Here is a 57,421-nt window from a genome sequence, read left to right as displayed (position 1 = left end):
CGAGCCGCGTGGCCCGAAGCAAATCTACAAGGCCTTCATCTGGTCGATGAAGGGGCTGCACGCGAGCTGGACGTTCGAGGCCTCGTTCCGCCTCGAGGTCTATCTGTCGATCGTATTGTTTCCGCTCGGTCTCTGGATCGGCCGCGGCGCGGTCGAGAAAGCGATGCTTGTGGGCTGCCTGATACTCGTCCTCGCCGCGGAGATTTTGAACTCCGCGATCGAGGCAGTAGTCGATAAAACGACGCCCGAATTCCACGAGCTCGCCGGTCGCGCCAAGGACATGGGTTCGGCCGCGGTGTTCCTGCTCATGCTGAACGTGGCTTTGTGCTGGGGCTTGATCCTCTGGCAGCACGCCACGACCTAAATGTGGTGCTCGCCGTTTTCCGAACGAGGCTGAACGAGATTGGACGCTGAACTCTGGATTGCCCTGTTCACCTTGTCGACGCTGGAAATCGTGCTCGGTGTCGACAACCTCGTCTTCATCTCGATCGCGGTCAGCCGCCTTCCGGCCGAGCAGCGCGCGCTCGCGCGCAAAGTCGGACTCGCCTTCGCCTGCCTCACGCGCATCGCCCTGCTCGTCACGCTCGCCCATTTCGCGCGCATGGACGACAAGCACATGCCGCTGTTCAGCCTGTTCGGCAAGGTCATCTCGGTGCGCGACCTCATCCTCGGTGGCGGCGGTGTCTTCCTCATCGTCAAGGGCATCATGGAGATCGTCGATGCGATCCGCGGCAAGCACACCGAGACCGTTGCCAACACGGCGGCGGCGAGCTTCGCCTGGGTCATCGCCCAGATCGCGATCATCGACATCGTGTTCTCGATCGATTCGGTGATCACCGCGGTCGGCATGGTGCGCAACATCCCGGTCATGGTCGGCGCAATCGTGCTGGCCGTGGCGGTGATGTTGTTCGCGTCCAATCCGGTCGGCGAATTCATCGACAACAACCCGGCGATCCGCATGCTCGCGCTGGCGTTCATCGTGCTGATCGGCATCGTGCTCGTCGGCGAATGTCTCGACGTGCACATCCCGCGTGCCTATATCTACGGGTCGATGGCGTTCTCGGCCATCGTGGAAGTGCTCAACCTGCTCGCGGCCAAGAAGCAGAATCCGCCGGCCTGATCCGCCGCCATGCGGCGGCGCCGCTTGCGCTGCCGGCGGGCGTATTCGGTATGATGCTCCGGTTGCCATCCATCGGAGGGGTAAGACCATGCACCTGCAACGCATCGCATTGCTGTTGATCGCCGCGTTCGTCCTGTCCGGCTGCGGCTACAACGCCTTCCAGTCCAAGGACGAAGCCGTCAAGGCTGCCTGGTCCGAGGTGATCAACCAGTACCAGCGTCGCGCCGACCTCGTGCCGAACCTGGTCAATACGGTCAAGGGCTACGCCGAGCACGAGCAGTCCACGCTCGAGGCGGTGACCAACGCGCGCGCCAGCGTCGGCAAGATCACGCTCAACGCCGATGATCTCACCGACGAGAACAAGATGAAGGCGTTCCAGCAGGCACAGGGCGAGCTCTCCAGCGCGCTGTCACGGCTGATGGCCGTGTCGGAGAACTATCCGAACCTCAAGGCCGACGGCCTGTTCCAGAATCTGCAGGCGCAGCTCGAAGGCACCGAGAACCGGATTGCCGTCGCGCGCAACCGCTACATCACGGCGATCCAGGACTACAACACCTTCGCCCGCAGCTTCCCGCAGAACCTCACCGCGATGATGTTCGGCTACAAGGCCAAGGCCAACTTCACCGTCGACAACGAGAAGGCGATTTCGACCGCGCCGACCGTCGACTTCAACAAGCCTGCGGCGCAGCCGGCGCAACCGCCCGCACAACCGGCGCACTGAACACAGCGGTGTGAAAAGCACCAGGGGACACGGATTGACATGGATGCGAGCGGATTTCTCTTCCGCTGGCGTCCGGGTTGATCTGTGCCTGGTTTTTGTGTGCCTGTTATGCCTGCTCGCCCCCGCGGTGCGCGCAGCCGATGGTGATCCGCAGCCGATTCCGCCGCTCAAGGCGCATGTCACCGATCTCACCGGCACGCTCGACACGCAACAGCAGCAGCAACTGGAAAGCGAACTGACTGCGCTCGAGCAGAGCAAGGGCTCGCAGCTCGGCGTGCTCATCGTGCCGACGACGCAGCCCGAGGACATCGCGCAATACGGCATCCGCGTCGGCGACGCCTGGAAGCTTGGGCGCAAGGGCACCGACGACGGCGTGATCCTGATCGTCGCCAAGAACGACCGGCGCGTGCGCATCGAAGTCGGCCGTGGCCTCGAAGGGGCGATTCCCGATGCCGCCGGCGCACGCATCATCCGCGAATACATCACGCCAAAGTTTCGCAGTGGCGATTTCTTTGGCGGTATCCACGACGCGACCGATGCGTTGACCAAATTGATCCAGGGCGAGCCATTGCCGTCGCCGTTGACCGATGAGCACAAGTCCTCGTCCGGCAACGGCGATCCGTTCAATACGGCCATCTTCGCCGTGTTCGCGATCCTGTTTGCGCGCTCGCTGTTCGGCGGCCTGTCGGCGCCGCCGCGCGGCGGCCTCACCGCCCTCGTCGGCGGCGGTACCGCGTGGCTGCTGTCCGGCGGCGTGCTGCCGCTGACGATCGGTCTCGGTATCGTCGGTCTCGTCCTTGGCCTGCTCGGCGTCGGCGTTGGTGGCTTCGCCAATCGCGGCGGCTGGGGTGGCTTGTCGGGCGGTGGCCTCGGCGGCGGCAGTTTCGGAGGCGGCGGGGGAGGCGGTGGTTTCAGCGGCGGCGGCGGTTCGTTCGGAGGAGGCGGCGCCTCGGGGAGCTGGTGATCATGCGTGGCGCAGACGCAACTGCCCCGAGTAGTTGCCTGCGACGATTGGCGCCCACGTTTGCAGGGAAACTCTGCCGGGCGATTGCACGGTCGGTCGCCGTTGCCTTCTTCTTCGCGCTGACGCTGACAGGCGCGATCGCGCAGGACGGTCTGCAGGCGATTCCGCCGCTTGCCGCGCGCATCACCGACACGACGGACACGCTCAACGCGCAACAGACGCAGGATCTCGAATCCGAACTTGTCGCGCTCGAACAGCGCAAGGGTGCGCAGATCGCCGTGCTGATCGTGCCGACCACGCAGCCCGAGGACATCGCGCCGTATGCGACGCGCGTGTTCGAACAGTGGAAGCTCGGCCGCAAGGGCATCGACGACGGTGTGTTGCTGATCGTGGCCAAGGACGATCACCGCGTGCGTATCGAAGTCGGCCGCGGACTCGAAGGCGCCATCCCGGACGCAGCCGCGGCGCGCATCATTCGCGAATACATCACGCCCAAGTTCCGCGACAGCGATTACTACCTCGGCCTGCACGATGCTATTGCGGTGCTGACCACTCTCATCGACGGCGAATCCCTGCCGGCACCGCTCGACGGGCCGGCATCTTCGGACGATCTGCGCGCGCCGCCACTGTGGCTCACGATTCTTTTCTATATCTTCCCAATCGCGCTGATTGGCGCGGGAGTGGGGGCAGCAGTCGCGGTGGTGTTGAGCGTCATATTCGGCATCTTTCCAATCCGGATCGTGCCGATCGGCGCGCGGCACGCGAGCGGGTTGCTCGTCGGACCGGTGGTCGTCGCCGCGCTGTACCTGTGGGCAAAGCGCGCAGGCGTTGAATTGCCGAATGAGGTGCCGGCGTTCACTCCGACAGGCGTCGCCGGCATTGCGATGATCACCGCCTGGATCGGTTGGAAGATCGCTCCGAACGGCGCGTCGCAGAAGTGGATCGGCGGCATGACCTGGGGTGAGCTATTCTCGAATCTCCTCGGTTTCATTTTCAGTTTGCTGCTGGATATATTGCTCGGGGGCGGAGGGGGCAGTAGTTCGAGCGGCGGGGGCGGCTTCAGCGGCGGCGGCGGGAGTTCGGGTGGCGGTGGGGCATCGGGCAGCTGGTAGGAGAACGATATGCGTTGGACCAGACATCTCGTGGCACATACGCGTGTCAGCGCGCAGTTTCCGCGTGCGGCGCTCGACGCGATCCATCAGGCGATTGCCGCTGGCGAGCGGCTACATGTCGGACAAGTCTGCTTCGCGATCGAACATGCGATGCCGTTGCGCGACCTCGCGCGCAAGCGCACGCCGCGCGATCGCGCACAGGAAGTGTTCGCGCAGCTGCGCGTATGGGATACGGAACACAACAGCGGTGTTTTGATCTACGTGCTGCTCGCCGAGCGCGCCATCGAAATCGTCGCGGACCGTGGCATCGCCGCGCGCGTTGCACAATCCGAATGGCAGGCGGTCTGCGATCGCATGCGCGAACGGTTCGCAGCGCGCGATTACCAACGTGGCGCGGTCGAGGGCGTCGAGGCGGTCAGCGCCATTCTCGCCCGACATTTTCCGGCTGATGGCAAGCCGCGTTCGAACGAACTGTCGGATGCCCCGGTGTTGCTGTGATCCCGTTGCGCTGGGTCCTGTTCGCTCTTTGTCTCGCCGTCGCGTTGCCGCAGGTTGCCGTGACGGCTGAGTTACGACCGATTCCGCAACTCAGCGAGCGCGTCACCGATCAAACGGCGACTTTGGATGCGCAGCAAAAGCAAACGCTCGATTCCGAACTGGCTGCGCTGCAACAGCGCAAGAACTCGCAGATTGCAATACTTCTCGTTTTAAGCACGCAGCCCGAGGATATTGCGCAGTACGCGATCCGCGTGTTCGACCAATGGAAGCTCGGCCGCAAAGGCGTCGACGACGGCGTACTGCTGATCGTGGCGAAAGACGACCATCGCATGCGCATCGAAGTCGGGCGCGGCCTCGAAGGTGCAATACCGGACGCGGCCACCGCACGAATCCTGCGCGACTATGTCAAACCGAAATTCCGCGAAGGCGATTTCTACGGCGGCATTCACGACGCGACTGGAGCGCTTATCAAGTTGATCGACGGCGAAGTGTTGCCGTCGGCAGATGAGCCGGCGAAATCGAATATCCGATACAACAAAGACATCGTCGGCAATCCGCTATTCATCGTGTTTGTCGTCCTTTTGCTGTCGATCGTTCTGCGTTTGCTATTGTTCTTTCTGCCGCCGCTGCCCGGCGGACTCATTGCCGGCGGCGCAGGCGCCGCCGGTGCGTGGTACTGGATGCAGGCAATGGACTGGACGACGCTGCCGTCGTTTTTCACGGCATGCGTCAGCTTTCTGCTTGGGTTGATCCTCCGCCCGCAGTTTGGCGGAAGCTATGCACGGGCGGGCGGCGACGCCAGCTCGTTCGACAATGGCAGCGGTTCCAACAGCAGTTCCAGCAGCGACAGTGGCTCCAGTTCCAGCAGCGACAGTTTCAGTGGTGGCGGTGGCGAGTCCGCGGGTGGCGGCTCCTCGGACAGTTGGTAGCAATCGGCGGTATTCCCGGTGACGAATCGGTGGTACAACCGCGCGTAAGCGACTCTTGAACCGATATGGCGGCAGGTGAGCATGACGATCCTGATACTCGGTCTCATCCTCTTTCTCGGCGTGCATTCGGTGCGCGTCGTCGCCGATGGCTGGCGCACCCGCACGATCGCGCGCATCGGCGCGGCACGTTGGAAGGGAATGTACACGGCGGTATCGCTGATCGGGTTCGGGCTCATCGTCTGGGGCTTCGTGTTCGCGCGGCGCGAGGCGCATTTGCTCTACGTGCCGGCACTGACCGCCAAGCATGCGAACGGACTGTTCACCCTGGTCGCGTTCGTGCTGTTCGCTGCGGCCAAGGTGCCGGGCAATCACTTCAAGTCGACGCTAGGCCATCCGCAGGCATTGGGCGTGGCGGTCTGGGCGGTCGGTCATTTGCTCGCCACCGGCATGCTGCACGATGTCGTCCTGTTTGGCAGCTTTGGCGCCTGGGCCGTGGCGTCGTTCGTCGCCGGTCGCGCCCGTGATGGCCGCGCCGGGACGTCATATCCCGCGGGCACGTGGCAGGGTGACGCGAAAGCGCTGGCAGGAGGTCTGCTTATTTGGGCGCTGTTTGCGTTCTGGCTGCACGGCTGGCTGATCGGTGTTCGGCCCTTCGATTGAATTGTCGATCTTGCTACGCTAGGCGAAGCGCGCTTGCGTCGTGCAGTGGCGCGTCGCACTGCGTGCCGCGGCAGACGTAGGCGACACCGCCAGCGATGTATGTTTGCGCGGCAATCGCACCCGACAGATTTCCGGCATGGTCCGGGACGAAATACGCATCGACGCGGCGCGAGTTGCCGGCGGCAACCAGTGCGGCCTGCCATGCGTCGTTCTCTTCGACGGAGTCGAAGCGCACGACGACGAGCGTGCGCGGATGCAGGAAATCGTTGAGCGCGCGCTGCAGTGTTGCGCAGGCGGCCGGCATCTGCGTCATCGTCGCGTACGCGGCGCGCAGGGCGCGCTCGGCCGCGTCCAGATAGCGCGTTTCGCCAAGCAGGTGGCCGAGCCGCAACAGCGCGCGTGCGGCGACGCCATTGCCCGAAGGAAGCGCCTCGTCGGCGAATGGCTTGGAGTGCTGGATCAACTTTTCGTGATCGTGTGCGGTGAAGAAAAAACCGCCTTGCTCGCGATCCTCGAAGCGTTCGAGCAGCGTGTCGGCGAGCTGCGTCGCCCAGGTGAAGTCACGATCGCTCCAGCGGCACCGCAGGCATTCGAGCAGTGCGTCGAGCAAGAAGGCGTGGTCGTCGAGATAGGCCGGAAATCGTGCCGCGCCCTCGCCGGCGACGGCGTACAGGCGCGTGTCGCGCCACGCGCTCGCGTGCAGGCAATCGAGCGCATTGTCTGCGAGGCCCATCAGTGGCGGCGCCGAGAGCGTGCGCGAGGCACGCGCGATGCCGGCGATCATGAGTGCATTCCACGCAGTCAGAATCTTGTCGTCGAGGCCGGGGCGGACGCGTTGTGCGCGCGCCGCAAACAATTTCGCGCGGGCACGGGCAAGACGCGCTTGCGCTTCGCTAGACGCAAGCGCGAGCTCGGTCGTGATTTGCGCAACCGGCACGGCCGCGATCGGATTCCAGGCGTGATGCTCGAAGTTGGCTGGACGGTCGAATCCGTAGCGGCGTTCGGCCGCGGCGAATTCCTCGTCGTCCAGCAACGCGCGCACTTCCCCTCGCTGCCAGAGGTAGAACTTGCCTTCCTCGTGCTCGGAATCCGCATCGAGTGCGCTGTAGAAGCCGCCCGTGGGCGCGGTCATCTCGCGCAAAAGCCAGGCGATCAAGTCGCGTGCGAGACTGGCGTGGCCGGCGCGCTCCGCGTACAGCGGCAGCAGCTGCGCATTGTCGTAGAGCATCTTCTCGAAGTGCGGGATCTCCCAGCGCTCGTCGACGCTGTAGCGGCAGAAGCCGCCGCCGATCTGGTCGTGGATGCCGCCTTCGGCCATGCGCGTCAGGGTCAGCTCGACCGTCGCGCGCGCCTGCGGCGTGCCGAGGTCGAGTAGCAATTCCATCTCGGGGCAATGCGGGAATTTCGGCGCACCGACGTGCCCGCCGTATTCGGAATCGAAGTTGCGCTGGATTTGGGCGAGCGCGGCGCGGATCGGCGCATCGTCCAGCGCGCCGTCATGCGCTTCGCCCGAATCGTAGCTCGCGAGGAATTCGCGCAGCGTTTCATTCTGCGCGCGCACTGCGTCGCGGCGCGTGTCCCAGAAGCCGCGTACCTGGTCGAGCACATAGGCGAACGGCGGCATGCCGTAGCGCGTTTCTTTCGGAAAATAGGTGCCGGCGTAGAACGGAGTGAGGTCGTCGGGTGCGAGAAACACGGTGAGCGGCCAGCCGCCGCCGCGTCGGGTCAGGGCCTGGTGTGCGAGCTGGTAGATCTTGTCGAGGTCCGGTCGCTCCTCGCGATCCACTTTTATGCAAATGAATTTTTCGTTCATCAGCCGCGCGGTCGCCTCGTCCTCGAAGCTTTCTTGCGCCATGACGTGGCACCAGTGGCAGGCGCTGTAGCCGATCGAGAGCAGGATCGGCTTGTCCTGGGCACGCGCGGTGGCGAGTGCTTCGGCGTTCCACGGCCACCAGTCGACCGGATTGTCCGCGTGTTGGCGCAGGTAGGGGCTAGTTTCGGTGGCGAGGCGGTTGGGCATGGAGGCGTCGTGCGATGCGGTCTGCCGAAGTATCGCGCATCCGTGCGTTACATGCCGGCGCCATGTGCAGAGTGCGTTGGATCGACGCGAAGGTCTACGGGAACCAGACGCAGATGCCAAAACCGCGTCCGTGGAGCCCAGGGCCGATTTCGATCGTCGCCATGTGCGAAGCAGCGATGCGCGCGACCAGGGAGAGGCCGATGCCGCTACCGCGTGCGCGGTTGCCGGCAACGCGATAGAACCGATCGAAAATGCGCGCGTATTCGCCGCTTGGCACGCCAGGGCCGTTGTCGGCGATCGAAAGCTTCACGCCGATCACGCGGTTGCGCAGCGCGTGCTTACACGAAACTGCGACGCGACCGCCGTCGCCGCTGTAGCGCAGTGCGTTGTCGAGGAGGTTGCGCAGCAAGATGCCGAGCTCGTCGACATCGCCGTTGACGATCGCAGTGTCCGTTTCCAGCGTGATCGACTGGCACCGCTGGCGCGCGCCGAGCTCGAAGTCGCGCACGATCAGCACAACGAGTTCGGAGAGATCGACGCGTGCATGTTCGAGCGCACTCTTCGCCGCGTCGACGCGGGCCAGATCGAGCAGTTGTTCGGACAGGCGCGCGCTGCGTTCGACGCCCGCAGACAGACGCAGCAGCGCCTCGTCCTTCTCCTCGATGCTCCCGGCGCGCAGTGCAACCTGCGCATGCGTGGCGAGCACGGCGAGAGGTGTGCGCAGTTCGTGCGCGGCATCGGCGATGAAGCGGCGTTCACCTTGCACGGCGGCGTCGAGCTGCTTGAGCTGCGCGTTGAACGACTCGATCAGCGGCCGCACTTCGGTCGGCAGTTCGGCGTCGGGCAGCGGGGTCAGGTCGAACGGCTTGCGCCGGCCGATCAGCTCGCGCAGCGTGTCGATCGGCGCGAACGACCAGCGCGTCACCCACCAGATCGCGATGCCCGGGAGCATGAGTAGCAGCAGAGTGACGAACCCGGCCTTGCGCAGGCCGTTGAGCATGCCGCCGACGCGCTGCTGCGGCGACTTGCCGATCTGCACGAAAACCTTGCTGCTCGCATCGCCGATACTGTACACGCGCCATACTTCGCCGCCGATATCCTCGTTGGCGAACCCGTCGACGAAATCCGGCTTGAGCGGCGTCGTCGGCGAACTCGGCGAGCGCACGATCGCCTGGCCGTTGAGCCAGATCTGGAAACTGATGTCCTTCTCAGCCTCCACGTTCGGCATGACGCGCGGCGCCTGGGCGAGTTGCCCGGGATGGGCGAACACGCCTTCGGCGTCGGCGGGCAGGGACGCCAGGGCCAGTACGGCGACTTGGCGCAGCGAGTCGTCCCACACGGTCTGGTCGCGCGCGGCGAAGATCTGCCAAATGCCAAGCAGCACGGCCCAGAGCACGAGGATCATCAACGACAGCGCGAGCAGCAGGCGCATGCGCAACGACCTGATCCGCCGCGGTCGCACGTGTACCGTGGCGCTCGGCGATGCCGCATCGTCGGTATCGGGATCTACGGCCATATCCATCAGTGTGCCTCGCCAAGACGATAACCGAAGCCGTGCACGGTGATAATCATGTCCTCTCCGAGCTTCGCCCGCAGGCGGTGGATATAGACCGCGATCGTATTGCTCTCGATCGTACCGGAGCTGCCGTACACCGCGTCCTCGAGCTCGTTGCGCGTGATCACGCGTCCGCGGCGTTCCATCAGCACCAGCAAGGTGCGATATTCCTGCATGCTGAGCGCGACGGCGGCGCCGTCCTTGCTGACGTGGCGCCGGCCCGGGTCGACGACGATGTCGCGATAGCACAGCTTCGGCGAGACGCGGCCCTGGCTGCGGCGCACCAGCGCGCGCAGACGTGCGCCGAGTTCGTCGAACTGGAACGGTTTGACCAGGTAATCGTCGGCGCCGGCGTCGAGCCCGTTGATGCGGTCGCTGAGCTTGTCGCGTGCGGTGATGATCAGCACCGGCGTCGCGTCGTAGCGTTCACGCAGATGCGCGAGCACGGCCAGGCCGGAGCTGCCGGGCAGACCGAGATCGAGCAGGATCGCGGCATACTGGCGATCGAGCGTAGCCAGACGCGCGCTGATCGCGTCGGTAACCCAGTCGACATTCCAGCCATCCTGGCGCAGGCCGGCGCTCACCGCATCAGCGAGCATCGCATCGTCTTCGACCAGAAGTATCTGCATGGTTTTGCGCTTACCTCGACAGTTTCGCTGCGGCGGCATTGTGGTCCGGCGCGATTAAAGAGTTTTTAAAACCCGCTGCGCAGAATCTTTCCGCCCACCCGAATCGGAGTTCTCATGCGCCGCCTGCTCTCGAACCACCTGATCTTAGCTCTCCTGCCTCTGGCCTTTGCCGTTTTCCCGGGCAAAGCCGCAGCCGCCGATGAGAATGCCGAGAAAAGCGCGACGCGCAAGCCGAACGATGGTTGGGACATCACGATCGGCGCCGGTGCAGTGAGCCTACCGGAGTACCCCGGTAGCGACGAACAGAAGACGCGTGCGCTGCCGATGATCAATATCCGTTACGGCCGGTTTTTTCTTGGCGGCGACGGCAGTGCCGGCGGCGGTGGCCCCGGCGGCGGGCTCGGCGTGTATCTGTACGAAGACGAACATTGGCGCGTCGGCGCGATGGTGTCGGCCGGCGCGTTCAAAGCGCGCAAGGAAGCGGACGATGCGCGCCTGCGCGGTCTCGGCGATATCGACGGCACGGCGCGCGTCGGCGCGTTCGCCCGCTATACACAGGGATGGTTGAGCGCCCGCCTCTCGGTGTCGAGCGATGTCGGTGACAACCGGCAGGGCACGCTCGCCGAGTTGGGACTGAACGCAAACTGGGTGGTCTCGCGCCAGCTCGTGCTCAGCGCCGGGCCAAGCGTGACCTGGGCAAATGGTGAGTACATGCAGACCTTCTTCGGCATCGATGCGCTGCAGTCGGAGCGCTCCGGTCGCCCACAATATCGTGCCGGTGGCGGCGTGAGCAGCATCGGTTTCGGCGCCAGCGCGCGCTATCGCTTCGACGAGCATTGGGGCCTGGGAGCCTTTGCGTCCACGTCACAGCTGCAGGGCGATGCGAAGGACAGCCCGATCACACAGGACAAGACGCAGAACGTCGTCGGTGTGTTCGCGACCTATCATTTCTGAGGCTGTCCGCCACCATGAACCGCGCATTCGATTGCGGCGAAATCGAAGCAATAGCACCAGTCATCGATCGCGATCGCTGTGTAGGCGATTCCGGCTGCGTTGCGGTTTGCCCGCATCAAGTGCTCGCACTTAAGGCCGTGGCTGCACACGACTGCGACGGACTGCCGGCGAGTACGCGCTTCCTGCTGTCGCTGAGCCAAGGGCTGCAGGCCGCCGTAGTCGCACCCGAATGTTGTCGCGCATGCGGCCTTTGCTTGGCTGTGTGCTCGCAGCATGCGATCACGTTGCAGGTGCGCAATGGCGACGCGGAGTAAGGAATGAAAAATCCCGTTCCGATGCCCGGCGCGCGGCCGGGCATCCTGTAGCTTCGCTTGTGCGCAGCGCGTTACTGTTTCGACGCGCCGGGGCCGAGGTACTTGAGCAGGAACGCCTCGGTGATCCTGTAGCGCTCGGTGTTGTTATCTTCCTTGAAGAAGCCGTGGCCTTCCTTCGGCCGGGTCATGTACTCGACCGGCTTGCCGGCTTTTTGCAGCGCGTCGCGCATTTCCTCGGCGTTCTTTACCGGCACGCGCCTGTCGTCTTCGCCATGGACGATCAGCACAGGCACGTTGAACTTGTCGACGTGGTCGATCGCCGAATTGGCCTTGATGTAGGCCTCATCGCCCATGCCCCAGGCTTCGCGCAGGAAGTTGCGGCCACCGCGCGAACGGCGCGTGTCGCTGCGCTCCGCCTGGATGCGGATGTCGGAGACGCCGGCGATCGCGACCGAGCATTTGAACGTGCCCTGCGGCGCATACACGGGTTGGAAGAATGCAGTGTAGCCACCGTAGCTCGCGCCGTAGACGCAGACGCGGCTCTTGTCGACGTAGCCCTTGTCGATCGCCCAATTCAAACCATCGAGCATGTCCTGCATCATGCCTGTACCCATCTGGCGGTAGCCGGCGTCGTAGAAGTTCGCGCCGCGTCCGCCCGAACCGCGGTAGTTGACCTGGACGACGGCGTAGCCGCGCGAGGCGAGGAACTGCGCCTCGCTGTTCTCCCATCCGCTCGCGAGAGACCAGCCGTCGTTCGGACCCATCGGGCCGCCGTGCGCGATGAGCACGGTCGGCAGGTTCTTCGCCGCGCGTCCGGGCGGCAGGGTCAGATAGCCGCCGAGTTCCGTGCCGCTCGAGGCCTTGAACCAGAACGGCTTGCGCTCGCCGAGCTGCTCCGGGTTGAACCAGGGCTTGCTCTGGTACAGCGGCCGGATCGCGTTTGTCTTCAAGTCGAACATCGCATAGGTGCCGGGATCGCGGTCGCTGGCCGCGCCGACCAGCGCAACCGAGCCGTCCTCGGAAATGTCGGAGAAGCCGACGAAATGGTCGGCGAACTTGGCGTTGAGCGCCTTCAGCGCCTGCGCGTATTTGCTGTCGTCGAGCCAGGTCATCGAGGTGCGGCCGTCTTCGAACGACACCGCGTAAGGCGCGCGCGGCGCCGGCGACCAGTACACGCGGCGCACGCTGACGCGCGGATTCGAAGCGAGTACCTTGCGCTCGCTGCCATCGAGGTTGCTGACCACGAATTGACCGGGGCCGCCGTCGGGATTGCCGATCGAGTAGAGCTTGGCGCCGTCGGCCGAGATCGCGTATGGCTGGAACTGCTTGCCGACCACGCTGGCCGGGAGTTCGGTCCAGTCCTTGTCCGCAGCGGCGCGATAATAGACGTGGTCTTTGAGGTTGTTGTCCTGGCCCCAGGCGTAGCGCGCGACGCCGTCGTGGACGAGGAAGTCGTAGCCATCGGCATTGATCGCGCCGATCTCCTTGACGCTGCCGCTGACCGCATCGACGTCGAAGACCAGAGTCTTGTTCGCCTGCGCATCGCTGCCGCCACGCTCGGGCGCCGGATTGACAGTGAGGTAGAAGTGGCTATCGGCTTTGTCCGGCGTGCCGCTGATCGAGCCGAAGCCGATCGGCATCTTGAGGATGTTCATCGCCGCCTGGCTCGATCCGCGCGAGCGATCGCTGTAGAGCATGCGCTTGTTCTTGCCGTCGAAATCGACCGCGAGGATGTCGCCGGTCGCGGCGGGTTGTTCGGCGAACGCCGTTTCCTTGCCCGTGCCCAGGACCAGGCGCTTGTTGTCGACCCAGGTCACATCGATCGGCAGGAAGGTTGCAGCCATGTCGAGGCGGCTGACGTACTTCAAGTCGGGCAGGTGCAGGATCGCGAGCTGGTACTTGTTGTCGCCGCCGTTTTCCTCGGTCTTCACCGTGACCGCGATGTGCTGGCCATCGGGCGACAACACCGGCGGCCCGAGTGGCGGGTGCTTGGCAAAGTCGACTTCGGGAATGACGGTGACTTTGGGCAAGGTGATCGGTTTGGCCTCGTCGGCGACGACGGGTGCGGCAGTGGCAGCCGCGATGAGCACCACCAAGCAGGCGTGTTTGAGCATGGATGAACCTCTCCCCAGGACGAGCGGCGATTATGCCATGGCGTTCGCGTGACACGGCGAGAGGCCATCACCGCGGTGCTTTCTGCGACAATAGCGGCTGCCGGTTTTCTTTCCGTTTCGCGCATGCCTTACTTCCACGATATCGATCCGATCGCGCTGCAACTCGGTCCCGTCGCCGTACACTGGTACGGCATCATGTACCTGCTCGGCTTTGCCGGCGCCTGGTTCGTCGGCGAATACCGGCGCAAGCAGGGCAGGTTGCCGGTCAGCCACGAGGCGTTTTCCGATCTCGCCTTCTACGTCATGCTCGGCGTCATTCTCGGCGGACGCATCTGGTACATGCTTTCGTACGTTTCGCTGGACTGGATCGTGCACGATCCGCTCGCGATCTTCCGCGTCTGGGACGGTGGCATGTCGTTCCACGGCGGCCTGATCGGCGTGCTGCTCGCCGGCTGGATCTGGTCGCGACGCAACAAAGTACACTTTTTCGACACGATCGATTTCGTCGCGCCGCTGGTGCCGATCGGCCTCGGCCTCGGTCGTCTCGGCAACTTCATCAACGGCGAACTCTGGGGCAAGATCACCGATGCGCCGTGGGGCGTGATTTTCCCGAGCGCGCTCGACGACCTGCACAAGACGCGCGAAGAGCTGCATCAGATGTACCTCGCCGGCCAGCTCAACGGCCAGGCGCGCCATCCTTCGCAGCTCTACGAATTCGCGCTCGAAGGCGTGGCCATGTTCGCCGTGCTGTTCCTATTCTCGCTCAAGCCGCGTCCGCGCTATGCGATATCGGGATTGTTCGCCCTGCTCTACGGCGTGTTCCGCTTCGCCGTCGAATTCGTGCGCATTCCGGATCAACAGCTTGGTTATCTTGCCTTCGGTTGGTTGACGATGGGGCAGATCCAGTCGCTGCCGCTAGTCATCATCGGAGTCGTGTTGCTGTGGCTGTCGCGCCGCGCGCCGACCCTGCAACCCGATCTGGTCGCCGCCAATGCATCGGTATCGACGAAGGAGGTCGCCTGATGCGCCAGTACCTCGACCTGCTGCGCCACGTGCTCGAGCACGGTGACGAGAAAGCCGACCGCACCGGCACCGGCACGCTGTCGGTGTTCGGTTGGCAGATGCGCTTCAGTCTCGCCGAAGGTTTTCCGCTCGTGACGACGAAGAAGCTGCACACCAAGTCGATCGTGCGCGAACTGCTCTGGTTCCTGCGTGGCGACACCAACATCGGCTATCTCAAGCAACACGGCGTCGGCATCTGGGACGAATGGGCCGACGCGAACGGCGATCTCGGACCGGTGTACGGCAAGCAATGGAGAGCCTGGACAGTAAGCTCATGCGCGAGTCCTTCGCGCGAAAATCAAAAAGCCGGCATTCCTGCCGGCACTTCTCAACAAACATCTTCCATCGATCAAATCGCTGGAGTAGTTGAACAAATCAAGAAGAATCCCGATTCGCGCCGCCTCATCGTCAGCGCGTGGAATGTCGCCGATTTGCCCAAGATGGCGTTGCAGCCATGCCATGCACTGTTCCAGTTTCACGTGGCGAAAGGCCGGTTGTCGTGCCAGCTCTACCAGCGCTCGGGCGATATTTTCCTCGGCGTACCGTTCAACATCGCCAGCTACGCGCTGCTGACGCACATGATCGCGCAGGTTTGCGACCTCGAGCCCGGGGATTTCGTGCACACGCTCGGTGACGCGCATCTGTACAAGAATCATCTCGACCAGGCGCGCGAACAGCTGACGCGTGCGCCGCTGCCGCTGCCGAAATTGAAATTGAATCCCGCGATCCGCTCGATCGACGATTTCCGCTACGAGGACATCGCGATCGAGGGCTATCAGTCGCATGCGGCGATCAAGGCGCCGATCGCGGTCTGAACGTGGATATTTCTCTCATCGCCGCGCTCGACCGCAACTACGCCATCGGTCGTGGCGGTGCGATGCCATGGCATCTGCCCGAGGATCTCAAGCGCTTCAAGGCGCTGACGATGGGCAAGCCCGTGCTGATGGGGCGCAAGACCGCGCTTGCGATCGGCCGCGCGTTGCCGGGTCGCACCAATCTCGTGTTGACGCGCAGCGGCGAGGTGCCGTTTGCGGGGCAGCGTGCGGCCGCCTCGCTCGACGAAGCGATCGCCGCGGCTGGCGATGGGGAACTGATGGTGATCGGCGGCGGCGAAATCTATGCACTCGCGCTACCGCAGGCGACACGCCTGCATCTGACCTGGATCGACACCGAGGCGTCCGATGCCGATGCGCACTTCCCGCGCTTCGATCCTGCCGAATGGCATGAAATTTCGCGTGAGGCACACAGCGCCGACGCGCGGCACGAATACGCCTTCACTTTCGTCGACTACGAAAGGGTCGGCAACTAGCGACTGCGCTCAGTCGCCATCCTTGCCGGTCGGCTTCGGCCGCTTCGACTTGATCGCGAAGAACTGCGGCTCCTCGCCGTCGAGGCGCAGCGCAATCAGCTCGCCGCCCCAGACGCAGCCGCCGTCGATCGCGTAGATGCCCATGCCCTGGAAGCGGCCCAACGTCGACCAGTGGCCGCAGATGATGCGTAGGTCGCTGCGCACGCGCCCGGGCACCTCGAACCAGGGATACAACCCCGGCTTCTGCGTGCCGGGAGCGCCTTTCTCGGTATAGGCGATGCGCCCGCGCACGTCGCAATAGCGCATGCGCGTCATTACGTTGATCGTCGCGCGCAGGCGCTCGATGCCGCGCAGCTTCGGCGACCATTGATCCGGTTTGTTGCCGAACATCGCAAGCAACAGGCGTTTTGCGCCGTCGCCGGCGAGGCGCTGTTCGACCTCGCGTGCGGCGCGTTCGGCGCGATCGAGGGTCCAGCCCGGTGCGAAGCCGGCGTGAACCATGGCGAAATCGAGCGCGCGATCGACGTGCAGCAGCGGGCGCGTGCGCAGCCAAGCGAGAATGGAATCGCGGTCCGGTGCGAACAGCACTTCGCGCAACTCGGGATTCGTCTTCGCCTGCGCTGCCTCCTCGCGCTCGGCGATTGCGAGCAGCGACAGGTCGTGGTTGCCGAGCACGACGATCGCGCTCTTGCCGAACGACTGCACCTGGCGCAGCACGGCCAGCGACTGGCCACCGCGGTTGACCAGGTCGCCGCAGAACCAGAGCGTGTCGCGCGAAGAATCGAAGCGGACTTTTTCGAGCAGCTGCGCGAGTTCGTCATAGCAGCCCTGCACGTCGCCGATCGCGTAGACGGCCATTCAGTGGACCGTGCGTGGTATGGACAGCGTGAACTGCGGGATCGCGGCGTCGAAGTGGCGCCCGTCGTCGGCGAGCATCTGGTAGCTGCCGCGCATCGTGCCGACTGCGGTTTCGAGCACGGCGCCCGAGGTGTACTGGAAATCGTCGCCGGGGCGCAGCCACGGCTGTTCGCCGACCACGCCTTCGCCGCGCACTTCCTGCACCTTGCCGTTGGCGTCGGTAATAATCCAGTGGCGCGAGATCAGGCGCGCAGCGACGCGGCCGGTGTTGGCGATGCGGATCGTGTACGAGAATGCATAGCGGTTCGCGTCCGGCGTGGACTGGTCGTGCAGGAACTGCGTCTGCACGGCTACGCTGATCGCATAGGGGCTGTTGTCGCTCATGTCTGGATTGTGCGCAGCGGCGTCGGGCGAATCAAGGGAACCTCTAAAAACCGTAGCGAGCGAAGAGAATTTGTGCGTCGCCGGAGCGCAGCAACCGGAGTGTACATACAAGTACATGAGGATTCCGAGCACCGCCGGCGCACAAATTATCGAGCGCAGTAGGTTTTTAGAGGTTCCCTCAACCTTTCGCTTGCAGATGTTGCGCCAGGGCGACGAACGTGGCAGGCGCCAACTGCTCGGCGCGCAGGCGCGGATCAATGCCCGCGGCAGCGAGATCGTCCGCATCGGCCACGCCTTTCAATGCATTGCTCAAGGTCTTGCGACGCTGGCCGAACGCGGCGCGGACGACGCGGTCGACCACGGCGAAATCAGCTTGCGGCAGCTTGTCGGGCGACAACGGCACGAGGCGCACGACGGCGGAATCGACCTTCGGCGGCGGCGTAAACGCGGTGGGCGGCACGTCGAACAGCGGCTCGACCGCACAGCGCAATTGCAGCATCACCGAAAGCCGGCCGTAGGTCTTGCTGCCCGGGCCGGCGGCCATGCGCTCGACCACCTCTTTTTGCAGCATGAAGTGCATGTCGTGGATCGCCGCAGCATTATCGAGGCAATGGAACAGGATCGGCGTGGAGATGTTGTAGGGCAGGTTGCCGACGAGACGGATCGTGGCACCGGCGGCGAGTGCGGCTATGTCCACTCCGAGCACGTCGCGATGCACGATCGTCAATTCGCCGACGCCGCTTGCGCGAGTGCGCAGCGGTTCGATCAGGTCGCGGTCGAGTTCGATCACGGTCAGGCTGCGTGCGGCGCGCAGCAGCGGCAGGGTCAGCGCGCCCTCGCCGGGGCCGATCTCGACGATGCGCTCGCCGGGCTTCGCTGCCACATATTCCACAATGCGGCTTAGTATATTTTTGTCGTGGAGGAAGTGCTGACCGAAGCGCTTCTTGGTGACGTGCGGGGCGAAGTCGTTCATGGCTTTTTTTTGGATCGGGTTTCCGGGCAGTACATCGGCGGCGAGGCGCGCAGTTCCTCGTACAGCCATTCTCGGAACAGCAGCAGCGCCGGTTTGTCCGCATGCTGCGGTGGGTAGACGAGATGACAGGTGGCCGGCGAGGCCACGCGCTGCGCGAACGGCGCGATCAGCGAGCCCGCGCGCAACTTGAGCGCGGTCAGCGAGCCGCGCGCGAGCACCGCGCCCTGGCCCTGGATCGCGGCCTGCAGGGCGAGTTCGGAATCGTTGAATACTGGTCCGCGACGCGGCTCGGCGATGTTGACGCCGGCCGCGGCGAACCACGGCGCCCACGGCTGCTGGCGGATGCGCAGCAGCGGCACGCGTGCGAGGTCGGCGGGGTTGCGCAGGCGCACGCGCCGCGCGAGCTCCGGACTCAGGGTCGGAAACAACTCGTCGTCGAACAGCTTCTCGCTGACCAGTCCCTCGTAATTGCCGGTGCCATAGCGGATCGCGACGTCGACGCCGTCGCTGCGGAAATCGGTGACCGCCGGCGTGCTTTCCAGGCGCAGTTCGATGCCGGGGTGGCGCTCGAGGAAACCGCCGAGGCGCGCGACCAGCCACGCTGCGGCGAACGAGGGCAGCACGCTGACTGTGAGCGAATTTGCACTGTCCTGGCCGCGCAGGCGTTCCAGTGCGGCGGCGAGCTGGTCGAGCGCGGTGCGCACGTCCTGGGCGAGCTGGCGGCCCGCGTCGGTCGCGCGCATCTGCCTCCCGGCGCGTTGCAGCAGCGGCATGCCGAGCGTCGCCTCGAGCGTGTGGATCTGATGGCTGACCGCGCTGTGGGTGAGACTGAGTTCGTCCGCTGCGCGCGTATAGTTCTGATGGCGCACGGCGGCCTCGAGCACACGCAGCGAGCGCAGCGGTGGCAGGCGGTGCCAGGGATTCATGCGCGGGCGGCTCTTAGAACCTGTCCTCAAAGCTACTGCGCTCGATAATTTGCGCGCCGGCGGTGCTCGGAATCCTCATGTACATTTGAGTACACTCCGGTTCCTGCGCTCCGGCGTCGCGCCCGATCTTAGATAGGATCGGCTCTTCGCTCGCTACGCTTTGAGGACAGGTTCTCATGAAAGGTTCGGCAGTCTAGCATCTGTGAAGAAAGCTCACAGATGACTCGAGAAAATAGCGTTTCTCGCGCGCACGCGCGAGGCTTACGATGCGACACCGCATCATTGCTTGCGCCGGTTTGCGCGGGCTGACCCAAGGAGTTTCCGATGAATGCTTCCATCTTCGCCCAACTGGTCGTGCTCGGCATGATTTGGGGCGCATCCTTCATGTTCCAGCGCATCACCGTGCCGGTGATCGGCGCTGGCATGACCGGCGCGGGGCGCATGATCTTCGCCGCGTTGACCCTGCTCGGCGTTCTCGCGCTGCTGCGCAAACCGCTGCAGTGGCGCGCGCGCTGGCGCGATTACCTCGTCGTCGGCTTTATCGTCATGGGCTTGCCACTGTGCTGCTTCGCCTTGGCTGCGCGCTCGCTGCCGGCCGGCTATCTCGCCGTGCTCAACGCGACCGTGCCGCTGTTCGCCGTACTGATCGGCTGGGTGCGCGGTACGCAGCCATCGGTGTCGAAGCTGGCCGGCGTGGTTGTCGGCGTGCTCGGCGTCGCCACGCTGGCGAAGTTCGGCCACCTCGAGATGAGCCTGGGCACCGCAATCGGCTTCGCCGCGGCGCTGTTCGCCTCGTTTCTGTACGCGGTCGGCGCGATCATGGCCAAGCAGCGTTACGGTGACGCCGATCCGCTCGTCATCACTGCGGGCAATCTGATCGGTGGTTCGTTGCCGCTGGTTCCGCTCGCGCTGGCGACTGCGCCGGCGGCATTGCCGCCGCTCAACGTCGGCCTTGCGCTGGTCGCGCTCGGCATTCTCTGCACCGGCATCGCCTATGCGTTGTACTTCCGCATCCTGCGCGCGGCCGGAGTCGAGCGTGCGGTCACGGTGACTTTCCTCGTGCCGCTGTTCGCGCTGATCTGGGCTGCGCTGTTCTTAGGCGAGCCGATCACCTGGGCCGCGCTTGCCGGTTGCGCGCTCGTGTTGTTCGCAGTCGCGCTGATTTTCGAGAAGGTCCCGGGGATCAAACCGAAAGCGCCACTGGCCGCGATCAAGCAGGCCTGAGCGCATGCCCACGAGTCTGAACTGGATCGCCTTTACCGCGGTCGCACTCGGCTTCGCCATCACGCCGGGTCCGAACATGATCTACACGATCTCGCGCGCGCTGTGCCAGGGCCCGGGGGCGGCGTTGATCTCGCTGCTCGGCATCGCGCTCGCATTCGTGTTCTACATGCTGTGTGCCGTGTTCGGCATTACCGCGCTGTTGATGACAGTGCCGTTTGCCTACGATGCGCTGCGTATTGCCGGCGCGCTGTACCTGCTTTATCTCGCCTGGCAAGCAATCAAGCCGGGCGGGCGTTCGCCGTTCGAAGTGCGCCAGTTGCCGCCCGACAATCCGCAGCAACTGGTGCTGATGGGCTTCTTGACCAACTTACTCAATCCGAAGGCTGCGGTGCTGTACTTGTCGCTGCTGCCGCAATTCATCCATCCCGAGCAGGGCCATGTGCTCGGCCAGGCACTGGCGCTCGGTTTCACCCAGGTCGCGATCAGTATGCTGGTCAACGGCAGCGTTGCGCTTGGCGCAGGAGCGATCGCGCTGTTCCTGGCACGCCGGCCGCTGTGGCTGGCAGCGCAGCGCTGGTTGATGGGCGGCGTGCTCGGCGGCCTTGCATTGCGCATGGCGACCGAAGCGCGACGCTAGCCTTTCCCTCGCGCGAGGTTCAGCGCGAGCCGTGTCGCCGCGATCAGGCTGGATGCATCGGCGCGGCCTTTGCCGGCAAGATCAAGCGCGGTGCCATGGTCGACCGAGGTGCGGATCCACGGCAGGCCGAGGGTGACGTTGACCGAATCGCCGAAGCCGAGTGCCTTGAGCACGGGCAGGCCCTGGTCGTGGTACATCGCCAGCACCGCGTCGAAACGCATGCGCTGCGTGGCGACGAAGGCGGTGTCGGCCGGCAGCGGGCCGACGATGTCGAATCCGGCGGCGCGTACCTGTTCGATCGCGGGAATGATGACGTCGATTTCCTCGCGGCCGAGATGGCCCGCCTCGCCGGCGTGCGGGTTCAGACCGAGCACGGCGATGCGTGGCGCGGCGATGCCGAATTTTGCGATCAGTTCGTCGCAGAGGATGGTCAGCGTGCGCACGAGTCCCGCACGCGTGATCGCTTCCGGCACGCGTGCGAGCGGCAGGTGCGTGGTTGCGAGCGCGACGCGCAATGCACCTGCATCGGCGTTCGGGTTGGGCAGCACGCGACCGCCGATATCCGGCGCAACGAGCATCATGACGACATCGTATCCGGCGCGTTCGGCGAGGAATTCGGTGTGGCCGGTGAACGCAATGCCGGCGTCGGCAACCGCGCTCTTTTGCACGGGCGCGGTGACGAGCGCGGCGAACTCGCCCGACGCGCAGCCGTCGGCGGCGCGGGCGAGCGTGTCGATCACATAGGGACCGTTGCGCGGATCGAGCTGACCGGGCACGGCGGGCACACGCAACGGCACGTGCAGGCAGCGCAGGGTACCGGGCCGGCGTTGTCCAAGGCGGGCGGCCGGATAATCTTCGAGATCGAGCGCGATGTTTCGCGCAGCCGCTGCCGATTTCAGCAGCTCGCGATCCGCGATCGCGACGAGGTCGGCGGCAAGGTCGGTCGCGGCCAGCGCCGCGACGAGTTCGGGTCCGATGCCGGCCGGCTCACCGGCGGTGATGGCGATACGCGGCAGCATGGGCAACTGGAATCCATCCGCGAAACGAAGTCTGCGTCATCGGCGTCTGCACGCGAACGACGAACTCGAAAGGCTATTTCGACTCGGCTTTCTTGATCGCTGCGCCCGAGCAGGCCTGGCGTTCCTTGGTCACGTAAGCCGGGTCGACCGCGCAGATGTACGAATCCGAGCGGAACTGGCGCAGCGTGCTTTCGATTTCGTCTTCGGCCTTGCGCTGGCGGATCAGTTCACGCGCCTGTTCGCGCTGTGTCTCGACCGTGCGGTCGGCGTCGCGCTTGCCGAGCAGCTGCAGGATGTGCCAGCCGACATCGGTCTGGAACGGCTGCGAGACTTCGTTGTTGGCCTTGAGCGAACCGAGCGCGGTGGCGACGGCGGTGCCGAAGCGGTCGATCGGGAACCAGCCCATGTCGCCGCCGAGATTCGCGGTCGGCGGATCCTTCGAGTATTCCTTGGCGAGCTTGGCGAAGTCTTCCTTGCCGTCGACGATGCGGCGACGCAGGTCGGCGGCGGTCTTCTGCGCCTCGGCGCTCGACACCAGCTCGGTGACCGGAATCATGATGTGGCGCGCGTGATACTCGGTCACGAGCTGTTTGCTGCCGCCGCCGCGCTTGTCGACGACCTTGATGATATGGAAACCGTTCGGTCCGCGGACCACCTGCGAGACCTGGCCCGGCGTGAGCGTCTCAGCGATCTGCACGAACGCTTCGGGCAGCGCACTGAGCGGACGCCATTGCAGATCGCCGCCCTCGAGCGCGTCCTGTGCGTTCGAATAGCGGATCGCCGCGGCGGCGAAGTCGAGGCCGCCGTCGATCTGCTTCTTCACGTCATCGGCCTTCTGCTTGGCCGTCTGGATCTGCTCGGCGCTTGCGTTCTCCGGCGTCGCGATGAGGATGTGGGCGAGATGGATTTCGCCGGTTTTGACGTTGCCGCTGGCGAGCAGCGTGTCGACTTCGGCGTCGCTGACGTTGCCCGCGCCCTGCATGATGCGCTGCTGCAGGCGCTGGACGAGAATCTGCTCCTTGGTCTGCTTGCGGAAGTCGTCGTAGTCGACGCCGTCGCGCGCAAGTGCACTGCGCAGCTGGGTGATGTCGATATTGTTGCTTTGCGCGATGCGGCCGATCGCCTGATCGACTTCATTGTCGGTGACGCGGATGCCGGTCGAGGACGCGCGCTGGATCTGCAGGCGGTTCATGATCAGGCGATCGAGCATCTGACTGCGCAGCACGTCCATCGGTGGCAGTTGCTGCGGATTGTTGTGTTGGATTTGCGCCTGGATTTGCGTCACCGCGCGGTCGAGTTCGCTCTGCAGGATCACATCGTCCTCGGCGATCGCGACGATGCGGTCGAGCGGCTCGACCGGCTGGATTTGCGCGCGCGCCACGGGCGCGGTGGCGACGAGGAAAAGAGCGAGGAAGGCGGCGAAAAGCTTGTTCATCGGCGGCTCTGCTGCAATCGAATGACGTAGCGGGCGCCATCGCGCCCGCGTGCGGGTAGGGGAAGATAGCGCGGACACCCTGAATGGAGCCCGCGCATCAGGCCGACGCGCTGCCGCTCGGCCTAGCCGGCGCAGCGCTGGAGCCTAACTCATTGATAGCCAAGGATAGCATGCCGCAGGAAGTTCTGCGTCCGTTGCCCGGTCGCGCCGATGCCCTTGAACTCGATCTCGAAGAAGACCGTGTTTTCCGCCTTGACGTCGTTGGGGATGTAGACGGCGTCGTTGTACGGATTGCTGACGTTGTTGAGCCAGCGGCGTGCGACCAGGCGCGCGGCGACGCAGCAGCTGTCGTACTGCACGCCGGCGAACGACTCGAGCAGGCGCTTGTCCCTCACCGAGTAGTAGTAGCGGCCGACGATGCTCCAGCGCAGGTTGAGCGGGATTAGCGCGGTTGCGTCGTACTGTTCGAGGAAGCCGCGGCGGTAGCGGTAAGAAAGGTTGACCACGCCGTCGGTGCCGAAACGGTGCTGCAGGGAAATCGCGTTCAGATCGGTATGCCTGCCGAACTCGCCAAACCAGTCCGGATTGTTCGGGTCGGTCTTCGCCGGCGGAGCGGTGTTCCACTGCATGTCCCAGGTCACGCTCCAGCGCTTGTTGAAATTGAGCTGCAGTTCGGTGAACAGGTCCTTGCCGACCGTGTTCAGCGCCGGGTAGTAGGGAAGATTGACGCTTGGCGTCTTGAAGTAGCGAATCTGGCCGATGCTGCCGCTGAGTAGCTGGTCGCCGCTGTCCGCATCGATCAGGCGCGAGGTCAGCGCGACGGTGGCCTGGTTCGCATCCGACTGGCGATCGCCACCGGTATAGGCGTTGGTGCGGAACAGGCTCGGGAAATCCAGGCTCGGCAGCGAGGTGTCGAAGTTCGGCAGCCCGTTCTGGTTGCGGTACGGCACGTACAGATAGAACAGGCGCGGCTCAAGCGTCTGGATGTAGGCGTTGCCGAACAGCTTGGTATCGCGTTCGAAGAACAGGCCCGAATCGATGCTCGCCACCGGCAGGCTGCGGCTCGGCGCGGTTTTGGTTAGCAAAGGATTGTTGACGCTGGCAAATTGCATGTCCGCCAGGTCGTACTGGGTAATGCGGTAACCGAGCGTCGGGCGGAAGAACCAGGCGAGCGTCTCGATCGGGTAGGAGATGTGCGGGAACAGATCCAGGCGCTGGCCGGTCAGCGAATAGCCGCGCTGGAAGTGGATGTATTCCGACTCCATGCCGAATTCGAAGCCGCCCAGGTGCTGGGTGACGATGTTGAACGCCACGCGCGGCAGGCGCGTGTAGGGCTTGTAGACGACCGGGTTGGCGCAGCCCTTGAGCGGGCCGCCGCCGGGACAGAACGACTCGATACTGGGGTCGCTGACCTGCCAGTCGTCGGCGCCGATGGCCGTGTTCCACCAGCCGCCATTGCCGTTGACATACGCGCTGGAGGGCAACAGGCTGATCGCCGTGCTCTGGAAGCTGTCGCCGAAGTCGCGCAGATAGCGATCGTCGGAAACGCGGTGCACGTCGACTGTCGCGCCCCAGTTTGCGTTGAACGTGGTCCAGTTCTGCAGGCGCAGGTAGCCGCGCGAGGTTTCGTCGGTGACATCATCCTTGGGCATGTAGCCGACGTTGACCAACAGCCGGTCCCATTCCGACAGATAACGGAACTCGGTGTCGAGGAACGGCCCACGCTTCGTATATTCGATCGGTTTGAAGGTGAGGTCGTAGTTCGGCGCCAGGTCCAGATAGTACGGAATGCCGAGCTTGAAGCCGCGCCGGTTACTGTAGCCGATGACCGGCATCAGGAAACCCGAATGACGCTCCTCGTCGATCGGGAACGACATGTATGGCAGCCACAGGAACGGCACGCCTTCGTAGGCGAATGTGACGCCATGGCCGTAGCCCTCGTTCTTGACCTTGTCGATCTCGAGGTCGTTTGCGCGCATCTCCCATTGGCGCTCGCTCGGATCGCAAGTCGAGAACGTGCCCTGGGTCATCTTCGAGTGATCCGGGTCGGTCTGGTTGACGACCGCGGCGATGCCGTTGCCGCGCTGATCGAGCATCTGATAGCGCACATTGTCGAGATAGGTCACGTTCGGCGTGGTCGTGCCGCGCGCCTTGTCCGCCGACATGAGCATGCCAGCGTCCTGGTAGCGCACGTGGCCGTTGGCGACGTAGTCGGTGGTCTCGCTGTTGTAGGTGAGGAAATCGGTGCGCAGCAGCGCGTCGAGGCGCTGCATGCGCACGTCGTCTTCGAGTTGAGCGTGGTTTTTGTCGGTCCAGGTCACCTTGTTCGCATCGGCGGTCGACTGCGCTTTCGAGCGGTCACCGGCCGGCGGCAGGCCGGGCACGAAAAAATCGAGCAGGTCGTTGCGCTTGCACTTGCCGTAGTCGTTCTTCGGCGCGATGCAGCGCATCACCCCGGCGGGACAGGTCGTCTGCGTGGTCGAGGGGGCAATCACCGCCACCTGCGCGGAAACCGGTTCGGCCATCGCGACCAGCAGCAACAGCGGCAGGGGACGCAGGGACAGATGCCGGAGCCGGCGGTCGTTCAGCATGGATGGCAGCACGGGGACGTCGCAAGGCTAACGTGAGGCCGGCAAGCTTGCCCGAAACGGGGTGGAGGGGCAATCGGCGCGCATTTGTCCGGTTCATCTTCAATGGCTTGCAGGTGTAAGGTTCGGCCGCATGTTTCGTCCAATCCGGCAGACAGGAAACATGAGGAAAAGATGATGAATGAGAAGATCGAAAAGACCGACGCGCAGTGGCGCGCGGAACTCAATCCCGAGCAGTACGCCGTCTGCCGCTGTTCCGCCACCGAGCGGCCGTTCACCGGCAAGTATTACGACCATCACGAGACGGGCACGTATCTTTGTGCGGCCTGCGGCGCCGAGCTGTTTTCCTCGCAGGCCAAGTACGAATCCGGCAGCGGCTGGCCGAGTTACTGGCAGCCGATCGACGCCAACGCGGTGAGCGAGCAGGAAGACGCAAGCCACGGCATGCGCCGCGTCGAAGTCAAATGCGCGCGCTGCGATTCGCACCTGGGCCACGTCTTCCCGGACGGCCCGCGACCGACTGGCCTGCGCTACTGCATCAACTCCGCGGCGCTCGGGTTCGACGCGAAGGAGTGATCGCCTGCGGTGGCAGTGAACGGCCTCAGCCGGCGTCGATCTTTTGCGCGACTTCCCAGCTGTGTCCGGCAGGATCGACGAAGTTGGCGGTGCGCATGCCCCAGGGGCGATCCTTCGGGCCGGCGAGCAGGCTCACGCCGCGCTCGCGCAGGCGCGCGCACAGAGCGTCGACGTCATCCACCCAGACGCTGAACTGGCAACGCGGGCCCGCATCGCGCGCGCCCGGTGCCTGCGGTTCGATGATCTCGCCGGCGCTGTCGACATGAAGCAGGTTCAGGATCAGCTTGTCGAATTTTAGTGCGGCGGAGACATCGTCTTCGAAGATCGTCTCGACCTCGAAGACGTTGCGATAGAACGCCTTCGCCGTGCGCAGGTCGTCGACGAACAGGCTGATCGCGCTGATGTGTTGCAGGTCGGTTGGCATGGCGGCAGTTCCGCGTCGCTGCGCGTGCATCAGGCGCGCTTGCGCAGATACATGTGCGTCGCGCGCTCGCCGGCGACGGACTTTTCGCAGTCGTAGCCGAGCGCGTTCAGATCCAGGCCGGCAAACAGATTCTCACCGCGGCCGAGCAGGAGCGGGCGCACGGCGAGATGCAGGTCGTCGATCAGCCCGGCGCGCAGGTACTCGCGCACCGTCGCCACGCCGCCGCCGAGGCGGATGTCGCGATTGCCCGCCACCGCGCGCGCCTGCGCGAGCGCCGATTCGATGCCGTCGGTAACGAAGTGGAATACGGTACCGCCCTTCATCGCCAGCGGCGCTCGCGCATGATGGGTGAGCACGAACACCGGTACGTGATACGGCGGCTCGTCTCCCCACCAGCCTTTCCAACTGTCGTCCGGCCACGGTCCGCGCACAGGGCCGAACATGTTGCGGCCGAGAATCCAGGCGCCGAGGCCGCTCATGCCTGCCGCGGCGATGCCGTCGTCGATGCCGGTCTCGCCGCCGTCGAGGCCCTGCATGGCGCGCCAAGTACGCGATGCGAAGAACCATTCGAACAACTCGGGGCCGCGCAGGCCGAGCGGATTGTCGAGACTCTGGTCCGGTCCGGCGCCGTAGCCGTCGAGGGAGATGGAGAAGCTTCGTACGCGTAGCTTGGACATGGCGATTCTCGCGAAAAGTAAAGGGTCTCGTGGGCAACGACGAACGGTCGCTGTGGAAATCGACAGAGTCGCTAGGATATTGAAACAGCGGTGGGCGTAGTTCAGCGTTCGGCGTCGTTCGCATTGCCGGCGAGCGGACGCACGTACTGGACGAGACTCATCAGTGTCTTGCCTGGTTCCTCCCACGGAATCATGTGCGCGGAGTGCTCGAACCAGACGCCGCGCTTGTAGGGTGCCTTCACTTGCTCCAGCCATTTCGCCGTCGGTTCGGAAGGGGTGGTGTAGTCGTGCCGCCCCATGAACATCACTACGGGAATCGGGAACGAGCGCACTCCGGTGTAATCGACTGCGAGGAACTCGGGCATGATCCTGCCGAGCGTGAAGACGTTGCCCTTGTCGATCGCTTGGCGATCGTTGAAGTCGTATTCGGGCGACAGCAGCGGCGCATCGAAGAAATAGGGAGAGGTCTCGCGATATGCGCTCAAACCGCCGTAGAACTGCGGCCACTTGCGCGCAATGATGATGCGCTCGCGCGTGACCGGTTTGCCACCCGGGTACGGCGCGATCGACTCTATTTCCTTGATCGCCTCGGCGTTGTTGTGCGCCTTCGCCTGGGCTAGGCCGAACTCGAAGCTGATTCGCTCGTTCTCCATCGTGTTCACGTTCTGGCCGATGCCGACATAGGCGTAGAACAGGTCCGGGCGCTTCAGCGCGGCGCCCATGCCGACGACCGTGCCCCAGCTGTGTCCCATGAGGATGATCTTGCGCTTGCCGTACTTCTTGCGGATGTGCTCGGCGACTTCGATCGCATCTTCGATATAGCTCGAAATGTGGATGCTGCCGGAAATCGATTCTGAATCGACTTCGCCGAACGTCTTGCCAGCGCCGCGCTGGTCCCAGTTGACGACGGTGAAGTATTCCTCGATCGGACGCTGGAATTCCCAAATCGTCGGCATCAGTGGCGACGCCGGCCCGCCGTGGACGAAGAGAATGATCGGATTGGCCTTGTCCTGGCCGCGCACGTTGATCCACTGGTCGATGCCGCCGATCTTCGTTTTGTAGGTTTCCTGGATACCTGACGGCGCGACGATGCGTTCCAAATCCTGCACCACATCGCGCGCAAGTTTGTAGCGTTCCGCGTCGGTGGCCGCATGGCCGGCGGAAGAAAACAGCGCGGCCAGAGCGAAGGGCAGGAACAGGAGTTGCTTCATGTGGTGAGATTCCAGATTGGAAAAAGGCGACTCGCGCGGCTTGCCACGCGCAAAAACGGGCGCCAGATTGGGTCGGCAATGCAGGTTTGGCAAGTGCCTTTTGTTATCCCGACTGCGGTGCCACGATGTATCGCGTGGCTCACATGCCGGCGATTTGCGATCATGGCAAATCGACTGCGAGGAGATCGGCGTGCAAGGAAATCCTGAAATGCTCACCTCGGTGGGTGCCTGCGTCGCCCATATCGTCGAGCGCGCCGGGGGAGAGCTGCGCGTTGCCGCGCCACTTGGCCTGGGCAAGCCGAACGTGCTGCTCAACGCGTTGTACCGACGTGTCGCCGGCGATGCCGCGCTGCGGCTGGACATATATACGGCGTTGTCGCTGGCGCGACCGCAACCGAAATCCGACCTCGAACGGCGCTTCGTCGAACCGTTCCTCGCGCGTCATTTCGGCGAAGACTATCCGGACCTGCTCTACGTCGCCGCGCAGAAGGCCGGCACGCTGCCGGCGAACGTGCGCATCCACGAGTTCTATGTGCAGTCGGGCGCGATGCTCGGCGTCGAGTCGGCGCAGCGCGATTACGCGAGCATGAATTACACCCATGTCGCGCGCGACCTGGTCGATCGCGACATCAACGTGATCGTGCAGCTGATCGCCGCGCGCGAGGAAGCCGGGCGTATTCGCTACAGCCTCGCCTGCAATCCCGACGTCACCGCGGATCTGCTCGACCGTATGCGCGATGCCGGCGCGGCGCGGCCGTATGTCGTCGGCATCGTTCATCCCGACCTGCCGTTCGTCGGCAACGAGGCCGAGGTCGAGGCGGATTTTTTCGACGCGCTGCTGTTCGACCAGGCGAACCGGCACACGCTGTTCGCGCTGCCGCGTGCGCCAATCGATCCGGTCGAATACGCGATCGGGTTGCATGCCTCGGCGCTGGTGCGCGACGGCGGCACCCTGCAGATCGGCATCGGCGCGCTGTCGGATGCGATCGTGCACGCGCTGCTGCTGCGCCAGCGTGACAACGCGGCATACGGCGCCGCGCTCGCTGCCGTCGGCGCGCAGACGGGCGCGGGCACGCTCGCCGCGCGCATCGGCGGCCTCGACGGCTTCGCGACCGGCCTGTACGGCGCCAGCGAGATGGTCATGGACGGCTTCATGCATCTTGCCGAAGCGGGCATCCTCAGGCGCCGTGTCTATGACGACTACGCCCTAGAACAAGCGCTCGAGGACGGCAGCATCGAGGACACGCTGCACGCGCACGCGGCGGATGCCTTGTACGCCTGCGGCGCGCTCGGCCCGTACATCGACAAGGCCGAGTTCGCGCGTCTGCTCCGCTTCGGCCTTCTGCCCGAGGGTGCGCAGCTGGCATTCACGACCTTGCTGTTGCCCGATGGGTCGAGCCTGCCGCTCGATCTGGGCAACGCCGAAGCGCGCACGCAGTGGAACCGCGTGCTCGCCGGTCGCAGACTGCGCGAGGGGCGCTATCTGCGCGGCGCGTTCTATCTCGGCTCGAAGGCGTTCTACGCGTGGCTGCGCGGTCTCGATGGCGCTGCCTTCGACGGCCTGTCGATGACGCGCGTCTCCGACATCAACCAGCTCTACGGCGGACGCGAATCGCTCGACGCGCTGCAGCGCCGCGACGCGCGTTTCTTCAACACCTGCATGATGGCCACGCTGCTCGGCGCGGCGACCTCGGATGCGCTGGCCGACGGTCAGGTCATCAGCGGCGTCGGCGGCCAGTACAACTTCGTCGCTATGGCGCATGCACTGACCGACGGGCGTTCGGTCCTGCTGCTGCGCGCGACGCGCGAGCATGCCGGCAGGACGGAGTCAAACATCCTCTGGAACTACGGCCACACGACCATTCCGCGTCACTTGCGTGACATTTACGTCACCGAATACGGCGTCGCCGACCTGCGCGGCAAGTCGGACGAGGATTGCATCCTCGCCATGCTCGCGATTGCCGATGCGCGCTTCCAGGACGGCCTTGCCGCCCAGGCCAAGGCCGCGGGCAAGCTGCGCCGCGATTTTGCGATTCCGGCTGCGTGGCGCGCAAACACGGGAGAAAACCTCATGGCAGCGCTGAAGCGCGGCGAGCTCTCGGCGCACTTTCCCGCGTATCCGTTCGGCAGCGATTTCGACGAAACCGAGTTGCGCCTGTTGCCGGCATTGACCCGGCTCAAAGCTCTTTCCGCCAAAAAGTCGGAAATGGCATTTTTCTTGCTTCGAGCGTTTACGTCCTCGCCGCCTGTCGCCGACGCGGAAATGCTTTTGGCGCGATTGAACCTGCATCGCCCCGCGACCTTGGCCGAAAAATTGATGCGCAGGCTTGTGCTCGCAGCCCTCGCCGACGCCGATAAGAATTGAGATATGCCTGCAGATAAGAGTGCTGTTTTTGCCCGACTGAAATCGATGTTGCCGCCGCGGTCCGCCACCGCGAAGGCAGAGTACTTTTCCACATCGACGGCGTTGCGCGGCCGATTGAACGGAGTGTCGTTGGCCAATCGCGGCTCCGCGCTGTCGCCGATGCGCGAGATATTGCGCGAGTTCAACGCCACCCCGCTCGGCGCGCGCGAGCGCCTGCCCATGCTGGGTGTGTTCGAAGACGCGACTGCGGCGCTTGTCGACGACGCCAGAAACGAGACGCGCGAATTCTTTCCGATGTCGGCCGAACGCATCGAAGACGCATTGCTTGCTAGTGCGATCGAGCGCGAACTGGCGCTTGGCTACGTAGCCGTCGTCTGCGACCTGTGCGCGCCGGCGGGAAAGGTGAAGATCCTGCATCGTGGCATGGTCGCAGAGGCACTCGTGCGTGCCTGTCTGCACCAGAACGCGCGTCTCTGGCTGGCAAGCCGGATGCATTGCGAACCCGACGCCGGTACCTGGCAAGGGTTGCACGACATGTTCCGCTTCGCCGTCGCAAGCGGCTGCGCGGACAAGGCCGAAGTGACGATGACGGGCGGCATCCGCGCGGGGGTGCGCTCGATCTATGCGCAGGCGCTGCTGCATGCGTTCGCTCGGCCAAATCATTTCACCCAGAAACAGAACCGCCAATTGCACACGAGCTTGCCGGTACTCGCGTCCTGGTGCGACGTCGGACCAGGCCATGCACTGGCGGGAACGATCGCGGTTTACGCAAAAGGCGACGCGACACCGCCCACGCTGCCGCGTTCCGGACCGATCGACGGTGAGGATTGCTGGCTGCTCGACGTCTCGACCCTGATCGCGCAGCTTGATTCTCTGCTCGCCGCGCGCGGGCGGGAAACGGAATTGCACCTGCGCGCCAAGCGCGGCGGCGCGCAGGCCACGCTCGCCGCCGACACGGTCGAAGTGCTGCGGCGGGTATGGTCGGCACGGATCGAGCGAGCGTCCGCACGCAGTCCAGACGATATCGTGTTCGAGACCGAAGTCGGTCTTGCCGGTCTGCACGGCCTTTTGTTGGGTGAGCAGGAGATCGAGTTCGCGCTGTCGCTGGCCGGTGAAGTGTCGACATCCGCCGCGAGCTGGGCGACACGCGTTCCCGCAGACAAGCAGAAGCAGCGCGCGCGAGCACAAGTCGTCGATAGCAGCCGGCACGGATACCGCCTGCATTGGCGGTCCGGCGAGGATGCACGCGTCCGCGTCGGTGAATTGATCGCTCTCGCGCCGGTCGAGCAGCAGCAAGACGAGCGGCAATGGACCTATGGCGCGTTGCGCTGGCTGCGCGCCGATCCGAAAGTGGGTATCGATGCGGGCATCGAACTGTTGCCTTCGACTCCGATCGCGGTGGCCGTCTATGTCCTGGATGTCGGCGGAAGGGCCGGATCGCCCGTGCGCGGCATCCTCTTCAATGCGGATGCCACAGCAACCAAACGCAAAAACGACGGCGCTGGCGAAGCAAGCATCTGGGTGCCGCGACCGTTCGCTCCGGGCAACGCCGTACTCGAAGTAGCGCGTTTCAGCAGCGATGTCGACGAGGTCACGCCGCGCTCCGTGCGCGTGGCCCAGTTCAGCGTGCGCGATGAGGGGCTATACCAGAAAATTCAGCTTCCCGAGGAAATCCTCGCGCGCATCGTGGGGCCGGCAACGGACGCGACGGCGAGCTCGGGGTGACCCATACGTCCGTACGGGCGCGTGACGAGCGTATCCGCTGAAGTGGACACCCCGCCGTCTACGGATTGGGGCCGGCGATCCTCGCAGAGAATTTGACGCGACGGCTAGTGCTCATTGATCTTGCTCGGCCTGGTCGAGCGATGCCGGTAATTGTCGCGGCCAAATCTCGTACAAATTTCAGTGCGCGACACGCCCCGCGGAAAGAGCTATGGTGAGCGTCGGGGCATAGACTGAAAATGCAGTGCCACCGCGGAATATGTCTGAAATATTGATCGTCGTTCAGGGAGCGTCATCCAACACTAGATGCTAGGCACGTTCATCGGCTGGGGGGCTTATGAATATCGTCTTGGATCGTCTTGAAGCGATGCTGCCGACGCAATCCGCGCCGGAACCGGGGTCGCCCTTCGCCGACCCGCATGCCCTGCGCAGCTGGCTGGGCGGGTTGCGGCTGGCCGACCGGCATTTCGCGCGGATGCGTTTGCGCGATGCGCTGCGCGAGTTCAATACCTTGCTCATGGCGCCGCGTCAGCGCCTGGCCATGCTCGAAACGTTCGAACTGACCGCCGCCGCCCTCGTCGATGACGTGAAGAACGAGGTGCGCGAGTTTTTTCCGATGTCCACGCAGCGCGTCGACGAGATACGGTTGGCCGACGAGATCGAACGCGAATTAGCGCTCGGCTATGGCGGTGTCGCCTGCGGTCTCGCCGAGCGTTCCGGTACCGTGCCTTTTTTGCAGCGCGGCTGCGTGGCCAAGGCCTTGGTGCGCGCGAGCGCATGCCAGAAGGCGCGGCTTTGGCTGGCCTGCCGCAGGCTTGCCGCGCCTCCTGCTGGGGTATGGCAGGGATTGCATGATTTGTTCGGCTTCTCCATCGCCTGCGGTTGTGCCGACAGGGAAAGCATCCTGGTCCAGGGCGGCATGAGGTCGAGCACGCGTTCGATCTATATTCAGGCGTTGTTGCTGGCCTTCGCCAAGCCGAATCAGTTCACTCAGGCACGCAATCGGCAACTGCATACCAGCCTGCCGGTGTTGGCGTCGTGGTGCGAGGTGCGGCGCGGCCGCGCGGCGAACGGTGCAATTGCGGTATGCAGTACAAGCGACATGTCGCCGCCGGCAATGCCCGCCGAGGTTTGGGTGGATGCGGGTGCCGAGTGGACACTTGACCCTCGATCCCTGCTCGCGCAATTGGACACGCTCGTCGCCGGCAGCCACGGACAAGGTGAGATCACGCTGCGCGCGCTTTACGGCGACGGCTCGGCGACCCTCGCAGTGGATCTCGTCGATGCACTCAGGCGTGTCTGGTCGGGCTACACGGAACGCGAGGCCCCGCGCAGTGTCGGGCAGGCGTGGCTCGAAACCGAAGTCGGATTGTCGCGCGTGCATTCTCATCTGACCGGCTGTCAGGACCTGGAGTCCGCCTCGCCCCTCGCCGGCGAAACGAGCTTGCCCGTCGCCGGCTGGGCGTTGCACGTGCCGGATCGCTCGGAGGCGAAGCATGCGTGTGCCGAGGTGATGGATTGCAGCCGGCATGGCTATCGTCTGCGCTGGAAGGCCGGCGAAGATGCGCGCGCGCGCGTCGGCGAATTGATCGCGCTGGCGCCCATGACCCGCGGCGAGCGGAAATGGCGCTACGGCGCTTTGCGCTGGCTGCGCACGCAAGGCGATGCCGCGGTCGAGGCGGGCGTCGAATTGCTGTCTTCGCCGATCCCGGTTGCGGTCTACGCACTTGATGCGAATGGCGTGTCGCTGGCGCCGGTGCGCGGCATCCTGGTCGGCGCATCGAGCGACGGCAAGCACGCCAACACGCAGGGCATACTCGTGCCGCGCCCGTTTGCGCGCGATGTCGCCGGGGTCGAGGTATTGCGCATCGACGAAACCAACGTCGACACGATGCCGCGGGCGGTCCGCGTTACCCAATTCAGCGCAGAGGACGCGGGGCTTTATCAGAAAATCGTTTTGCCGGGTGAGGCGATCGACCGCATAGTGGACCGAGAGGCCGGCGAAAGCGGCGCGCGCACGTAGGGCAATACGACCCGGGGGAAGCAGGGTTGGCCTGCAGCTCGTAACGATCTCGGATAGGACAGCGCGAATGCGTTAAAATCAGGATTTCCGCCACGCATGCGCCAATGAATTCCAGCAATTCCGCAACCGGCATCTGGCCGCGGCGCTCATCCATAGCAGTGAAGATTGCGGGGACCAGTATTGGCGGTGGTGCGCCGGTCGTCGTGCAATCGATGACCAACACGGACACGGCTGATGTAGCCTCGACCGCGAAACAGGTCGCCGAGCTCGCTCGTGCCGGCTCCGAACTCGTGCGCATCACAGTGAACACGCCGGAAGCTGCGGCAGCGGTGCCTAGGATCCGCGAGCGTCTCGACATGCAGGGCGTGGGCGTGCCGCTGATCGGCGACTTCCACTACAACGGCCATCAGCTGCTCACCGGCGAGCCGGCCTGCGCCGAGGCGCTGGCGAAGTACCGCATCAATCCGGGCAACGTCGGCTTCGGCAAGAAGCGCGATGTTCAATTTTCCACAATTATAGAATTTGCCTTGAAGTACGCGAAGCCCGTGCGCATCGGCGCGAACTGGGGCTCGCTCGATCAGGCCATGGTCGCCGCGCTGATGGACGAGAACCACGCGCGCGCCGAGCCGTGGGATGCCGCGCACGTCGCGCGTGAGGCGTTGATCCGTTCCGCGCTCGATTCGGCTGCACGCGCCGAGGAACTCGGCATGGCGCGCGAGCGCATCATCCTCTCATGCAAGGTTTCCGGCGTGCAGGAATTGATTGCCGTCTATCGCGACCTCGCCGCACGCTGCGACTACGCGCTGCATCTCGGCCTGACCGAAGCCGGCATGGGTTCGAAAGGCATCGTTGCTTCGAGCGCGGCGCTCGCCGTGTTGCTGCAGGAAGGCATCGGCGACACGATCCGCATCTCGTTGACGCCCGAGCCGAACGAATCGCGCACGCGCGAAGTCATCGTCGCGCAGGAATTGCTGCAGACGATGGGCCTGCGCGCATTCACCCCGCTGGTCACCGCATGCCCCGGCTGTGGGCGCACCACCAGCGTGTTTTTCCAGGAACTCGCCAAGACGGTGCAGGAGCACGTGCGTGCGAAGATGCCCGAATGGCGCATCAAGTACGACGGCGTCGAAAACCTCACGCTTGCGGTGATGGGCTGCGTGGTCAACGGTCCGGGCGAATCCAAGCACGCGAACATTGGCATTTCGCTGCCCGGCACGGGCGAAGCGCCCGCCGCGCCGGTGTTCATCGACGGTGCCAAGGCGATGACCTTGCGCGGTGACCACATCGCGCAGGAATTCGTTGGTGTCGTCGAAAACTACATCGCAACAAAATTCGCCCAGCGCGCAGCGTGAGCGGCTACTGCTCGAATTGCACCGTGTTGGCCACCGAGCATTGCGTGACCGGGGTGACGTCGCGCTTGAGCCACTGCGCTTCCCAGCACTCGTCGTAGACCGAGCAATAGCAGACGCTCATCTTGAAGCGGTCCTTGGCTTCGAACAGGGCTTTGGCCTCGTCGGGTTGCGCCGTGCGGATCGCGGCGATCGTCGTCTCTCGGTTCGTGCTCGGCGGCAGCACGTTGCCGTTGATGCTCGATACGGTCGCGTTTTCGCGGCCGTGGCCGAACAACGCGTGGAAGACCTCGTCCCAGTTGCGCATCGGCTTGCCGTCGAGGCTCAGTGTGACCGATTTGATCAGCGCCGGGCCGACGCCGTTGTTCTCGACCTCCCAGGTGAAGCCGCCGTTGTCGCGGTTGCCGAAGTAGCTCAGCCCCAGCGAAACGATCGGCCACACGCTCGCGCGTGCCTGGGCCTGCATGAGCCGCGTCTGGTAAGCACCCGTGGCGAGCGCGAGCACGCTGACTGCGAGCGCGACGATGCTGCTGAGTTGTGCGGTCGAGGACTGCCGCGCCGAAGCAGTAGCCTGCGCGGACCGGGATTCAGCCAGTGACGCGGCGGAATCCTCATCCGGATGTTGTGGAGGGCTAGGCATGCAAGTGCGCGTACGTGGAATCTGCGGCAAGGGTAGCGCGGCGACGCGCGCGAGGCCAGAAACCGCGGTACCTACTGCTCGAACTGCACGCTGTCTTTGGTCTCGCAGCGTGGCACGGGCTTGTTCTCGGTCTGCAGCGAATGCACGAGCCAGCAATCGTCGTAGACCGAGCAATAGCACACCTCGATCGTCGTGCGCGGCACCGCCGTCTGGAACGCCTTGGCGCGCTCGGGCGTGTTCGGCTTGACTATCTCGACCACCGTTTCGCGATTCGTGCTTGGCGGCAGCACGATGCCGTTGAGCGAGGATGTCTGGCCATGGAATTCCTGGTCGGGCGCAATCTTGGCGAACACGTCCTTCCAGTTGCGATAGGGCTGGCCGTCAACCAGCACGCGCACGGACTCGATCTTCGCCGGGCCGACGCCGTTGTTGTCGACCCGCCAGAAAAATGCCTCGCGGCCTGGAGTGGTGTCCTCGTTCTTGCCGATCGTGACGTAGGGCCAGACGCTCGCGCGCGCCTGCGTCTGCATCAGCTCGGTCTGCGACTGCATCAGCCGAGTCTGGTAGACCGAGGTCACCAGCGCCAGCAGGCTGAAGGCCAGCGCGGAGAAACTGCCGATTTCGCTGAAGCGAACGCGGGCCGTGGTCTGCCTCAGCTGCGTTCCGATGCCGTTTTCCTCGTTGCCCATGCTGCTTGTCCCGGGTGTGATGCGCGAAATGTAACCGAAGCAGGGCATCGGCGGACGCGCGACGCGCTCTCAAGCGGATTGTCCCGACTCGCTCGGCGCAATCTTCGGGTCGGTCACGGTGTGACGAGCAAGCATCGCTTCGCGCCGCGCGATGTAGATGTTCGCGCCTATGATGATGACCGCGCCGATCACGGTTGCCGTGTCGATGGTCTGGCCGAATGCGAACCAGGCACAAGCAACCACGACCGGCAACTGGATGAAGTTGATCGGAATCAGCGCCGACACTTCGCCGGCTTGGTAGGCGCGCGTCATGCATACCTGGGCGATGGTCGCGAGCAGACCGGTCAGCACGAGCCAGAACCAGCCCGTCGCGTCGGGCCAGGTCCAGTGCAGCAGTGCAGGCACCAGCGACATCACGGTCATGATCGCCGACATGTAGATCACCACGGCGTCGGGCGATTCCGTACGCGACAGATACTTGATCGCGATATACGACATCGCCGCGAATGCCGCGCCGGCGAGCGCAATCAACATGTCGGACGAGAAATGCATGCCCCCGGGGCGCATGATAATGAGCACACCGACGAAGCCGATCACGACCGCACTCCAGCGTCGCGCGCGCACGATTTCGCCGAGGATGAACACGGCGCCAACGGTGACGAACAGCGGCGTCGAGTACGAGATCGATATCGCCTGCGCGAGCGGTAGGTGGGCCAGCGCCCAGAAGCTCGCGAGCATCGACAGCGTGCCGGTCGTGCCGCGCACCAGGTACAGGCCGAAGCTGCGCGTGCGCAACATGCCGAGTCCTGGCTTGATCAGCAGCGGCAGTGCGAACACCAGGCCGAACAGACTGCGGAAGAAACCCGCCTCGAACGCGCTGACCTGCGCAGTGGCGAAGCGCAGCGCGATCGCCATCAGCGCGAACAACACCGCGCTCGCGGCCATCAGTGTGGGGGCGTAGAGCGGCGAGCGGTTCAACAAGTGAACTCGATCAAGCCGAGGTGCGGCGATGTCCAGATCGTCCACCGCAGCACACGAGTCGGGGTCCATTTGCGCGGCATGGGCATAGGGTGTTCGATGCGTATGGAGAAAATCTGGCGGTTTCGCGTCGACCGGGAAAATTATCGCATGTCGGGCAAACAGACCCGGTCCGATTCGTTTGCATGACACGGAGCCAAAATGGTCATGGCCGATACCGCCGTTGTCTTGTGCGATGCGGATGGGTTCTGTGCGTCCCGCGTCGCGGCCGCCGAATGCGCGATCCGCCGTGGCGCGTGATCTCTGATATTTTATCCAGACTCGACGGCTGCCAGTGGGGAGATGTCATGCGTAATCGGGTCGGACTAGCTGCGCTTGCTGTGGCCCTGCTTTGCACGCACGACGTTTCGTTTGTGGTGGCCGCGCCCGCTCAACCGAGCGGCGAGGTGGTACCAGCACCGCCGCGTCACGAAGGCGAAGGGCCGTATTCGCAGCTGATCCTGCGCGGTGTCACCGTGATCAACGGCACCGGCAGCCCGGCGTTCGGGGCGGCTGACGTGGTGATCGAGGGCAACCATATCGTCAAGGTGCAGTCGGTCGGCAATCCCGGCGCGACCATCGATGCGGACAAGCGGCCCAAGCTCGCCGCAGGCGGCCGCGAGATGGATCTTAGCGGCCACTACGTCATACCTGGAATTATCGACATGCACGGCCACATCGGCGGCGCCGAGCAGGGTACGCCGGCCGAATACGTCTACAAGCTCTGGCTTGGCAACGGCATCACCACAGTGCGCGAGCCCGGCTGCATGAACGGCGTCGACTGGTGTGTGAGCGAGGCCAAACGCAGCGCGGCGAACGCGATCACCGCGCCGCGCATCTTTGCGTACGCCGCGTTCGGCTTCAAGGAGCACGCGCCGATGACACGGCCGGAGCAGGCGCGCGAGTGGGTGCGCGAGATGAAAGCCAAGGGGATCGTCGGCATGAAATGCTTCGGCTACCGGCCCGACGTGCTCGAGGCCGCGTTCGCAGAACTGAAGAAGCTGGGCATGCGCAGCGCCTGCCATCACGCGCAGCTCGACGTGGCGCGCGTCAACGTGCTGACCACGGCGCGCTGGGGCCTGACCTCGATGGAACACTGGTACGGCCTGCCCGAAGCGCTGTTCGACGATCGCACCGTGCAGGACTACCCGCCGGCATACAACTACAACAACGAAGCCGACCGCTTCGGCCAGGCCGGGCGCCTGTGGGCGCAGGCCGCGACCAAGGGTAGCGACAAGTACGAGGCCGTCATCAGCGAACTGCTCAAACTCGATTTCACGATCGACCCCACCTTCACGATCTACAACGCCTCGCGCGACCTCATGCGCGCGCGGCGCGCGGACTGGCATGAGGAGTATACTTTGCCGCAACTGTGGGATTTCTACACGCCGAACCGCGACCACCACGGCAGCTTCTTCTTCGATTGGGGTACGGAGGACGAAGTCGCCTGGCGCGACAACTATCGGCGCTGGATGGGCTTCGTCAACGACTACAAGAACCGCGGCGGCCGTGTCACGGTCGGCTCCGACTCGGGCTTCATCTACCAGCTCTACGGTTTCGGCACCATCCAGGAACTCGAGCTGCTGCGCGAAGCCGGATTCCATCCGCTCGAGGTGATCCGCGCAGCGACGCTCAACGGCGCGCAGGCGCTCGGCGAGGAACAGCGACTCGGCACGATCGAGCCCGGCAAGTTCGCCGATCTCGTCGTGCTCAAGGAAAATCCGCTGGGCAACTTCAAGGTGCTCTACGGCACCGGCCATATCCGCCTCGGCGAGGACGGCAAGGTGCAGCGCGTGGGCGGGGTTGAGTACACGATCAAGGACGGCATCGTGTTCGACGCCAAGCAATTGCTCGCCGACGTGCGCAAGATGGTCGCCGAGGAAAAGGCGAAGCGCCACATCGAGCGGTTGCCGCAGCCGTGAATTCAATCGCGCCGCGGCATTGCACTATGATGCAGGCCCCGCAACAACAGCGCGAACCATCGCCAGCATGACGCAGCCTTTCATCGTCGCCATTCCTGCGCGCTATGCATCGACGCGCCTGCCCGGCAAGCCGCTGCTGCCGCTGGCCGGCGAGCCGATGATCCGCCACGTCGTGCGCCGTGCGCAGGCGGCCGGCGCGGCGCAGGTCGTCGTCGCGACCGACGATGCGCGCATCGTCGCGGCGCTTGACGGTTCCGGCGCGACGGTTGCGATGACGCGCGCCGATCACACCTCGGGCAGCGATCGCCTCGCCGAGTGCGTGGAGGCGTTGGGTTGGCCAGACGACGCGATCGTGGTCAACCTGCAAGGCGACGAACCGCTCGCGCCGGCGAGCGGCATTCGCGAGGTCGCCGCAGCGCTCGCGCAAGGCGACGCGCCGATGGCGACTCTGGCGACGCCGGTCGCGAGCATCGAGGAATTCCTCAACCCGAATTGCGTCAAGGTCGTCTGCACGGGCGACGGTCACGCGTTGTACTTCAGCCGCGCCGCGGTGCCGTGGCCGCGCGACGCGTTCGCGAAGTCGCGAGATGCGTTGCCGCAGCAGGTGCCGCTGTTGCGCCACATCGGCATCTACGCGTATCGCGCAGGCTTCCTGCGCACCTTCGCGCGGCTTGCACCGACGCCGCTAGAACGCGCCGAATCGCTCGAGCAATTGCGCGCGCTCGAGCATGGCTATCGCATTGCCGTGCGCATCGCGCCGGAAATATTTCCTCCGGGTGTCGATACTGCCGAGGATCTTGCCCACGCAGAAAAGCTACTGCGGAAATAGCGCCGGGCTTGGTCGGCGATCGCGTTCAAGCCGCATCCGCCGAGGACTGGCGGGTCACCACGCTGACCGCGGTGATGTCGGCAGTGACGTTGCCCGCCGTGCCGATGGCATCGGGCAGAGCGTCCACCGCAAGCATCAGCGCGAGCGGCCCCACCGGCACGCCCATCGCCTGCGCCACGGGCATGTTGGTCGCAAGGAAACTCACCTGTCCGGGCAGACTGACCGCGCCGAGGCTGATCACGACCGCGAGCGCCGCACCCGCGATGAGTTGCGCGGGGCCGAGGTCGATGCCGAGCGCCCAGGCGATGAAGCACGACGAAGCGATGTACTGCACCGGGCTCGTCAACCGGCACAGGCTCACCGCCATCGGCAATACCAGCGCCGCGATTCGCTGCGGATAGCCCAGGCGTTGCGCGCTTTCCAGCATCGCCGGCAGCGCGGCCAGCGAGGACTGCGTGCTCGCGGCCACGATCTGCGCCGGCACCAGCGCCGGCACGTAGCGGCGCAAGCTTTCGCCGCCCCACAGCCAGGCGACCAGCAGCATCAGCAGCGTGGCCATCACGTACAGCGTGCTTTCGACGAGCACGTAGACGCCGAGCGCGCCGATCATGTGCATGCCCGCGCGCGCGCACACCGCGAGGATCAGCGCGAACACGCCGAACGGCGCCGCCTCGAGCACCCAGCGCACGGTGACGATCATCGCATCGGCAATCGCCTGGAAAAAAGTCACCAGCAGTTCGCGCCGAGCCGCCTCGATGCGCGACACGGCAAAGCCGAAGAACAGGGCGAACACGACCAGCGGCAGCATCGCGCTCTGCGCGGCGGCCATCAGCGCGTTGCTCGGCACGATGCCGTTGAGCCAGTCGGCCCAGCCGACTTGCGTTGCCGACGGCGCACCCGCGGACACTGCGCCACCGAGGGCCGCGGCCAGGGAAGGATGGCGCGTGAACAGGCCGTACAACATCGGCGCGGCCACTGCCGCCACGGTCACTCCGATCGTCAGCAGCACGACGAATACGACGAGCGCGCGCCGCGCGATGCGTCCCGACGCGGCCGCGTCGCTCGCCGCATTGACGCCGACGACAACGAGTGCGAACACCAGCGGCACCACGGTCATCTGCAGCGCATTGAGCCACAGGCGGCCCAGGGGCTGGATCCAGTCTGCGACCTTTACCGCAACGGCGGAGTCGTAAGCGTCGAGGGCGAGTCCGGCGAGCGCGCCCAGCACCAGACCGATCAGCACGCGCGTCGTTGCGTTCAAGGTTGCACCTCCGCTGGCGGAAGATCCCATTGTGCCTGCAGGCGCGCGTATTCGCGCTCCGGCAGCAGCACGAAGATGGGCGCGTCCTCGCGCTTGAGCCAGGCGAGCATGGCTTGCATCGTGACATCGCTCATCGCCGTGCAGCCCGTCGTGGTGTCGGTCGGCGACTGCCACAGGTGGGCGAAGATGCAGCTGCCTGCGCCGCTTTGGCCGGCCGCGTTATGCTCGATGACGAAGCCGAGGCGGTAGCGCTGGTCACCGTTCATGTGCAGGTCGCGGCGCATCGGTTCGGTCGAACCTTTCGCATCGACCGCATTCGCATCGACGATGCGGTTGTACATCGGCGAGCCGTCGACGTCTACGCAGTAGTCGGAGGCCTGCAAGGCGCGATACGCCAGCCCGGTGTCGGCGTGGTCGGCGTAGCCGAATGCATCGCCGATGCGGAACACGCCCGCCGCGCTGCGGCCGTCGCCTTCGTGTTTGATCGGGCCGTCGGCGTGCGTTGCGTTCAAGCCCAGGCCCCAGGCAGCCCCGGCGTGGCCGATCGTGACCGGTTGCGCCGCGTTCACGGCGCGCCAGTGCCCATCGTCGCGCGCATAGGTGCGCAGGCGGCCGTGGTCGGCATTCCAGTCCGGAATGATCACGAGCACGAGTTGACGCGAATCCCGCCAAGGCAAATCGCGCGGCTTGGTCTGCGTCGAAGAAGCGGCGCAACCGGTGAAGCACAGCACGGCCACGAGAAGCAGCGAGGTGAGGGAGGCGATGCGATGGCGCTTGGCAAACATGCGAACCTGCGGGATTGGGAGTAACAGTCAATTCTGTTAGAACCTCTGAATAAACTACTGTGCTCGGCAGCCCACGCGCCGGCGGTGCTCGGAATCCTCATTTACTATTCGTAAACTCCGGTTCCTGCGCTCCGGCGACGCGCGACCTGTCTTCGCTCGCTACGTTTATTCAGAGGTTCCTTTCGACGGCAGGATTTTCCAGCTGAAGGCGTAGTTCCATTTGTCGTAGTAAAGGTTGCCTTCGTCCCATTCGATTTCGCCGCGCTGCGAATCGACGTTGTCGGAGCGGAAGAAACGCTTGGGCGGAACGAACTCCTGCGCGAAGTCGTCGTTGAAGGCAATGCGGAAATTGTCGAGGCCGCCGAGGTAGAACCATTTCAGCGCAGGATCGGCGGAGTCGAGGCGACCGTAAGTGACGTCCACGGGAATCCAGCCGTAGGGTGCAAGGTAAATTTCGGCCCAGTCGTGGATGTTCTCGTAGTCGCCGGCGGTGAAGGTCCAGCCGGACTGCCAGCGCGCTGGGATACCGTTCAGGCGCATCAGCGCGATCAGCAGCAGGGTCTGCTCGCCGCAGTCGCCGTGGCCTGCATGCAAGGTGTAGTCGCTGAGATTGGCGATCGTCGAATATTCGCGTGCACCGGCCCAGGGAATCTCGTCGACCGCGGCGAAGATTTTCTGCGCGATGCGGTAGAGGTTGGTTTCATCGCCGACGACCTGCCGGGAAAACACGCGCAGCGGTTCGCTGAACACGATGTGCGGCGCACGCTCGGCGACGAACGGCGCGAGCTCGGGCTTGATCTTGGCCGGCACGACCTTGTCCGCCTCGATCGCGTGGAATTGTGACTGCAGCGTCACTTCGTAGGTCGCCGAGAACACGGTCGGCTTGCCGGCCTTTGCCGTTGCTTCGAGGTACGCCGTGCGTTGCAGTGCCGACTCGGGCGCGATGCGATGCTTGGAAGGTTCGCTGGAAACGAAACGGATGCTTTCCTGCTGGCCCTTGATCGCACGAGGGTAGGGAATCCATGCGCGGATGGTCTTGCCAGCGGGCACCGCATCGGCATCCACGGTCAATTTCTGCGTCACCCGCACACGCTGCGGCAGCACGCTGGAGTGGCCCGTCGCCAGCGCCTGGCGGATCGTCTGCTGATCGAAATCGAGGTAGTGGTCGTTGACGTCTTTGGGCAGACCGCTGTCGGCGGTTGAAGCGAGCCCGTTACCGCGTGCGCGCGCTTCCGCACTCAGGTGAAACAGGTTGGATGGCGAGCGTTTGAAATACTTGCGCTCGCCGTCGATGACCATGAACTCGAACAAGCCTTGCGCATCCCAGCGCGCGAAATCGGCATCGCTGAGATCGGGAATCTTCTCGCGCAGCTTCGACTCGACTTGATCGGCGTCGAGGCTGAAGTCGTAGCGCATGCGCGCCATGCGTTCGCGCTGGAACTCGAATGCGCGGCGCGTTGCCGCAGACAGGTCCGGCTGCTGCAATCCGGCGTCGATGCGCGCTGCGGCCGCGTGGAATTGCCCGGCGGTCACGAGATCGACGACCGCGCGCAGATCGCCGCCGTTCGCACCGGCGCAAGCGGCTGCAGGCAGCCCCATCGCCAACAGCGCGGTCAATATCGCGATATGCAGACGCGAGCCGCGTTTTGCTTCAATCGGCATCCTGTGCATCGATGTTCGCCTCGCTTCCGGCTGCGCCATTGTTTGCCGCGTCACTAGCCCTTGCCAACCGGTTTCGGCGCGAGGATTCGTTGCAGGTAGTCGGTCTTGCCCGGGACGCGGACCAGGACGGGGTATTTCAGCCCACCATCGTATTGGATCGCGTGCAGTTCGTTGACGCCGTCGTGTTCCAAATTCAGTTGCAACGGCTTCTTGCTCTGCTGCGCGGCGATGATTTCTTCACGCAGCACGGCCGCGCTGAAAGGGCGCTCGTCGATGGAAACGAGTTTCATGCCGGGCGCGAGGCCGGCCTTGAACGCCGGACCGTCCCAGAGCACGTCCGCGACTTTGCCGTCGTCGTGCAGGAACACGCCGAGCGTGGACATCGCGTTGATGCCCTTGCCTTCGAGCTCGCCATTGCCGACGTTTTCGAGCGCATTCTGGTAACCGGACGATTTGTCGGCGTAGGCCAATTTCCAGCCGCTGGCCTCGATGCCGGACAGCAGCGGCACTTGCCGTTCGTCCGTGCCGTTCACCCAGCCGTGCAGGAAATTCGCCCAATCCCAGGGCTGCACCTTGTTCAACGCGGCGACGACGTCGTCGACGGTGTAGGCGTGGACGACGAAACTGCCGTCGTCGACACCGAAGAAGATCTGCGCGAAATCGTCGACGGAGTGCTTGTCGTGGCTCAGCTCGCGGATTTTCATGTCGACGGCCAGCCACAGCAGTTGGCCTTCGCGATAAAAGTCGTTTTGCCGGCGCCAGTTGGCCCACGCGCTCGGCGCGGAGTAGTCGACGGCGACGGTCGTGTCGATCAGCGGCCGCCAGGCGCGGCCGGTGCGGCGAACCATTTCCTCGGCGCGGTAGGCCACGGCCTCGCGCCAGGTGTCGGCCGACCACAGGCCGCTGCGCACGGTCAGGACATCGCCGAGGTAAACCGTCAGTCCCTCGTAAACCCAGAGCAGCTCGGGACGCATGGGCTGTTCGAAATCGGGCGTCGCAAGACCGGCGGGACGCATGAACTTGCCGTTCCACGAATGCGTGTATTCGTGCGGCAGCAGCGAGCCGTCGAGCATGAAGTGGTCGGCATCGGCGAACATCTTCGCGCCGCTGCGCGCGCGGTCGTCGCTCGACTGGTGATGCTCCAGGCCGCCGACCGAGGTGTGATCGCTCAAGGTCAACAGCAGGTGGTAGCGGTCGTAATGATGCGAGTGGAACAGCGCCTGCGCCTGTGCGATCAGATTGCGGAAGCCGGCGAGCTGCTTGTCGGAAATGCCGATGGCCGCCGCAGAATCGCCGACCATGTCGAGCCAGCGCTGCACCTTCGAACCTTTCGGCGTGATCTCGATCGAGCGGAAATATTTTCCGGCGATCACCGGCGAGTCGACCAGCATATCGAACGGCACGGGCTTGAACGCGATGCGACCGCCGTCTTGAGTTGCCGTCTCCAGTGCACTCGCGTGCTGCCAGCCGGCGGGAATCACGAGCGTCGGTTGAAAGAGTTGCGCCTTGGTCGGAGACCCCGCCTGGTACAACGCGACGTGATCCCAGGTGAGGTCGATCAGGTTCGGCGTCACTCGCTTTTCCGCTGGGAACTGGAAATCGACTTCGAGTTGCTGCACACCTGCCGGCACGGTCAGATGAAATGCAAACCGGTCCAGCTCGTCGCGCCGCCATGCGATGTGCTGGCCGCCGGCCGTGAACTGCAAGCCCATGACTTGCTCTATCGGCCCGTCGGGCGAGTGGTCGCCGGGAATCCATTTCGGGTAGTAGAGCGTCAGCGGTCCCGGTTTGGCGGGAATGATTTCGTGCACGTAGAGGAGTTTCTGACCCGGATCGGGCAGGCGTACCGTCAGCGCGACGGTGCCGGTTGGCACGTCGTTGCCTGCTTCTGCCATGCAAGGCATAGACGCCACCAGGGCCGCTGCGCCGAGCAACCGTGTCAATCGTTTCATTCCGCCCTCCAAATGATTCGATGGTTTTCCCGTTTGGCGGCGACGCCAGGCGCGAATTTCTGCGCTCCGGGAAAGACTAAAGACTGCAGTCTCGGCGGCGAGCACGGATTTGCTTGGCAGTTCGCGCAGCGCGGACACAGTCATCGGCGCGCATCGTACATGGACGCTCCGCGCGCGTAGAGGCGACTCCAGCCCGCCCGGCGTCTGTTGGGGGCGCTCTTGCCGACGCCCGCGCTTTCGCGTCAGACCGCGGTTTCCGAGGGCGCGCGGCGCCGCGGCGGTCTGCAAAAACCATAACCCACAGCTATGCGGGGTGCTGGTCTTTTCATTGGTGGTTGCCACGGCGGGATAAGTATGCTCGAACGCGTACCGCGCAATGCGGCTGGTCAGTGGTCATGACCATGGGGCTGCGCGGAATGCCGACAACAAGATGCGGCAGCAAGCGATCGCTGCGTCGAGACAACATTACCTGAGTTCCCACGATTGGGGAGTAAGAATCATGAAGGGCAAGTCGCGTACGTTGCATCGCAAGAACATCTTCCGGCGCAAGGCGCTGGCACTCGCCATCGGAGCGGTCACTTTCAGCCTCGCCAATACGGTGTGGGCGCAGGCGACCAACGGCACCATCTACGGCACGGTTCCGGTGGCGGCCGGCGAAACGATCCAGATCACCGGCGGTGCGGGTTTCAATCGCACCGTGGAGGTGGATGCGAACGGCAAGTACTCGGTCACACTGCCGGTCGGCAGCTACACCGTTACGCTGCTGCGCGACGGCAAGGTCGTAGACTCGCGCAAGGATGTCAGCCCGGTGGCGGCGGGTGCGGTCGCGGTGGACTTCGTGACGAAGGCAGCGGCCACGTCGGCCGAGACCCTCAATACGATCAAGGTCACGGGGCAGGCGGCGACGATCGACGTGTCCACCACCAACCAGGTGACGACGATCACGGCGAAGCAGTTGCAGCAGTTGCCGATCGCGCGCAGCGCCGAGGACGTCGCCATGCTCGCGCCGGGCGTCAACATGGCTTCGGCCGAATTGGGCACCGGCCCGCTGGGTACCGGGACATTGGTGTTCGGCGGAGCCTCCGCGGCCGAGAATGCCTACTACGTGGACGGCATGAACACCACGGAGCTGCTCAACAACATGGGTGGCGTCTCGCTGCCCTACGGCGCCATCGAGCAGCAGCAGACTTCCATCAGCGGCTATGACGCTCGCTATGGCCGCTCGATCGGCGGCGTGATCAACCAGATCGGCAAGAGCGGTTCCAACGATTGGCATTTCGGCGCACGCGCGCTGTGGCAGCCGGGTAGCCTGCGCGACGATCCGATCAATTATTACTACGCCAACCCGCTGATCACGGAGCAGGGTAGCAGGCCCGGCGATATAGCTGTCTTCCGCAAGAACAACAATCACAGCGAAACGATCTACGACGCCTATGTCAGCGGTCCGATCATCCAGGACAGGTTGTTCTTCTTTCTTGGTGTCGAACAGGACAACACCCATTATCGGACCACCGGAGCCTTCAGCAGCGCCAACAGCGAAGACGTGACCGTGCACGATCCGAAGGTCTACGCCAAGGTCAACTGGAACATCAACGATGCCAACGTCTTCAGCCTCACCGGCCTGCAGAACGAGCACAAGACCTGGGGAACGATCTACGACTTCGACTATGCCACCCAGCAGCGCGGCGATTTTACCGGCCTCGACCAGACCAACAAGACCGCGTTCCGCATGTGGGTGGCGAATTACACATCCTACCTCACCGACAACCTGACCCTGAACGCGACGTTCGGCAAGATGCACGGCGAGTACTACACGCAGCAACCTGCCTATCCCGGCTTCAATCCGTCGTTGCCGCACGTCGCCAGCGCATCCAACCAGGATCCCGCGTTCGTTCCGCCCGGCGGCATCATCAACTCGCAGAGCAATTCGTCGATCGCAGATCCCAATCATCGCGAAACGGTGACGAATTATCGTTTGAGTGTGGACTGGAAGCGGGGCGATCACGACTTCCAGCTCGGCATCGACAACATCAATTCCCAGGATCTGAACGACGGCTCGGTGAACCCGGGAACCGGCTATCAATGGATCTACGGCACAAGCACCCCCGGTCAGCCGGTATTCGGCGTCGATCCCAGCGTGCCGCCGTATGTCGCACCGTCGACGCAATGCCATCCCGACTCCACCGGCAAGGTGCATTGCTACTACGTGCAAAAACACGTCGACATTTCGGCCGCCTCGGTGCGCGTCTCGCAGCGTGCCGCATACATTATGGACAACTGGCAGGTGACGCCGAATCTGTTGCTGAACCTCGGCCTGCGCGACGACGCGTTCGTGAACTACGATGCGTCAGGCGAGGCATATATCCGTGAGACCAAGCCGCAATGGGCGCCGCGCATCGGCTTCAGCTGGGACGTGCACGGCGATTCCAGTTTGAAAGTATTCGGCAATGCCGGCCGTTACTATCTGGCGCTGCCGGCGAATGTAGCGCTGTCGATCGCCGCACCGGTGACGAACGCCGGCGTTTACGGCACCTACACCGGCGTCAATCCGACCACCGGCGAACCGATCGGATTCACGCCGCTGCCGCAGAATCCGACGACGGGCGTGTCGATCGACAGCGAATACGGCCAGGCCAAGGACCCACGCATCTCCGCCGCGCAGAACATCAAGGCCGAGTTTTCCGACAACTTCGTCTTCGGCATGCAGCAGCAGTTCGACATGCTTGGCACGAACTGGACATTCGGTGCGACAGGTACGTACCAGCGCATGAACCGCATCATCGACGACTACGACGCCATCCAGAATGAATGCGCGGCCGGGCGCGCGCAGGGCTATGCCTGGATGACGCCGGCCGACTGCGACCAATACGCGCAGAGCCTGGTTCTGGTCAATCCGGGCGAAACCAACAATCTGTTGATGAAGTCGCCGGACGGCAGCCTCGTGCCGGTGAAGTTCACCAAGGCGGACCAGGGCTTCATCGAAGGCCCGAAGCGCCGCTACTACTCGATCGACCTGTCGCTGGAACACGCCTGGGACAGCAAATGGTTCGCCAAGATCGACTACGTGTTCTCGCGCACCTGGGGCAACACGGAAGGGCCGGTGAGCACGTATTCCGCGCAGGGCGGGTCCTACGAATCGATTACCACCGCTTGGGATTTCCCGGAAAGAATGGAGCACTCCAATGGTGTCCAGCCGAACGACCGCAAGCACCAGCTCAAGGTCTTCGGCGCGTATGCGCTCACTTCGGAATGGACGCTCGGCGGCAACCTGTACATCGCCTCCGGCTCGCCGCGCATGTGCCGTGGCCGTTACGGCGTCGATCAAGTTGCCTTGCACGGTTCCAGCACCTATTACTGGTGCGGCGGCAAGCCGGTGCCGCCGGGTTCGCTCGGCCGTCTGCCGTGGAATCATCAGCTCAATCTCAGCGTGGACTACCGGCCGGACTGGGCCGATCACAAGCTCGACTTCAACCTGGGCATCTTCAACGTGTTCAACAACCAGGTGGCGCTGTACTACGGCGACAGTTTCCGTTCAACGTCCAATCCGAGGGTCGACTATGGCAGGATCCTCGATTCGACAGCGCCCCGTTATGTCCGCTTCTCCGTGGCCTACGACTTCTGAAGTGTGCGAGTTCTCCAGCGCCGGGCAGGGATCTGCCCGGCATTTTTTTGCGCGCTTCGGGTGTCTTGTGTAGCCTGCATCGCAGCCTGTCCCTTCGCGTGACAGGCATTGGCAGCCGGCAATGACATGACGCTTCAGCCAGAACGACCTGCACAGGAAACATCACAACCTCCGCTTTCGCGCACGGCAGCGCGCATGTTCGCGCGCGCACGCGAGGAATGGGAGCGCCGCGACTTCGCCGCCGCCGAGCACTCGTTGTCGAACGTGCTCGCGCTGGCGCCGAACGATTTGAGCGCCACGCGCCTGCTCGGTATGGCGGTGCAGCGCCTCGGTGATCACGCGCGCGCGATCGATTGCTTCCGGCGCGTGCTGGCCGCGCATCCCGACGACGCCGACATCCACGTCTGCCTCGGGATCGCGCTGCACGAACACGGCGAAACCACCGATGCGGTGAAGCATCTGCGCCATGCCTGCGAGCTCGCGCCGCGTTCCGCATCGGCCTGGTTCAATCTCGGCGAGGCGCTGGTGCAGCAGGTGCATACCATCGATGCGGTCGCCGCGTTGCGCCGCGCGCTCGAACTCGATCCTGCGCATGTTTCCGCGCGACTGTCGTTGGCCAAGGCGCAGGCGAGCCTCGGCGAGGTCGATGCCGCGATCGCGGGTTTTCGCGAAGTGCTGCGTCGCGACCCCGGCAACGCCGAAGGATGGTTCGGCCTGTCGAATCTCAACACGCTGCGCTTCGATGCCGCGGATGCCGCATCCCTGCAGAGCGCCTTGGCGCGCCCGAACCTGTCGCCACGCGACCGCGAATTGCTCGGCTTCACCTACGCGAAGGCCTTGGAAAGTCGCGGCGATTATGCGCAAGCCTTCGAGGCGTTCCGCACCGCCAACGCGTCACGGCGCCGGCGCGTGAAGTGGGATGCGGCGGGTGAACGCAAGCGCGTGGACGAGATCCAGCGCGTGTTCGCCAGTGGAACACCCTCACCGCTGGACGAGCGGCTTGGCGGCGAGGTCATCTTCATCGTCAGCATTCCGCGTTCCGGTTCGACCCTGGTCGAACAGATCCTCGCTTCGCATCCGCAGGTCGAAGGCGCCAACGAGATCAAGGACCTTACTGAAATCATCGATGCGGAAACCCGGCGTCGCAATTCGGCCTATCCGCTTTGGGCAGCCGATGCCACGGCGCAGGACTGGCAGCGTCTCGGTCGCGAATACCTCGCGCGCACCGCGCGTTGGCGCGAAACCAAGCCACGCTTCACCGACAAGAGCCTGCTGAGCTGGTACCTCGTCGGGCCGGCATTGGCGATGCTGCCGGCGGCGCGTGTGGTGATCATCCGGCGCGATCCGGTGGAGACCTGCCTGGCGTGCTTCCGCCAACTTTTCAGCGAACGCAGCGCGTTTGCCTGCGATCTCGATGAGTTGGCCGACTACTGCATCGACTTCCTGCGCCTCACGCGCTTCTGGCACGAGCAGTATCCCGACCGTGTGCTTGATCTCGAGTACGAAAACCTGCAGGCCGATCCGGACGCCGAGATTCGCCGCCTGCTCGATTTCTGCGACCTGCCGTTCGACCGCGCCTGTCTCGAATTCCACAAGACCGAACGCGCCGTGCTCAGCGCCCCGAGCGCCGCGCAGGTGCGCCAGCCGTTGCGCCGCGACACTGCGCGCAGCGCGCGCTACGGTGACAAGCTCGATCCGTTGCGCAGACGCCTGCAGGCCGCTGGGGTCGCGCTGGAATGAACGCAAATCCCGATTTCATCGATTCTCCGGAACCGTAGCACCGACATGGCCGACGCACTCCCCAATTCCCTGCTCAACGGCGTCATTGTTCCGCTGATCGATGCGCGCATCTCGCCACTCGATCGCGGCTTCCTGTTCGGCGACGGCATCTACGAAGTCGTGCCGGTATATGCCGGCAGACCGTTCCGACTCGACGCGCACTTCGATCGTTTGCAGGACGGCCTGGCCGCGCTCGAAATAGCCAATCCGCATTCGCATGCGCGCTGGACCGAACTCGTGCATGAGCTGATCGACGCCAATGGCGGCGGTGACATGGGCATCTATCTCGAAATCTCGCGCGGTGCCGGCAAGGGGCGCGATTTCCTGCCCGAGCGGGGCATGCAGCCGACGGTGTTCGGTTTCTGCTTTCGGCTCGCGCCGCCGAAACCCGAACTGCTTCAGCGCGGTATCTCGGCAGCCACGCTCGAAGACATCCGCTGGCAGCGTTGCGACATCAAGTCCGTCGCTTTGGTCGGTCCGGTGATGCTGAAGATCGAAGCCAGGCGGCGCGGTGCCGACGAGGCGATCCTTGTGCGCGGCGAGCGCCTCGCCGAAGGCAGTTCGAGCGCCGTGTTCGTGGTCAGGGACGGACGCGTCGCTACGCCGCCCGCGAGCCACGAGCGCTTGCCGAGCATCACGCGCCTCGTCGTCGCCGACGTGCTCGATGCGCTGAAGCTGCCGCTTGAGGTGCGCGAAGTGCGCCGCGACGAACTGCTCACGGCCGATGAAATCTGGATCGCGAGTTCGACGCGCGAGGCCTTGCCGGTCACCTCGCTCGACAGCCAAGCAGTGGGTGAGGGCGAGCCCGGTCCGCTCTGGCGCCGCCTGTTCGACGAGTTCCAGGCGCTCAAGCAACGCGAAGCCGATTGATCCGCAATCGCGATCGATGTCGGCGGATCACTTTCCGCTCGCGAGCTTTTCTTCGAGTGCGCTGAACGCCGAGCGTCCGCCCGTTCGTTCTTCGGGCATGCCCGTCGCGAACCACACGACGCCGCTGCCGCGCTCGCGATCCAGCCAAATGCCCGCCTGTACGCCATAGGCGGTGCCGGAATGGCCGATGCGCGCAACACCGTCGCCAAACGGATCCTCGCGGCAACCCTCGGCATGCGTGGCGAGAATCTGCATGCCCATGCCCCAGCGGCAGAAGAACCCCGGCTGATGGTCGTCGCTATCCTCCTCGAAGGTCAGCCCGTTGCGGCCGTCGTATTGCCATAGCGGCTTGGCCATCGCGCGCGCGGATTCGCGCGTCAGCAGCCGTGCGCCGTTGAGGGCGAGCGTGCCGTCGCCGAGCAGCATCATGCCGATGCGCGCGAGATCGACGCCGGAAATGCGCAGGCCGCCCTGCGGCCCGAACAGCGCGCCGTTGTCGCCCGGGCGATAGCGCGACAAGTCGCAACTGCCATCGCGCGCAGGCCGCACCGTGCAGTCCGGCCTGCGGCCGTGATTGTCGTCCACGAGCGGTTTGCCGCCGGCGTCGTATAGCGTCACTGCGCGCGCGACGGTCGCCTCGTCGCAGGCGGCCCAGCCGAAACAGGCGTCGGTGCCGAGCGGCTTGAGCACGAGGCGTTGCATGAGGCGATCGAAGCGCTCGCCGGTGACGCGCTCCATCGTTTGCGCCACGACCGGAAAATTAAGGTTGGTGTAGCGGAAAAAGGTACCCGGCGCGTGCTCGCCGTCCCACGCGCGAGGATTGGCCAGCGTGTCGTGCAGGCGGCCGTCGAGCGGCGTCTGCCAGTAGCCCGCGGCATCGCTGAGGCTGGAGCGGTGCGACACGAGCATGCGCAAGCTGATCGGCGCATCCGGAAACGCGGGATTGCGCAGCTTGAATCCCAGATACCTGGAAACATCGGCGTCCAGTTCGAGTTTGCCGATCTCGACCAGACGCATCACGCCGATCATGGTGACCAGCTTGGAAATCGAGGCGACGCGCACAGGGTCGTTGGCGGTGATCGCGCGCGCGGCGTCCTTGTCGGCGAAGCCCTCGGTCCGCACGGAAGTGATGCCGTCGCGATCGAAGGCGACGCGCACCGTGGCAACAGGGCCGTCCGCGCGGGCCGCGCCGGCGGCGAGCAGCAGGCAGGATAGGCCACAGATCGACAGCACGCGTCCGATGTTCATGGTTCAGCCATAGCGGGAAATATCCAGCCCTTCGCTGCTGATCTGCGGCGTCGCGCCGGCGATCAGATCGGCGAGATAGCGTCCCGATCCGCAGGCCATCGTCCAGCCGAGCGTGCCGTGGCCGGTGTTGAGATACAAGTTGTCGAAGCCGGCAGCACCGACCACCGGCGTGCCGTCCGGCGTCGCCGGGCGCAAGCCCGTCCAGAATTCGGCTCGGGTCAGATCGCCTCCGTGCGGGTACAAATCGGCGACGACTTTTTCCAGTGTCGCGCGGCGCCGCGGCGGCAGCGACAGGTTGTAGCCGCACACTTCGGCGATGCCGCCGATACGGATGCGTTGCTCGAGCCGGGTCACGGCGACCTTGTGGTTTTCATCGAGCACGGTCGATGCGGGCGCCATCGCCGGATCGGTGATCGGCAGCGTCAGCGAATAACCTTTCAGCGGGTAGACCGGCAGGCGGACACCGACCGCGGCAAGTAGTTGCGGCGTGTAACTGCCGAGCGCGAGCACGTAGCGATCGGCCTTCTCGGTTTTGCCATCGATGCGTATGCCGGTAATTCGGGTTGCCGACGCTTCGAGCGCTTCGACCGTGGCGTTGTAGCGGAACTCCACGCCTGCCGCTTGCGCACGCTCGGCCAGCCGCTGCGTGAACAGCGCGCAATCGCCGGTCTGGTCGCGCGGCAGGCGCAGTGCGCCTGCCAGGCGGTCGACCACGCCGGCCAGCGCCGGCTCCACCTTCACGATACCGGCGCGATCGAGTACTTCGTATGGCACGCCATATTGCTCGAGCACCGCAATATCCCTGTTTGCATCGTCGAGCTGCGCTTGCGTGCGGAACAACTGCGTGGTGCCGAGTTGCTGGCCTTCGTAGGTTATGCCGGTTTCCGCACGCAACTCGTCGAGGCAATCGCGGCTGTATTCGGCCAGGCGCAGCATGCGTGCCTTGTTGATCGCGTAACGCTGCGTCGTGCAATTGCGCAGCATTTGCAGCAGCCACAGGTATTGACGCGGATCCAGGCCCGGCTGGATCACCAGCGGCGCATCCTTGGAGAACAGCCACTTCATTGCTTTCAATGGCACGCCGGGCGCGGCCCAGGGCGAGGCGTAACCCGGCGAGATCTGGCCGGCGTTGGCGAAGCTGGTCTCGTGCGCGGGCGCGGGCTGGCGCTCCACGACGGTCACTTCGAAACCGGCGCGCGTCAGATACCAAGCGCTGCTCACGCCGATGACGCCACTGCCCGCGACGAGCACGCGCATCACTTCCAGCCGTTGATGAAGAACGTGATCACGATGGCATTGGTGAAGTCGATCAGGAACGCGCCGACCAGCGGCGCGACGAGGAAGGCACGCGGTGCGGGCCCGAAGCGTTCGACCAGCGAGTCCATCACCGCCATCGCGTTGGCGGTGATGCCGAGCATGAAGCCGGCGAAGCCGCCGGTGATGACGGCCGCGTCGTAGTCGCGACCCATCAGGCGCAACAGCGGCCAGCAGCAGAACGCGACGACGATGATCGTCTGCAAGGCGAGATCGACGAGCAGCGGCGTGGCCATGCCGGCGAGTTCCCACAGGTGCAGGTCCATCAGCGCAACCGAGATGAACAACGAGAGGCAGATGCTGCCGATGCCTTCGATGCTCGGCATCGACAAACGGAACCAGCCGAACCCATCGTCGAGGTTGCGAATCAGCGCGCCGACGAGCATCGCGCCGGTGTAGCTCGGCAGGGTCACGCCGAGCGCGTGCACGCCGTCGCTGATCCATGCGCCCACGCCCATCGCGACCAGAAGCAGGACGATGTGCTTGAGCGTGCGCTGGATCCGCTCCGTTTCGCTGCCGCCATCCACCGTCGTTGCGGAGATAATCTGTGCGCTGGACGCATCGACCTCGGAGGATTCGCGCACGAGCCGGTGGCGCTCGATCAGCATCGTCGCCAGCGGTGCGCCGAGGATCGAGCCCAGCACGATGCCGGCCATCGCCGAGGCCATCGCGATGCTCGCCGCGCCGGCGAGGCCGGCCTGTTCGAGCAGCGGTGCGAACGCGAGCCCGGTGGCCGGTCCGCCGGCGAGCGTCGACGATCCGGCGGCGATGCCGAATAACGGATGCAGGCCGAATGCCTTGGCCACGCCGATGCCGATGAGATCCTGCACGATGGCGAGAAACGTCGCCAGAGTGAGCAACAGCGCGACTTGCGGGCCGCTGACCCGGAGCAGTTTCACGCTCGCGTTGAAGCCGACGCTGGCGAAGAACGCGATCATCAATGGCTTCGACAGCGACGCATCGAACTGCACCGGCACGACATCCCAATGCCGGCACAACAGCAACGCGAGCGCGACGACCAGGCCGCCGATCACCGCGGCAGGAATGTTGAACCGCGCCAGCAGCGGCAAGCGCCGCCGGATGGCGTAGCCGGCGAGCAGGCAGAGGCCGCCGGCCGCAAGGGTCTGGATCGGATCGAGGGTCAGCACGCGCTGTCAGCGCATCGCTTGGACTTTGCCGAGGCCGCTCTTGCTGCGCGGATCGCTCGCCGCCGTCTTCGTGTTCGTCGTCTTGTCCCAGACCACGACATTCATATTGCCCCACGGCTCGCGCTCGCGCACGTCGTGGCCCATCGCTTTGAGCTTTGCGACCACGTCCGCGGGCAGGCTGCCCGGTTCGATCTCGACCGTGTCGGGCAGGTATTGGTGATGGAAGCGCTTCTGCGCGGTGATCTCGGACGCGCTCTTGCCGTCCATGAACGCGAGCATGCCTTCGAGCACCTGAGTCATGATCGTCGAGCCGCCGGGCGAGCCGATGACG

General features: G+C 64.6%; 50 protein-coding genes (2 of these 50 only partly in view). 25 read left to right on the top strand and 25 right to left on the bottom strand.

All coding sequences use genetic code 11. The features are described 5' to 3' along the window. The 8 genes from F455_RS0116365 to F455_RS0116330 all read left to right on the top strand — a co-directional run. Window positions 1–364, top strand: the 3' portion of a protein-coding gene (locus tag F455_RS0116365) for a diacylglycerol kinase (RefSeq protein ID WP_018974398.1). The gene continues 11 nt to the left of window position 1, outside the view; only the last 364 of its 375 coding nucleotides appear in the window; the start codon falls outside the window, past its left edge; the stop codon is at window positions 362–364. Window positions 365–403: 39 nt separating this feature from the next. Then, window positions 404–1,120: a TerC family protein gene (locus tag F455_RS0116360; RefSeq protein ID WP_018974397.1), complete on the top strand. Its 717-nt coding sequence runs from the start codon at window positions 404–406 to the stop codon at window positions 1,118–1,120. 88 nt (window positions 1,121–1,208) lie between these two features. Next, the gene (locus F455_RS0116355) at window positions 1,209–1,841 is read left to right on the top strand and encodes a LemA family protein (protein ID WP_018974396.1); all 633 of its coding nucleotides are present in this window, start codon (window positions 1,209–1,211) and stop codon (window positions 1,839–1,841) included. A 43-nt stretch (window positions 1,842–1,884) separates the two neighbouring features. Then, the gene (locus F455_RS0116350) at window positions 1,885–2,805 is read left to right on the top strand and encodes a TPM domain-containing protein (protein WP_051084220.1); all 921 of its coding nucleotides are present in this window, start codon (window positions 1,885–1,887) and stop codon (window positions 2,803–2,805) included. A 47-nt stretch (window positions 2,806–2,852) separates the two neighbouring features. Next, a complete protein-coding gene (locus F455_RS0116345; protein ID WP_018974394.1) occupies window positions 2,853–3,917 on the top strand; it encodes a TPM domain-containing protein in 1,065 nt (354 codons plus the stop codon). A 9-nt stretch (window positions 3,918–3,926) separates the two neighbouring features. Continuing rightward, window positions 3,927–4,415, top strand: coding sequence for a TPM domain-containing protein (locus F455_RS0116340; RefSeq protein ID WP_018974393.1), 489 nt, complete (start codon window positions 3,927–3,929; stop codon window positions 4,413–4,415). Between the two features lie 59 nt (window positions 4,416–4,474). Continuing rightward, entirely contained in the window at window positions 4,475–5,344 is an 870-nt protein-coding gene (locus tag F455_RS22665) for a TPM domain-containing protein (RefSeq protein WP_083919006.1), read from the top strand. 81 nt (window positions 5,345–5,425) lie between these two features. Beyond that, window positions 5,426–6,004 (top strand): NnrU family protein, encoded by a 579-nt coding sequence (locus tag F455_RS0116330; RefSeq protein WP_018974391.1) that lies wholly within the window; start codon window positions 5,426–5,428, stop codon window positions 6,002–6,004. Window positions 6,005–6,017: 13 nt separating this feature from the next. On the opposite strand, the gene F455_RS0116325 is transcribed toward F455_RS0116330, so the two are convergent. The 3 genes from F455_RS0116325 to F455_RS0116315 all read right to left on the bottom strand — a co-directional run bounded on the left by F455_RS0116325 (window position 6,018) and on the right by F455_RS0116315 (window position 10,208). After that, window positions 6,018–8,024 (bottom strand): thioredoxin domain-containing protein, encoded by a 2,007-nt coding sequence (locus F455_RS0116325; protein ID WP_018974390.1) that lies wholly within the window; start codon window positions 8,022–8,024, stop codon window positions 6,018–6,020. Between the two features lie 94 nt (window positions 8,025–8,118). Next, a complete protein-coding gene (locus F455_RS0116320; RefSeq protein ID WP_018974389.1) occupies window positions 8,119–9,546 on the bottom strand; it encodes a HAMP domain-containing histidine kinase in 1,428 nt (475 codons plus the stop codon). Further along, window positions 9,546–10,208 (bottom strand): response regulator transcription factor, encoded by a 663-nt coding sequence (locus F455_RS0116315; RefSeq protein ID WP_018974388.1) that lies wholly within the window; start codon window positions 10,206–10,208, stop codon window positions 9,546–9,548. The genes F455_RS0116320 and F455_RS0116315 overlap by 1 nt, the downstream gene beginning before the upstream one ends. 114 nt (window positions 10,209–10,322) lie before the next feature. On the opposite strand from F455_RS0116315, the gene F455_RS0116310 reads away from it, so the two are divergent. Next, complete coding sequence (locus F455_RS0116310) at window positions 10,323–11,162, top strand: MipA/OmpV family protein (RefSeq protein ID WP_018974387.1); 840 nt, start codon at window positions 10,323–10,325, stop codon at window positions 11,160–11,162. 14 nt (window positions 11,163–11,176) lie between these two features. Beyond that, window positions 11,177–11,476: a 4Fe-4S binding protein gene (locus tag F455_RS23665; protein WP_018974386.1), complete on the top strand. Its 300-nt coding sequence runs from the start codon at window positions 11,177–11,179 to the stop codon at window positions 11,474–11,476. A gap of 71 nt (window positions 11,477–11,547) precedes the next feature. On the opposite strand, the gene F455_RS0116300 is transcribed toward F455_RS23665, so the two are convergent. Continuing rightward, window positions 11,548–13,590, bottom strand: coding sequence for an alpha/beta hydrolase family protein (locus tag F455_RS0116300; protein ID WP_018974385.1), 2,043 nt, complete (start codon window positions 13,588–13,590; stop codon window positions 11,548–11,550). A gap of 123 nt (window positions 13,591–13,713) precedes the next feature. Here F455_RS0116300 and lgt point away from each other — a divergent pair, with 123 nt between their 5' ends. Genes lgt through F455_RS0116285 form a run of 3 tightly spaced genes read left to right on the top strand, consistent with a single transcriptional unit; the run spans window position 13,714 to window position 15,961 of the window. Next, complete coding sequence (lgt, locus tag F455_RS0116295; RefSeq protein ID WP_018974384.1) at window positions 13,714–14,613, top strand: prolipoprotein diacylglyceryl transferase; 900 nt, start codon at window positions 13,714–13,716, stop codon at window positions 14,611–14,613. Next, entirely contained in the window at window positions 14,613–15,467 is an 855-nt protein-coding gene (locus tag F455_RS0116290; RefSeq protein ID WP_018974383.1) for a thymidylate synthase, read from the top strand. Before lgt ends, F455_RS0116290 begins: the two co-directional genes overlap by 1 nt. 2 nt (window positions 15,468–15,469) lie before the next feature. Then, window positions 15,470–15,961 carry a dihydrofolate reductase gene (locus tag F455_RS0116285; protein WP_018974382.1) on the top strand — a complete coding sequence of 164 codons (492 nt, stop codon included), beginning with the start codon at window positions 15,470–15,472 and terminating at the stop codon, window positions 15,959–15,961. 9 nt (window positions 15,962–15,970) lie between these two features. Here F455_RS0116285 and F455_RS0116280 read toward each other — a convergent pair whose 3' ends face one another. From F455_RS0116280 to gcvA, 4 genes are all read right to left on the bottom strand, one after another. Further along, a complete protein-coding gene (locus F455_RS0116280) occupies window positions 15,971–16,819 on the bottom strand; it encodes a symmetrical bis(5'-nucleosyl)-tetraphosphatase (RefSeq protein WP_018974381.1) in 849 nt (282 codons plus the stop codon). Next, window positions 16,820–17,203: a Co2+/Mg2+ efflux protein ApaG gene (gene apaG, locus F455_RS0116275; protein ID WP_018974380.1), complete on the bottom strand. Its 384-nt coding sequence runs from the start codon at window positions 17,201–17,203 to the stop codon at window positions 16,820–16,822. It abuts the gene before it with no gap. Between the two features lie 178 nt (window positions 17,204–17,381). After that, complete coding sequence (gene rsmA / locus F455_RS0116270; protein ID WP_018974379.1) at window positions 17,382–18,176, bottom strand: 16S rRNA (adenine(1518)-N(6)/adenine(1519)-N(6))-dimethyltransferase RsmA; 795 nt, start codon at window positions 18,174–18,176, stop codon at window positions 17,382–17,384. Beyond that, window positions 18,173–19,102 carry a transcriptional regulator GcvA gene (gcvA, locus tag F455_RS21185; RefSeq protein WP_018974378.1) on the bottom strand — a complete coding sequence of 310 codons (930 nt, stop codon included), beginning with the start codon at window positions 19,100–19,102 and terminating at the stop codon, window positions 18,173–18,175. The genes rsmA and gcvA overlap by 4 nt, the downstream gene beginning before the upstream one ends. 324 nt (window positions 19,103–19,426) lie before the next feature. On the opposite strand from gcvA, the gene F455_RS21180 reads away from it, so the two are divergent. Together F455_RS21180 and F455_RS0116250 are read left to right on the top strand one after the other, a co-directional pair. Beyond that, complete coding sequence (locus tag F455_RS21180; protein WP_018974376.1) at window positions 19,427–20,326, top strand: DMT family transporter; 900 nt, start codon at window positions 19,427–19,429, stop codon at window positions 20,324–20,326. Window positions 20,327–20,330: 4 nt separating this feature from the next. After that, window positions 20,331–20,963: a LysE family translocator gene (locus F455_RS0116250; RefSeq protein ID WP_018974375.1), complete on the top strand. Its 633-nt coding sequence runs from the start codon at window positions 20,331–20,333 to the stop codon at window positions 20,961–20,963. On the opposite strand, the gene pdxA is transcribed toward F455_RS0116250, so the two are convergent. The 3 genes from pdxA to F455_RS21170 form a co-directional block, all read right to left on the bottom strand. Then, the gene (gene pdxA / locus F455_RS0116245; RefSeq protein ID WP_018974374.1) at window positions 20,960–21,982 is read right to left on the bottom strand and encodes a 4-hydroxythreonine-4-phosphate dehydrogenase PdxA; all 1,023 of its coding nucleotides are present in this window, start codon (window positions 21,980–21,982) and stop codon (window positions 20,960–20,962) included. The genes F455_RS0116250 and pdxA overlap by 4 nt on opposite strands. A 73-nt stretch (window positions 21,983–22,055) precedes the next feature. Continuing rightward, window positions 22,056–23,417, bottom strand: coding sequence for a peptidylprolyl isomerase (locus tag F455_RS21175; RefSeq protein WP_018974373.1), 1,362 nt, complete (start codon window positions 23,415–23,417; stop codon window positions 22,056–22,058). A gap of 149 nt (window positions 23,418–23,566) precedes the next feature. Beyond that, window positions 23,567–26,008, bottom strand: coding sequence for an LPS-assembly protein LptD (locus F455_RS21170; RefSeq protein WP_018974372.1), 2,442 nt, complete (start codon window positions 26,006–26,008; stop codon window positions 23,567–23,569). A gap of 174 nt (window positions 26,009–26,182) precedes the next feature. Here F455_RS21170 and msrB point away from each other — a divergent pair, with 174 nt between their 5' ends. Continuing rightward, window positions 26,183–26,581, top strand: coding sequence for a peptide-methionine (R)-S-oxide reductase MsrB (gene msrB, locus F455_RS0116230; RefSeq protein WP_026293463.1), 399 nt, complete (start codon window positions 26,183–26,185; stop codon window positions 26,579–26,581). Between the two features lie 25 nt (window positions 26,582–26,606). Here msrB and F455_RS0116225 read toward each other — a convergent pair whose 3' ends face one another. From F455_RS0116225 to F455_RS0116215, 3 genes are all read right to left on the bottom strand, one after another. Further along, window positions 26,607–27,005 carry a VOC family protein gene (locus tag F455_RS0116225; protein WP_026293462.1) on the bottom strand — a complete coding sequence of 133 codons (399 nt, stop codon included), beginning with the start codon at window positions 27,003–27,005 and terminating at the stop codon, window positions 26,607–26,609. Between the two features lie 29 nt (window positions 27,006–27,034). Further along, complete coding sequence (locus F455_RS0116220; RefSeq protein ID WP_018974369.1) at window positions 27,035–27,682, bottom strand: dihydrofolate reductase family protein; 648 nt, start codon at window positions 27,680–27,682, stop codon at window positions 27,035–27,037. A 101-nt stretch (window positions 27,683–27,783) separates the two neighbouring features. Then, the gene (locus tag F455_RS0116215; protein WP_018974368.1) at window positions 27,784–28,893 is read right to left on the bottom strand and encodes an alpha/beta fold hydrolase; all 1,110 of its coding nucleotides are present in this window, start codon (window positions 28,891–28,893) and stop codon (window positions 27,784–27,786) included. A 190-nt stretch (window positions 28,894–29,083) separates the two neighbouring features. Here F455_RS0116215 and F455_RS23485 point away from each other — a divergent pair, with 190 nt between their 5' ends. From F455_RS23485 to ispG, 4 genes are all read left to right on the top strand, one after another. Continuing rightward, window positions 29,084–31,258, top strand: a complete 2,175-nt coding sequence (locus F455_RS23485) for an acetyl-CoA hydrolase/transferase C-terminal domain-containing protein (protein ID WP_157578941.1) — start codon at window positions 29,084–29,086, stop codon at window positions 31,256–31,258. Window positions 31,259–31,387: 129 nt separating this feature from the next. Beyond that, window positions 31,388–32,983: a hypothetical protein gene (locus tag F455_RS0116205; RefSeq protein ID WP_157578939.1), complete on the top strand. Its 1,596-nt coding sequence runs from the start codon at window positions 31,388–31,390 to the stop codon at window positions 32,981–32,983. 334 nt (window positions 32,984–33,317) lie between these two features. Then, on the top strand, window positions 33,318–35,003 hold the full coding sequence (locus F455_RS0116200; protein ID WP_018974365.1) for a hypothetical protein: 1,686 nt from the start codon (window positions 33,318–33,320) through the stop codon (window positions 35,001–35,003). A 104-nt stretch (window positions 35,004–35,107) separates the two neighbouring features. Continuing rightward, the gene (ispG, locus tag F455_RS0116195) at window positions 35,108–36,355 is read left to right on the top strand and encodes a flavodoxin-dependent (E)-4-hydroxy-3-methylbut-2-enyl-diphosphate synthase (protein WP_018974364.1); all 1,248 of its coding nucleotides are present in this window, start codon (window positions 35,108–35,110) and stop codon (window positions 36,353–36,355) included. 4 nt (window positions 36,356–36,359) lie between these two features. Here ispG and F455_RS0116190 read toward each other — a convergent pair whose 3' ends face one another. The 3 genes from F455_RS0116190 to F455_RS0116180 all read right to left on the bottom strand — a co-directional run bounded on the left by F455_RS0116190 (window position 36,360) and on the right by F455_RS0116180 (window position 38,626). Beyond that, window positions 36,360–36,992, bottom strand: coding sequence for a hypothetical protein (locus tag F455_RS0116190; RefSeq protein WP_157578937.1), 633 nt, complete (start codon window positions 36,990–36,992; stop codon window positions 36,360–36,362). 71 nt (window positions 36,993–37,063) lie between these two features. After that, on the bottom strand, window positions 37,064–37,681 hold the full coding sequence (locus F455_RS0116185) for a hypothetical protein (RefSeq protein WP_018974362.1): 618 nt from the start codon (window positions 37,679–37,681) through the stop codon (window positions 37,064–37,066). A gap of 69 nt (window positions 37,682–37,750) precedes the next feature. Continuing rightward, window positions 37,751–38,626, bottom strand: coding sequence for a DMT family transporter (locus F455_RS0116180; RefSeq protein ID WP_051084227.1), 876 nt, complete (start codon window positions 38,624–38,626; stop codon window positions 37,751–37,753). 380 nt (window positions 38,627–39,006) lie between these two features. Here F455_RS0116180 and F455_RS0116175 point away from each other — a divergent pair, with 380 nt between their 5' ends. Beyond that, window positions 39,007–40,620, top strand: coding sequence for an amidohydrolase family protein (locus F455_RS0116175; RefSeq protein WP_083918991.1), 1,614 nt, complete (start codon window positions 39,007–39,009; stop codon window positions 40,618–40,620). Between the two features lie 67 nt (window positions 40,621–40,687). Further along, window positions 40,688–41,449 (top strand): 3-deoxy-manno-octulosonate cytidylyltransferase, encoded by a 762-nt coding sequence (gene kdsB / locus F455_RS0116170; RefSeq protein ID WP_018974359.1) that lies wholly within the window; start codon window positions 40,688–40,690, stop codon window positions 41,447–41,449. A 25-nt stretch (window positions 41,450–41,474) separates the two neighbouring features. Here kdsB and F455_RS0116165 read toward each other — a convergent pair whose 3' ends face one another. From F455_RS0116165 to F455_RS0116150, 4 genes are all read right to left on the bottom strand, one after another. Next, on the bottom strand, window positions 41,475–42,710 hold the full coding sequence (locus F455_RS0116165; RefSeq protein ID WP_018974358.1) for a dicarboxylate/amino acid:cation symporter: 1,236 nt from the start codon (window positions 42,708–42,710) through the stop codon (window positions 41,475–41,477). Further along, entirely contained in the window at window positions 42,707–43,495 is a 789-nt protein-coding gene (locus tag F455_RS0116160; RefSeq protein ID WP_018974357.1) for a L,D-transpeptidase family protein, read from the bottom strand. The genes F455_RS0116165 and F455_RS0116160 overlap by 4 nt, the downstream gene beginning before the upstream one ends. A 165-nt stretch (window positions 43,496–43,660) precedes the next feature. Continuing rightward, window positions 43,661–45,157, bottom strand: coding sequence for a transglutaminase-like domain-containing protein (locus F455_RS0116155; protein ID WP_018974356.1), 1,497 nt, complete (start codon window positions 45,155–45,157; stop codon window positions 43,661–43,663). A 53-nt stretch (window positions 45,158–45,210) separates the two neighbouring features. Next, window positions 45,211–47,109: a M61 family metallopeptidase gene (locus F455_RS0116150; RefSeq protein ID WP_026293459.1), complete on the bottom strand. Its 1,899-nt coding sequence runs from the start codon at window positions 47,107–47,109 to the stop codon at window positions 45,211–45,213. Window positions 47,110–47,608: 499 nt separating this feature from the next. Between F455_RS0116150 and F455_RS0116145 the strand changes: the two genes are divergently transcribed. The 3 genes from F455_RS0116145 to F455_RS0116135 all read left to right on the top strand — a co-directional run bounded on the left by F455_RS0116145 (window position 47,609) and on the right by F455_RS0116135 (window position 53,380). Beyond that, the gene (locus F455_RS0116145) at window positions 47,609–50,731 is read left to right on the top strand and encodes a TonB-dependent receptor (RefSeq protein ID WP_018974354.1); all 3,123 of its coding nucleotides are present in this window, start codon (window positions 47,609–47,611) and stop codon (window positions 50,729–50,731) included. 195 nt (window positions 50,732–50,926) lie between these two features. Then, entirely contained in the window at window positions 50,927–52,471 is a 1,545-nt protein-coding gene (locus F455_RS21165; RefSeq protein WP_018974353.1) for a tetratricopeptide repeat-containing sulfotransferase family protein, read from the top strand. Window positions 52,472–52,516: 45 nt separating this feature from the next. Beyond that, window positions 52,517–53,380 carry a D-amino acid aminotransferase gene (locus F455_RS0116135; RefSeq protein ID WP_018974352.1) on the top strand — a complete coding sequence of 288 codons (864 nt, stop codon included), beginning with the start codon at window positions 52,517–52,519 and terminating at the stop codon, window positions 53,378–53,380. Between the two features lie 27 nt (window positions 53,381–53,407). Here F455_RS0116135 and F455_RS0116130 read toward each other — a convergent pair whose 3' ends face one another. The 4 genes in view from F455_RS0116130 to ggt are tightly spaced (at most 6 nt apart) and all read right to left on the bottom strand, a layout consistent with a single transcriptional unit that may run on beyond the window. Next, window positions 53,408–54,628, bottom strand: coding sequence for a serine hydrolase domain-containing protein (locus F455_RS0116130; RefSeq protein ID WP_018974351.1), 1,221 nt, complete (start codon window positions 54,626–54,628; stop codon window positions 53,408–53,410). Window positions 54,629–54,631: 3 nt separating this feature from the next. Continuing rightward, window positions 54,632–55,885, bottom strand: a complete 1,254-nt coding sequence (locus F455_RS0116125; protein WP_018974350.1) for a D-amino acid dehydrogenase — start codon at window positions 55,883–55,885, stop codon at window positions 54,632–54,634. Next, window positions 55,885–57,090, bottom strand: a complete 1,206-nt coding sequence (gene gltS, locus F455_RS0116120; RefSeq protein WP_018974349.1) for a sodium/glutamate symporter — start codon at window positions 57,088–57,090, stop codon at window positions 55,885–55,887. Before gltS ends, F455_RS0116125 begins: the two co-directional genes overlap by 1 nt. A gap of 6 nt (window positions 57,091–57,096) precedes the next feature. Further along, on the bottom strand, window positions 57,097–57,421 hold the final stretch of the coding sequence (gene ggt, locus F455_RS0116115; protein WP_018974348.1) for a gamma-glutamyltransferase. It continues 1,544 nt past the right edge of the window; 325 of the gene's 1,869 nt are visible here — the last part of the coding sequence; its start codon lies off the right edge, out of view; it ends in the stop codon at window positions 57,097–57,099.

It is taken from the genome of Rudaea cellulosilytica DSM 22992 (assembly GCF_000378125.1).
GTDB classification, from domain to species: Bacteria; Pseudomonadota; Gammaproteobacteria; order Xanthomonadales; family Rhodanobacteraceae; genus Rudaea; species Rudaea cellulosilytica.
The sequence above is the reverse complement of the archived record's forward strand: the minus strand, read 5'-3'. Positions and strand labels throughout refer to the sequence as shown.

Bases quoted from the DNA above. Each gene is read 5' to 3' on its own strand.
- F455_RS0116355 (WP_018974396.1), top strand. From the start codon at position 1,209: ATGCACCTGCAACGCATCGCATTGCTGTTGATCGCCGCGTTCGTCCTG.
- F455_RS0116350 (WP_051084220.1), top strand. From the start codon at position 1,885: ATGCGAGCGGATTTCTCTTCCGCTGGCGTCCGGGTTGATCTGTGCCTG.
- F455_RS0116340 (WP_018974393.1), top strand. From the start codon at position 3,927: ATGCGTTGGACCAGACATCTCGTGGCACATACGCGTGTCAGCGCGCAG.
- F455_RS0116330 (WP_018974391.1), top strand. From the start codon at position 5,426: ATGACGATCCTGATACTCGGTCTCATCCTCTTTCTCGGCGTGCATTCG.
- F455_RS0116325 (WP_018974390.1), bottom strand. From the start codon at position 8,024: ATGCCCAACCGCCTCGCCACCGAAACTAGCCCCTACCTGCGCCAACAC.
- F455_RS0116320 (WP_018974389.1), bottom strand. From the start codon at position 9,546: ATGGATATGGCCGTAGATCCCGATACCGACGATGCGGCATCGCCGAGC.
- F455_RS0116315 (WP_018974388.1), bottom strand. From the start codon at position 10,208: ATGCAGATACTTCTGGTCGAAGACGATGCGATGCTCGCTGATGCGGTG.
- F455_RS0116310 (WP_018974387.1), top strand. From the start codon at position 10,323: ATGCGCCGCCTGCTCTCGAACCACCTGATCTTAGCTCTCCTGCCTCTG.
- F455_RS23665 (WP_018974386.1), top strand. From the start codon at position 11,177: ATGAACCGCGCATTCGATTGCGGCGAAATCGAAGCAATAGCACCAGTC.
- F455_RS0116300 (WP_018974385.1), bottom strand. From the start codon at position 13,590: ATGCTCAAACACGCCTGCTTGGTGGTGCTCATCGCGGCTGCCACTGCC.
- lgt (WP_018974384.1), top strand. From the start codon at position 13,714: ATGCCTTACTTCCACGATATCGATCCGATCGCGCTGCAACTCGGTCCC.
- F455_RS0116290 (WP_018974383.1), top strand. From the start codon at position 14,613: ATGCGCCAGTACCTCGACCTGCTGCGCCACGTGCTCGAGCACGGTGAC.
- F455_RS0116280 (WP_018974381.1), bottom strand. From the start codon at position 16,819: ATGGCCGTCTACGCGATCGGCGACGTGCAGGGCTGCTATGACGAACTC.
- apaG (WP_018974380.1), bottom strand. From the start codon at position 17,203: ATGAGCGACAACAGCCCCTATGCGATCAGCGTAGCCGTGCAGACGCAG.
- rsmA (WP_018974379.1), bottom strand. From the start codon at position 18,176: ATGAACGACTTCGCCCCGCACGTCACCAAGAAGCGCTTCGGTCAGCAC.
- gcvA (WP_018974378.1), bottom strand. From the start codon at position 19,102: ATGAATCCCTGGCACCGCCTGCCACCGCTGCGCTCGCTGCGTGTGCTC.
- F455_RS21180 (WP_018974376.1), top strand. From the start codon at position 19,427: ATGAATGCTTCCATCTTCGCCCAACTGGTCGTGCTCGGCATGATTTGG.
- F455_RS0116250 (WP_018974375.1), top strand. From the start codon at position 20,331: ATGCCCACGAGTCTGAACTGGATCGCCTTTACCGCGGTCGCACTCGGC.
- pdxA (WP_018974374.1), bottom strand. From the start codon at position 21,982: ATGCTGCCGCGTATCGCCATCACCGCCGGTGAGCCGGCCGGCATCGGA.
- F455_RS21175 (WP_018974373.1), bottom strand. From the start codon at position 23,417: ATGAACAAGCTTTTCGCCGCCTTCCTCGCTCTTTTCCTCGTCGCCACC.
- F455_RS21170 (WP_018974372.1), bottom strand. From the start codon at position 26,008: ATGCTGAACGACCGCCGGCTCCGGCATCTGTCCCTGCGTCCCCTGCCG.
- msrB (WP_026293463.1), top strand. From the start codon at position 26,183: ATGAATGAGAAGATCGAAAAGACCGACGCGCAGTGGCGCGCGGAACTC.
- F455_RS0116225 (WP_026293462.1), bottom strand. From the start codon at position 27,005: ATGCCAACCGACCTGCAACACATCAGCGCGATCAGCCTGTTCGTCGAC.
- F455_RS0116220 (WP_018974369.1), bottom strand. From the start codon at position 27,682: ATGTCCAAGCTACGCGTACGAAGCTTCTCCATCTCCCTCGACGGCTAC.
- F455_RS0116215 (WP_018974368.1), bottom strand. From the start codon at position 28,893: ATGAAGCAACTCCTGTTCCTGCCCTTCGCTCTGGCCGCGCTGTTTTCT.
- F455_RS0116200 (WP_018974365.1), top strand. From the start codon at position 33,318: ATGAATATCGTCTTGGATCGTCTTGAAGCGATGCTGCCGACGCAATCC.
- ispG (WP_018974364.1), top strand. From the start codon at position 35,108: ATGAATTCCAGCAATTCCGCAACCGGCATCTGGCCGCGGCGCTCATCC.
- F455_RS0116190 (WP_157578937.1), bottom strand. From the start codon at position 36,992: ATGCCTAGCCCTCCACAACATCCGGATGAGGATTCCGCCGCGTCACTG.
- F455_RS0116185 (WP_018974362.1), bottom strand. From the start codon at position 37,681: ATGGGCAACGAGGAAAACGGCATCGGAACGCAGCTGAGGCAGACCACG.
- F455_RS0116180 (WP_051084227.1), bottom strand. From the start codon at position 38,626: ATGGCCGCGAGCGCGGTGTTGTTCGCGCTGATGGCGATCGCGCTGCGC.
- F455_RS0116175 (WP_083918991.1), top strand. From the start codon at position 39,007: ATGCGTAATCGGGTCGGACTAGCTGCGCTTGCTGTGGCCCTGCTTTGC.
- kdsB (WP_018974359.1), top strand. From the start codon at position 40,688: ATGACGCAGCCTTTCATCGTCGCCATTCCTGCGCGCTATGCATCGACG.
- F455_RS0116160 (WP_018974357.1), bottom strand. From the start codon at position 43,495: ATGTTTGCCAAGCGCCATCGCATCGCCTCCCTCACCTCGCTGCTTCTC.
- F455_RS0116155 (WP_018974356.1), bottom strand. From the start codon at position 45,157: ATGCCGATTGAAGCAAAACGCGGCTCGCGTCTGCATATCGCGATATTG.
- F455_RS0116150 (WP_026293459.1), bottom strand. From the start codon at position 47,109: ATGAAACGATTGACACGGTTGCTCGGCGCAGCGGCCCTGGTGGCGTCT.
- F455_RS0116145 (WP_018974354.1), top strand. From the start codon at position 47,609: ATGAAGGGCAAGTCGCGTACGTTGCATCGCAAGAACATCTTCCGGCGC.
- F455_RS21165 (WP_018974353.1), top strand. From the start codon at position 50,927: ATGTTCGCGCGCGCACGCGAGGAATGGGAGCGCCGCGACTTCGCCGCC.
- F455_RS0116135 (WP_018974352.1), top strand. From the start codon at position 52,517: ATGGCCGACGCACTCCCCAATTCCCTGCTCAACGGCGTCATTGTTCCG.
- F455_RS0116130 (WP_018974351.1), bottom strand. From the start codon at position 54,628: ATGAACATCGGACGCGTGCTGTCGATCTGTGGCCTATCCTGCCTGCTG.
- F455_RS0116125 (WP_018974350.1), bottom strand. From the start codon at position 55,885: ATGCGCGTGCTCGTCGCGGGCAGTGGCGTCATCGGCGTGAGCAGCGCT.